The organism is Arthrobacter castelli DSM 16402 (assembly GCF_000430705.1).
Taxonomy (GTDB): domain Bacteria; phylum Actinomycetota; class Actinomycetes; order Actinomycetales; family Micrococcaceae; genus Arthrobacter_C; species Arthrobacter_C castelli.
The window spans coordinates 288,358-346,028 of the sequence record NZ_AUMN01000002.1 but is presented as its reverse complement, the minus strand read 5'-3'; the positions used below and the strand labels follow the sequence as shown (position 1 = coordinate 346,028).

Genomic DNA, 57,671 nt, shown 5'->3' with positions numbered 1-57,671 from the left:
CTGGGCGTATCCAACGCCTCCCACGTGGCTGAAATTGCCGAATATGCCGACGGCGTCATCGTCGGCACGGCTTTGGTGGCGGCACTGGCCGAAGGCGGCCCGGACGCAGTCGGAACATTGGCCGCCGAGCTCAGGACCGGACTGGACTAATCCGTCGCCGGCAGTACCGGCGACGATAAGCCACACCGCACCACAGGAAGCGAAATATGCACACTGCCGTTCATGCCCCTGCAAGCATTCCGAGTCCGGACTGGAACTCCTTCGACATCGGACCGCTGACCATACATGCCTATGCCCTGTGCATCCTCGCCGGCATCGCCGCGGCGCTGTGGCTGACATCGGTGCGCTGGAAGCGCCGCGGCGGCCCTGAAGACGCCATTTGGGATATCGCTATCTGGGCGGTGCCTTTCGGCATTATCGGCGGCCGGCTGTACCACGTCTTTTCCTCCCCGGACGCCTACTTCGGTCCCGAGGGCAATCTGTGGCTGATCCCGCAGATCTGGCTGGGCGGACTCGGCATCTGGGGCGCAGTACTGCTGGGCGCCGTCGGTGCCTGGATCGGCTGCCACCGTTCGGGCGTCAAGCTGAGCGCCTTTATCGACGCGGCAGCCCCCGGCCTGCTACTGGCCCAAGCCATCGGCCGGTGGGGCAACTGGTTCAACCAGGAGCTCTATGGCGGCCCGACGACGCTGCCCTGGGGCCTGGAAATCGACTCCGGCAATCCGGCCCTCCCGCCGGGGCTGCCGGCGGACACCTTGTTCCACCCCACCTTCCTCTATGAGTCGCTGTGGAACCTGGCCGGCGTGGCCCTGCTGCTGTTCTTGGATCGGCACTTCAAATTCCGCCACGGCCGGCTGTTCTGGCTGTATGCGGCGTATTACACGCTGGGCCGGGTCTGGATTGAAATGTTGCGCATTGATGATGCCGAAATCATCTTCGGCCTGCGGCTCAACGTGTGGACCAGCATCCTGGTGTTCCTCGTCGCTGTGGGCTTCTTCATTGGCCTCGGCCTGAAATGGCGCAACACCGGCGAACCGCGCACCGTCTACCTGCCCGGGCGGGAACCGGCCGACGAGGATCCGGGCCCCGACGACGAGAACCGCCCGGTGGCCGCCGATACGCCTGACGACAGCTCGGAGACCGCGGAGAGCCCCGCTGGGGAGGCGTCCGGCAAGTCCGGGGAGACCACTGCGGAAGAGGCGCCCGACGACGCCGGAGCTGAAAAAAACCATAACAATGCTGAAACGCCGGGTGGGGCGGAAGGCACCGGACATGCTACTGTCTCTGATACCCGAAGTGAGGACACCTCCTCCACGCTCGACCACCCTACCGAGCGCGATTCATAGATCTGCCGCAACAACAGGCAGCATCGTCAGCCACGTTGACGTGGCGCCCGGCACGGCTTGTGCTCCGACCGGCGGCGGGGCGTTGATTCCCCGTCAGCCGGGTGCATAACGGATACCGACCGGGGGCGCTCCACGCCCTGACCGTGCCGTAGAATTTATCCATTCCACGTGCCCGCCGCCGGCGGGCATGCGTGGGGCCAACGTTGTCCCCTCCACCGATCAGTTCAGGGGGAAGGACAAGCTATGACGACAGCGAGCACAACCGGCGCGACGAATCCATTCGAACGGTTTTCCACACTGCCCGCCGCCACGGGGTTGTATTCGCCCCAGCATGAAAAGGACGCGTGCGGGCTGGCGATCATCGCCACGTTACGCGGCGAACCGGGGCACGACATCGTCGAATCCGCACTGGCGGCATTGCGGAACCTGGAGCACCGCGGCGCCGTAGGCGCGGACGAAGGCACCGGCGACGGCGCAGGACTGCTGACACAGGTACCGGACGAATTCTTCCGGGCGGTCACCGGCTTCGACCTTCCGCGCGCCGGCGGCTACGTGGTGGGCACGGCCTTCCTGCCCACAGCGCGCGACGAACGGCATGCTGCGGTCGAGGGCTTCGAAGCGCTGGCCGCAGACGAAAATCTCGCCGTACTCGGCTGGCGGGACGTGCCCGTCACCGCCGACCTGGTGGGCGCCATGGCACGGGCCGGCATGCCGTTCTTCTCCCAAGTGTTCCTGGCACCGGCCGACGGGGCTATGCGAGCCGGCGACGCTGCGGGTGATGAGCTCGATGCCAAAGCCTTCCGGGTGCGCAAGCGTGCCCAGAACAAGCACGGTATCTATTTTCCGTCGCTGTCATCGAAGACCATCGTGTACAAGGGAATGCTGACCACGGCCCAGCTGGAGCCGTTCTATCCCGACCTGTCCGATCCGAGGTTCAAGACCAGGCTCGGCATAGTGCACTCGCGGTTTTCGACCAATACCTTCCCGTCGTGGCCGCTGGCGCAGCCGTTCCGCAGCATTGCCCACAACGGCGAAATCAATACGGTCAAGGGAAACCGGAATTGGATGCGGGCCCGGCAGTCCCAATTGGCCAACCCGCTGCTGGGCGACGTTCCCGAAGAGCTGTACCCGATCTGCACCCCCGGCGCCTCCGACTCGACATCGTTCGACGAAGTCGCCGAGCTGCTGATGCTCTCCGGGCGGCCGATCACCCACGCCATCATGATGATGATCCCCGAGGCGTGGGAGAACCATACGACGATGGACCCCGCCCGCCGGGCTTTCTACCAATACCATTCAATGCTGATGGAACCGTGGGACGGGCCCGCCGCCGTCTCCTTCACCGACGGGGATCTGGTGGGCGCGACGCTGGACCGCAACGGTCTGCGCCCGGGACGGTACTGGGTAACCGAAGACGGCCTGGTGGTCTTCGCCTCCGAAGTGGGGGTACTCAACATCGACCCCGCCAAGGTGGTGAAGAAGGGACGGGTCTCTCCGGGCAAGATGTTCCTGGTCGATACAGCCGCCGGCCGCATTGTCGACGACTCCGAGGTCAAGGCGGAGGTGGCTGCGGCCAACCCGTGGGCCGAATGGCTCAAGGACAACATGGTCTCGCTGCAGGACCTGCCCGACCGTGAACACGTGACCCATACTCCCGCCTCCATCAGCCGGCGCCAGCGCACCTTCGGTTACACCGAGGAGGAGCTGCGGGTCCTGCTCGGGCCGATGGCCGCCACCGGCGCTGAGCCGCTCGGCGCCATGGGATCGGACACGCCCATTGCCGTGCTGTCGGGCCGGCCCCGGCTGCTGTTCGACTACTTCGTGCAATCCTTTGCCCAGGTGACGAATCCGCCGCTGGATTCCATCCGCGAAGAGTTGGTCACCTCGATGCATACGTCCGTCGGTCCCGATGGAAACCTGCTGAACCAGGAGCAGGTCCAGGTCAAACAGGTCGAGCTGACATTTCCGGTCATCAATAATGACGAGCTGGCCAAGATTGCCAATCTGGAAACGGACGACGGCGGCCGCGCCGCCATGCGGGTGCGTGGGCTGTACCGGCCCGACGGCGGCGTGGCCTCGCTGCGCGCCCGGCTGGCCGAGATCTGCGAGAAGGTTGCGGCCGCAATGAACCGCGGCGTGCAGCACGTGGTGATCTCGGACCGGGATTCCAATGCGCAGTGGGCGCCGATCCCGTCGCTGCTGCTGCTCTCGGCGGTGCACCATCACCTGTTGCGCAGCGCCAACCGGACGAAGACCTCGCTGGTGGTGGAGGCAGGCGATGTGCGCGAGGTCCATCACGTCGCCGCGCTGATCGGCTATGGCGCTTCGGCGGTCAATCCGTACCTGGCGATGGAAAGCTGCGAAGAACTGGTTCGCAACGGTGACGTCGAAGGCGTCACCGAGGCCGAGGCGGTCAACAACCTGATCAAGGGCCTGGGCAAGGGCGTGCAGAAGATCATGTCCAAGATGGGGATCTCCACTGTCGCTTCCTACTGCGGCGCCCAGACCTTTGAAGCACTCGGCTTGTCCCAGGACCTGGTCGACGAGTTCTTCTCCGGCACCGTTTCCCAGCTCGGCGGGGTGGGGCTCGACGTCATCGCCGCGGAAGCCGCGGCCCGGCACGGCGCCGCCTACCCTGACGACGAGGTGGAACAGGCCCACCGGCCACTGGAGAACGGCGGCGAATACCAGTGGCGCCGCGAGGGACCGCCCCACCTGTTCAACCCCGAGACGGTGTTCCGGCTGCAGCACGCCACCCGCGAGCGCCGGTACGACATCTTCAAGGCCTACACGCGAGGTGTCGACGACCAGTCAAGGGAGCTGATGACCCTGCGCGGGCTGCTGCAGTTCGACGCGGGGGACCGTGAGCCGGTGCCGTTGCAGGAGGTGGAGCCGGTCTCCAGCATCGTCAAGCGGTTCTCCACCGGTGCGATGAGCTACGGCTCGATCTCCCGCGAAGCCCATGAAACACTCGCCGTCGCGATGAACCGGCTGGGCGCGAAGTCCAACACCGGTGAAGGCGGCGAGGACGTGGAGCGGCTGCTGGACCCCGAACGCCGCTCTGCCATCAAGCAGGTGGCCTCGGGCCGGTTCGGCGTGACAAGCCTCTACTTGACCAACGCCGACGACCTGCAGATCAAGATGGCCCAGGGTGCCAAACCCGGTGAGGGCGGCCAGCTCAGCGCGCAGAAGATGTACCCGTGGGTGGCCAGCACCCGGCATTCCACGCCGGGTGTCGGGCTGATTTCGCCGCCGCCGCACCACGACATTTACTCCATTGAGGACCTGGCGCAGCTGATTTACGACCTCAAGCGCTCCAACCCGTCCGCCCGGGTGCACGTCAAGCTGGTCTCGGAAGTCGGCATTGGCACCGTGGCGGCCGGCGTGACCAAGGCCAAGGCCGACGTCGTCCTCGTCTCCGGGCACGACGGCGGGACCGGGGCCAGCCCGCTGAATTCGCTCAAGCATGCGGGAGCGCCGTGGGAACTCGGCCTGGCCGAAACCCAGCAGACGCTGATGCTCAACGGCCTCCGCGACCGTGTGGTGGTCCAGGCCGACGGCCAGCTCAAGACCGGCCGCGACGTCGTCATCGCCGCCTTGCTGGGCGGTGAGGAATTCGGCTTCGCCACCGCGCCCCTGGTGGTCTCCGGCTGCGTCATGATGCGGGTCTGCCACCTGGACACCTGCCCGGTGGGGGTCGCGACCCAGAATCCGCTGCTGCGGGAGCGTTTCGGCGGCAAACCGGAGTTCGTGGTCAACTTCTTCGAGTTCCTCGCCGAGGAAGTGCGTGAGATTCTCGCCGAACTCGGGTTCCGCAGCCTCGAGGAGGCCATCGGGCACGTCGAGTGCCTTGACACGCGTGAGGCGGTGGACCATTGGAAGGCCGACGGGCTGGACCTGGATCCCATCCTGCGGCCCATGATGTTCGACGACGGCGCTCCCCGCCGCAATATGCTGCCCCAGGATCATAATCTCGACAAGCACTTCGACCAGCAGCTGATCACCCTCAGCGCCGAAGCCCTGACCGACCGGAAGCCGGTGAAGATCGCCGTCGACGTGCTCAACACGGACCGTTCCGTGGGCACCATGCTCGGCCATGAGGTGACCAAACGCTACGGCACCTCCGAGCTGGCCGCCGGCACCATTGACGTCACCCTGACGGGGCAGGCGGGCCAGTCGCTGGGCGCTTTCCTGCCGGCGGGCATCACCCTGCGGCTGTGGGGGGACTCGAACGATTACGCGGGCAAGGGACTCTCCGGCGGGCGGATCGTGGTGAGGCCGGACAAAGCCAACGCGTTCGACACCGAGCGGAACGTCATCGCCGGCAACGTGATCGGCTACGGAGCCACCAGCGGGGATATGTTCCTGGCCGGACAGGTCGGGGAGCGCTTCCTGGTCCGCAACTCCGGGGCGACGGCTGTCGCAGAGGGGATCGGCGACCACGGTTGCGAATACATGACCGGGGGCCAGGCCCTGATCCTCGGCGGCACCGGGAGGAACTTCGGGGCCGGGATGTCAGGCGGTACTGCTTTCGTGCTGGACTTTGAACCCAGCCGGTTGAACAAGCAGGCCCATGAGGCAGGCGATCTACTGCTGCTGGAACCGGACGCCGAAGACCAGGACATCATCCACCGGCTATTGAGCGAACATGTGGCCGAAACCCGGTCCCGGCTGGGACACCATTTGCTGAACGACTTTGCATCCACCATCGGCCGGATCACCAAGGTGATGCCGCGCAATTTCGCTGCCGTGCTGCAGACCCGCGCCGATGCCATCGAAGAAGGGCTGGACCCCGACGGCGATGAAGTGTGGAACCGGATCCTGGAGGTAACCAGTGGCTGATCCACGCGGCTTTATGAAAGTCACCGAGCGCGAAACACAACCCAAGCGCCCGGTGCCCGTGCGCATTATGGACTGGAAGGAAGTCCAGGAAGCCCAGGATCGCGATACCCTGAAGCGCCAGGCGGGACGCTGCATGGACTGCGGCATTCCCTTCTGCCACCAGGGCTGCCCGTTGGGGAACCTGATCCCGGAATGGAACGACCTGATGCGCCGGGGCAAGGGCGAGGAGGCGATTGAACGGCTGCACGCCACCAATAACTTCCCCGAATTCACCGGCCGGCTCTGCCCCGCGCCCTGCGAATCGTCCTGTGTGCTGGGCATCAACCAGCCTGCAGTGACGATTAAGCAGATCGAGGTGTCAATTATCGATGACGCCTTCGAAAACGGATGGGTGGACACGTACGAGCCGCCGCGGCTGACCGGCCAGACGGTCGCCGTCGTCGGTTCAGGTCCGGCCGGGCTGGCTGCCGCCCAGCAGCTGACCCGCACCGGCCACACGGTGGCCGTCTACGAACGGGACGACCGGATCGGGGGGCTGCTGCGCTATGGCATTCCCGATTTCAAGATGGAGAAAGAGCACTTGGACCGCAGGCTGCGGCAAATGCGCGCCGAAGGCACGCGGTTCCGCGCCGGCGTCACTATCGGCACCGACATCACCTGGGACCAGCTGCGGCGCCGCTATGACGCCGTCGTGATAGCCACCGGGGCCACTGTCCCGCGCGACCTGCCGATTCCCGGACGGGACCTGGACGGGGTCCATTTCGCCATGGATTACCTGGTGCAATCCAACCGGGCCACGGCAGGAGACGAGGTGCCCGGGCAGATTGATGCCAGGGACAAGCACGTCGTCATCCTCGGCGGCGGCGACACCGGGGCGGATTGCATCGGCACCGCCCACCGGCAGCAGGCGGCCTCGGTGACCACGCTGGCGATCGGACAGCAGCCACCCACCGAGCGGGCGCCTCACCAGCCGTGGCCGACCGTCCCGACGCTGTTCGAAATGGCCTCTGCCCATGAAGAAGGCGGCGAACGGACGTTCCTGGCCTCCACGGTGGAGTTCCTCGGCGAAGACGGAGTGCTCACAGGCATTAGGGTGGCAGAGACAGACTTCGTCGATGGCAAGCGCGTGCCCCAACCCGGCACCGAACGGGATATCCCGGCGGACTTGGTATTGCTGTCCCTCGGTTTCACCGGCCCCGAGCATGACGGCCTTCACACGGTGTCGGCCCGATTCGATGACAAGGGGAACGTGGAACGCGACGGCTATTACATGACGGCCACTGACGGGGTCTTCGCCGCCGGAGATGCGGGCAGGGGGCAATCGCTGATTGTCTGGGCCATCGCCGAGGGCCGGGCGTGTGCCGCCGCCGTCGACAAGTACCTGACAGGCGCCACGCGCCTGCCTGCGCCGGTCGCGCCCACCGACCGATCCATCACGGCGCTGTAATGTAGACGACAGTAGACACACAGCAGACAAACAGCGAAAAAGACGACTAATAGGCTAGGTGCATGAGACGAGCGAAGATTGTTGCAACTTTCGGCCCGGCGATTTCCAGCTACGAGAACACCCTCGCGGTGCTCGAAGCCGGCGTCGACGTGGCACGGATGAATATGAGCCATGGTGACCACACCGTCCATGACGGCACATATTCGAACGTGCGCAAGGCCTCCGAACACCTGGGCAAGGCCGTGGGAATCATGGCGGACCTGCAGGGCCCGAAGATCCGGCTGGGGCGTTTCGCCGATGGTCCGCATGCGCTCGAAACAGGCGACCGCTTCACCATCACCACCGAAGACGTCGAAGGCACCGCCGACATCTGCTCGACGACGCATGAGGGCCTGCCCGGCGATGTCAGCCCGGGGGATCCGGTGCTGATCGACGACGGCAAGGTTGCCCTGAGGGTGGTCTCCGTCGACGGCCCGAGGGTATTGACCGAGGTGGAGGTGGCAGGAACGGTCTCCAACAACAAGGGGATCAACCTTCCCGGTGTCGCCGTCAACGTGCCTGCGCTGAGCGACAAGGACGAGGACGACCTGCGGTGGGCCGTCCGTCGCGGCGTGGACCTGGTGGCACTCTCCTTCGTGCGGAACGCGGAGGATATCGACCGGGTGCACGAAATCATGGACGAGGAAGGCCGCCGGACACCGGTGATTGCCAAAATCGAGAAGCCGCAGGCGGTGGATCATCTCGAAGACATCATCGACGCCTTCGACGCCATCATGGTGGCCCGTGGAGACCTCGGCGTCGAACTGCCGCTCGAGGAAGTTCCGCTGGTGCAGAAGCGCGCGATTGAAATGGCGCGCCGCTGGGCCAAACCGGTGATCGTCGCCACCCAGGTGCTGGAGTCAATGGTCGACAGCCCGCGGCCCACCCGGGCCGAGGCCTCCGACTGCGCCAACGCCGTGCTGGACGGCGCCGACGCGGTGATGCTGTCCGGCGAAACCAGCGTAGGTGAATACCCCATTGAAACGGTCGAAACGATGGCGCGGATCATCGGGGCCACCGAGGTGGAGGGGCTGGAACGGATTCCTCCGCTGGGCAGCGAGCCCCGAACGCGCGGCGGCGCCATCACCCGCGCTTCGGTGGAAATCGCCAATCAGCTGGACGCAAAGTACATCTGCACTTTCACCCAGTCCGGCGATTCCGCCCGCCGGCTGTCGCGGCTGCGTCCCTTGAAACCGGTGTTCGCCTTCACGCCGGTGGACCAGGTCCGGTCCCAGCTGTCGTTGACGTGGGGCATCCAGCCGCTGCTGGTCGACTTTGTCAGCCACACCGATGCCATGACCGCACAGGTGGACCAGATCCTGTTCACCAAGGGGCTGGTCGACCGGGACGACCTGGTGGTGATTGCCGCCGGTTCACCTCCGGGACAGGCCGGATCCACGAACTCCCTGAAGGTCCACAAGGTGGGGGACGTGGCCGACGCCGGCATGCTGCCCGAGGGGGCAGAGCGGCAAAGCGTCAAGGAAAAGGTCGGTCCCTGGCCCGAGGCGCAGAAGCAGCGCTAGGGGCAGGGGACAGGCAGTCCTCACAGGTCGACGCGGGCCGGTCCCGGCGACGGTATGCCGCCGCCGGGACCGGCCTCGTCCGGCCGGGGAGTAAGTTGCGCCGAAATCCGGTCCTTTGTACCTGGAGGCGGGGCTTTTACTCCCGGCACGCACCAATGGCGGGACTACGTCACCTGGTTGATGATCGTCTCGGCGACTTCGCGCATGCTCAGGCGGCGGTCCATCGACGTCTTCTGGATCCAGCGGAAGGCCTCCGGCTCGGTGAGTCCCATATTGTTGATCAGCAGGCTCTTGGCACGCTCCACGAGCTTCCGGGTCTCGAACTGCTCCTTGAGGTCCGTCACCTCGGACTCCAGCGCCTTGATCTCGTCGTGACGCGAGAGCGCCACTTCCATGGCGGGCATCAGATCCGAGGGAGTGAAGGGCTTGACGACGTACGCCATGGCGCCGGCGTCCCGGGCGCGTTCCACCAGTTCCTTCTGGCTGAACGCGGTCAACAGCACCACCGGGGCGATCCTGGCCATGACAATCTTCTCGGCGGCGGTAATTCCGTCCATCACCGGCATCTTCACGTCCATCAGGACCAAGTCGGGCTGAAGCTCGGTGGCCAGTTCGACAGCCCGCTCGCCGTTGTCCGCTTCGGCGATGACGTCGTAGCCCTCGCCGCGGAGAATTTCGACGATGTCCAGGCGGATTAAGGTCTCATCTTCGGCAACGATGATGCGGCGCGATGGGGCGGACTCGGTTGGCTCAGGCACTACAGGCTCCCTTGACTACAGTCATTACACAAGAATCGGGCCGTCGGCGGCCGTCGGTTCACACAAACAGCCTATCGGGATGTAGAGTAGTTTGGCGTACTCGGAGACAGTGAAGATTACCTCAATTGAGTGATGATCCACTGTTCCGGCCCGAATGGCGGAATAGGCAGACGCGCTGCACTCAAAATGCAGTATCGAGAGATGTGTGGGTTCAAGTCCCACTTCGGGCACCGTGTTTCCCTCTGGTCAGCGACGTATACTGCCCTGATGAATCGCCACATTCGCTACACCACGCCGTCGGAAATGGCCCTCGCCATCGTCAGCGCCTTCGCTGGCACTGGTCGGGTGAAGATGTTCCTGTCGCGTCAGGTGCCGAAGGGGCTGGTGACTGTGTTCGATTCCTCCATTGTGGTGAACATGCGCTGCATCGTCTCGGTGTCGTTGAGGTGGGGGAACGGCTCGTCGACCGGGGCCTCGACGCCGAGGAAATCGCACAGAGGACCCCAGCCGTCTCTGGCTGAGAACATCAGGAGGCGGTCGCTCGGCGCGGTCGCGCGGACCCGGTCGGTGTGAGCATTGAATGCCTGTACGGCCTCTTCGTCGGTCATCGAGTTGCCATGCGGTAGGGCAAGGCCCAGCCGTTCCTGCGCAGCTCTCGACATCAGCGGCATGAGGTCGGAGAAGCCCTGCAGCGGTTCGGGTATGCGGTCTAAGTCCATCTCGGATGGATCGGGGAATGCGTTGCGCACGCTGGCATGCCAACGTTTGGGGTCGCGGACGGTGAGGATGATCTTTGCGTCCGGGTAGGCCCGGGAGAGTTCCTGCCAGTAGATTGAGGCCGGGAAGTCCACGGCCGCCCGGTAGCCGGCGAAGACACGATCCCAATCGGGGGAGTCACCTGTCATCACGGACTTCCACCGTTCGATGTGCTGCGGGTTCTGCATCAGTTCGAACATGTGGTAGCAGGGGTCGAACCCGAGGCGCTCCAACGCGGCCTTGAGTGAACTGGTTCCCGTGCGCGGCAGCCCGGCTCCGATGACTTTTAGCAATGAATTTCCTTTCTCTGTCCTTGCGGCGCACTCGTGGCATACCCGTCCACGAGCAGCGGCTGATGCGTCTATTGACTGCAGAAACTGGCTACGAATGTTGTGGTCAGATTAGTCTACGGGTTCAGTGCCCTCTGCCCCGTCCAAGGAGAGTCCGACGCCTTTGGTCAACGTGACCGCATGGGGACTGACCACTTTCGGTCCCGATCAGCCGTGCGAAACCAGTGCGCCGCTGCTGGAGTGGCTGGGCACGACCGGCGCCGGCAAGGTGGCCATCCACCTCTTCTGTTGTCGCTATGGCAGGAGGTTCCCTGAACGGACTCGTCCTTGTCAGAGGTACACGCTATCCTCAGCAATATGGATGCTGCGCAGATGCAGAAAAAGCTCGAGCTGTCAGCAGATGAGGATTTCATCCTCACCGCATGGCAGTACCGGATGATGCAGCGCGACATTGCCGCCTCGAAGGGCAAGCACCTCCCGTCGAAGCGAAACGCTCGCGGGCCCTCCTCCTCATCATCGACCTGTACGGCTTTGAGCCGTGGGTCGAGGGTAAGTGGGACAAGGGCGTCCGCGCCGATTGCCTCTCCGAGGCTCATCACGCGATGGATCAACTGCATCCCGAAGACCTCGACGCGGTAGAAACTGCATACAAGGACGCGATCAAGACCCTATCGAAGTCGGGTTCGTGGAAGAAGATCGCGCTCTTGGCAGGCGCCGGACTTGGCCTCGGGGCACTGACTGGTGGCCTTGCGGCACCGGCAATTGCGGGAGCATACGGAACGCTTGTGCTTGGTTACACGGGTGCGGTCGCCACCTCGGCCGGCATGGCCGCGATTGGTGGCGGATCCCTTGCAGCAGGTGGTTTCGGGATGGCTGGTGGCGCTGCTCTCATCACCAGTTTCGGCGGCGCAGTCGGCGCCGGCGCGGCGACGCTGGGCGGTAAGACGACCGGCTTCACTGCCGTCCGTGTCGCGGCTGACGCGATTCGACTTCACGTGGTCACCCAGCTCGTCCTTCGAGACGTCGATGGCAACGAGGAAGCAGCTAAAGCGGTCATCGTCAGCCTTCGGGAACGAGTCGCGAACCTCGGCGGCACAGTTGCAGCTCTTGCCGAACGTATTGAGGACCTTCGTGTGCAGCTTGAAGCTAAGAAGGAAGAGGTGGACGCGGAGCAGACACGTCGCCTGGAAGCTGAAGACCGCGCCGGCCGCTTTCGAGCGGTCGCGAGTCGCCTGCGGGAACGTGTTGCCGGTTCCGACGATGGGGAGCTCCAGGCGCTGCTTGCCGAACTCGACGACGTCGAAGGAAAGAAGAAGACCGTTTCGAGACTCGCTGAGGGAGTTACTGCTCTGGCCACTGACCTTGAGGAGGCGGCATGAGCACTGACAATGGTGATCGCGCGGACTGGCGTTCGCCGATCGATGCTGACCTTGTCGGGAATCTCGACGCCCTGATGCGCGACCTCGACGACATTGAAGCGACCGCTACGGCGGCCCTATCGGATCAGCCGATGGACCGGTCGACGGCACAGCGCATGGCCTCCGCCCCGAAGCGCCTCACGTACGGCGAGCTCACGACATACAACCAGGAGCGTCGCAGGGTCCAGGCGTGGGGCGAGGCCGAGATAGCCGATATTCTCGACCCGGTTGCGTTGAAGCACCTTGATGAGTGGCGGAACGCCCAGAGGATTGCTTGGGAACGCAGCGACCTCATAGTCGTCGGCGTTGCCGGCCTTCTCGGAGCTCTCGCGACCCTGTACGACACGCAGATCGACACCGCAGTCCTCGAAGGCCTGTCTTGGTTGAAGAAAAGCAACCTGCTGAGCCAGTGGGAAAGGGACGCTGCCCGGCTTTCCATCGATTACACGGGCCCGAAATTCGGCGGACCCGCTCACAGAGCTCGTTCCGCAGGCCACGACATCGGCCGGTTCTTCAACGCCCTCAATCAAGTGCGTACTGGAACCTTCGAAGGGACCAGGTGGGAGGATGGGCAACGGGTCGTCGAACAAGTGGCAACGACTCGTTCCGGGATGCCGTTCGCGAACGCACCCGAGGCACACCTGGCGCTGGCGTTGTTGCTGAAGCACTGGGCCGCAGACTTCGTCACTCCGATGAGTCTGCCGTTGCCTGGCTGGACTCTTCTCTACGAAATGCCGGACCGCGAGCTGCGGAAATTCGCACACGATGCTTATGCTGGCACAAATGCGGGAGACGGCCTGAACCTTCGCTCGGGGCTCCTCTCGCCTGGCCTCGGAATGGTCACCACCGAGGTGATCATTCGGACTCATACGCATTTGTCCGCGTATTGCAAGACGGGTACTCCACGTCTTGCGACGGCTGCCGCTGCTAAGCGCACTGAGATGCTGCTGGCATCTCATGCCGTTGCCGGGGCAGTCAGCTTGTCGAAGACCGCAGCCGCAGCCGCGGCTGGCGAATCGCTTGTGGCGGCACGGCACCTCAATATCCCGGCGTTGTTGCGGATCGGGATTCTGTCGTTGACAGTGCGCTCCGACGCCGTAGCTCGAGCGGCTGCCGGGGCCCCGCCCTGGAAGCAACTCCTTGAGGATGAAGCCGCCACATGGACCCTGCCCGAGGCAGCCGCCATCATAGACCTGCTTGTTGCTCAAGACCCTGCGCATACCGTCGGCGGGGATATGTAAGAACGTGGCCACCCTTACGGAAGGTCCACGGGATCCTGGCTGTAATTGCCGGTCCAGACGGCCCGCGAACCGGCCTCACCGATGAGCACCACCTGGGTGACCGTCCCGGCTGCTACTGCCACGGTCACCAGCACCGTCACCAGCATGAGCGCCCTGCCGGTGGACCCTCCGACGGCGCCGCGGCGCTTCGTGGCGAGCCGAGTCCCACCGGACCCGGTTCCCGTCGACCGGGTCACGCGGCTGTCCGGGCGGTACATGTCGGTTGCTTCCCGAGGTTGCGGCCGATACCGGAACCAGAGCCACTGACCGACGGCCAACAGGGCCACCGCAGCGACCCACCATTCCAGGTTCCGTCCGCGGGCGATATGCTCCTCGAGCACCGGGGTGTGCACCACCCGCAGTGCCAGCCATTCGCCTGCCAGCTGGGTGGCCGGCACCACTGCGGCGGCCAGCACCGCCAGCAACGGCGTCACCACCCCGAGCCGGCGGCGCGCCGTCGGCCACACCAGGCTCAACACCGTGCACAGTGCCGCCACGGGAACCAGGATCACGGTCACATGCAGCAGCAGGATATGGGCCGGCAGCCCGTTGATCTCGTACAGCATGGGTGTGCTCCTTCGCGTGTTGGGCGACTGGTCCTCTGGCCGTTGATACGCAATGGGCGTCTAATAGGTTCACCGGCGAAGGGTGTTCGACACCGGTCGACCGGGACGCCGGTGAACCGAGGGGATCTGCGCGCCGTAGTAGGGGAGGAGGACGAGGATGCCCGATCAGGCCGAGGCGTTGCGCATGCTCTACGATCAGCATGCCCCGGAACTGCTGCGCTTTGTCACCCGCCTGACCCAGGACAGGGCGTTGGCCGACGACGTCGTCCAGGAGACCCTGCTGCGGGCGTGGCAGCGGCCTGCCGTGCTGGAGCGTCCGGAACCGGCGCTGCGCGCATGGTTGTTCACGGTGGCCCGCCATTTGGTCGTCGATGACCGGCGCAGCGCCCGTCATCGGCACGAGATCGGCACGGACCGGCCGCCGGACCAGTCGACGCGGGACCGCAGCGACGAAGTCCTCGACACGTGGCTGGTTGCCGAAGCCTTGTCGACCCTCAGCCGGGAACATCGGGAGGTGATCGTGGCCGCCTACTACCGCGGTGAATCAACCGTCGTGATCTCCGAGCGACTGGATATTCCCGAAGGGACCGTCAAGTCGCGAATGCACTATGGATTGCGGGCACTGCGGCTGTCCCTGCAGGAGAAAGGAGTGACACGGTGACCGATCGTGATCCGGACCATGTCCAGTCCCAGTCCGACCCGTTCCGGGAATGGGATGCCGCCTATGTGCTCGGCTCCTTGACGCCTGCCGATCGGGCGGCGTACGAGGCGCATCTGGCCGAGTGCCCACGCTGCAGCGCCGCCGTCGCTGACCTGGCAGGACTGCCCGGCATTCTGGCCGCCGTCCCGCACGACGAAGTGCTCGCACTCGCAAGCAACGAAGCGGACGGACTCGACGAGGCCGGAGGCACCGCGGATGGAGTCACAGCCAGACTCGACGCGGAAGGAACCGCCGCGGGTGCCGAACGCTCTGCGAACATTAGGTCCCTGGGCGCGCGGGTACGACGTCGGCAGAACCGGTGGCTACTGGCCGCGGCCTCCGCCGTCGTGGTCGCAGGCGCGGCCTCCGCGGCAATCACCGTGGCGGTCACCGGCGGAAACCAGACGGGCCCGCAGGCCGGACCTTCGCCGGGCACCACCGCGTCGTCGACGGCAAGCCCGACGGCGGGGCCGACCGGGAGCGAGGGCAGCACCTTGGCCTTCCACTCTGTCGCACCGAGCCCGCTGAGTGCCGAGGCCAAGCTGATCTCGAAACCATGGGGCTCCCGCATCGAGGGAACCTGCCGATACCCGGCCACCGGCCGCTATAACGGGCCCGGAGGGCCGGCATCGCCCGGGCCGGGACCATCGGGCTCCGGGACGGATAACCGTTACATCATGGTGATCGTCGACGACGACGGCGCCGCGGTGAAGGCGGCCAGCTGGCGGGCCGCGCCGGGCAGCGTGGTGCGCCCGACCGCGACCACGGCCGTGCCGGCAACGGATATCCGCAGTGTGGAGATCCGAGCCGCCGGCAGCGGCGAGGTCCTGCTCCGTGCCACTGCCGGTCAGTGACGTCGGTCCCGGAAGACGTGCCCGGACGGGGAGAGGGATCGCCCCGGCATCGCTGTCCGCGCCGCCGGCAGCCAGCCCGGCAACGCGTGGTCAGTACCCGCCGCCGGAGTCCATGGGCATCTCGGTGATCTTGTCCCCATTGGGAGCCAGCACCCACCAAATGTCATTGACACCCTGGCCCGTGACGTCCCCGGCGGCGGTATCCTGGGCGAACGTGTACACCGGCAACCCGTCCACGGTGACCTGCAGAGTCCCGTCCTTGCGGGTAATGGTGTCCACCTCGGCCGTGACCCCCTCCACCTGCGGCGTCTGCGATTCGGCGACCACCGGCGGCCATGCGCTGGCACAACTCTCATAGCAGGTGCTCTTACCGGAGTCGGGCTTGTCCTTGTCGAAGTAATAGACACTCATGCCGGTCCCGTCGACCACAATCGTGCCCAATGACGTGTCAGCGGTCCCGAGCGCCACGTCGTTCGAGGCAGGTGCGGTTTCCTGGCTGGTGGTTTGCTGGTCGGCCCCTGATCCGGTATTCGGACCAGTACCTCCTCCGCAGCCCGTCAGGCCCAGCAGTGTGATGCTCCCCGTGGCCAATATCAGTGCAGCTTTCCTGTTCATGATTGCGCCTCATTCCAGATCCCGCGGCTTCATCGGCGCGGTCGCGCCGTCCACACCCCCACCACGACGCCGGACGCCGGCCGGTTCACCGGGCAGGTCAAGGTCCCGTCGCCCCGCATCGAGTTTCCGAACACGTCGGGCAGGCTCGGTGCGGCTGTAGGTTGTAGGTGTGGATAGTCATACGGAACAGAGCCCGCCCTCGGTGCGGTCCGTGGACCGTGCGGTGTCGTTGTTGCAGCTGTTGGGGCAGCGGGGCCAGGGCCGGGTCGGTGAACTCGCCCGGGACCTCGACATCCATAAGTCGACGGTGTCGCGGCTGCTGGCCACGTTGGAACGCCGCGGCCTGGTCGAGCAGAATCCGGACGGGACGCATTACCGGCTCGGTCCCGGCGCCGCGCAGCTGGCCGATGGTGCAAACCGGGCCTTCGACTTGCGGCTGCTGGCGCGCCCGGTGTGCGAACGGTTGGCCGACGACGTTGGTGAAACTGTCAATCTCGCGGTCCATGACGCGCCGGACGTGATCAGCATTGACCAGGTCATGGCCTCCTCGGCGGTGGTGATCACCAACTGGGTCGGGCAGCGCACGCCGTTGCACGCGACCGCAGCCGGGAAGCTGTTCCTGGCCTACTTCCCCGTTGAGGTCCGCGACAGCGTACTGGCCGGCTCGCTGGCGCGGTTTACCGAACGTACGATCGTGGACCGCCGGGACCTGCTCGCGGAACTCGACGAGGTCCGGGACCGGGGCTACGCCGTGGCAATCGAAGAACACGAGGTGGGGCTCAACGTCGTCGGCGCCCCGATCTTCCGTCATGACGGTACGGTCGTCGCGGCGCTGACCGTCTCGGGACCCAGCTTCCGCGTGGACCGGAGCGCTATGCCCGCCCTGGCCGAGGCCACCGCGCGTGCCGCCGGTACGATCAGCCGCAAAAACGGGTACCACGCACTGGACTGACCCCATTGTCTCGAAGCGTCAGCGGGGCTAAACTGCCGTCATATCGTTGCGCAGAACGTGATTGTCCCACTCTACGCAACGATCTCCCGGAGAATATGGGTCGGTCATAGGAGATGGCAATGAACCCGCAACCAGAAATTCTGCTCTATACCCGTCTACGGAAGTCCCCCTACTTCTACGCATCCGGCCGGCACGGGGTTGTCGCCTACAGCGTCTGCAATCATCAGTACCATCCTCGTCGTTACGGGGACCCCTTCGAGGAATACTGGGCCCTGGTCAACGACGTCACCCTGTGGGATGTGGGCGCGGAACGGCAGGTCGAGATCACCGGACCCGACGCTTTCACCTTCACCAACATGCTGACGCTGCGCGACCTCAACCAGTGCGCGGTTGGCCAGTGCATGTACGCCTTGATTACTACCGCCGACGGCGGCATCCTGTCCGACCCGATCCTGCTGAGGCTGGAGGAAAACCGGTTCTGGCTTTCCACGGCCGAACGGACCCTGCTGGCCTGGTGCCTGGCCTCCGCCCACTGGTCAGGTCTCGATGTGCAGGTCAGCGAGGCCGACGTCGGACCCGTCCAGATCCAGGGACGCTACGCGCTGGAAGTGATGATCGACCTGTTCGGCGAATCAATCCGGGACCTGCGTCGCTACCGGCTCACCCGGCACGACTTGGATTCAATGAGCGTGGTCGTCTCCCGCACCGGTTTCACCAACGAGCCCGGCTACGAAATCTACCTCGAGAATGCACGGCGCGATGCCGACCGCCTCTGGGAGACCGTGCTGGAGGCCGGAAAACCACACGGCATGCGGGTGACCGGTCCCGTGCATATCAGCCGGATCGAGACCGGGATCCTCTCCTATGACGCCGACATGTCGCTCGACACCAATCCGTACGAGGTGGCCGGCGACTACCCCTGGCTCGCCGAGGTGGACCAGCCGGCGTCGTTCATTGGACAACCGGCCCTGCAGAAAATCAGGGCCAGAGGCGTGGACCGCAAGGTTGTCGGCGTCGAAATCAGCGGAGAACCGCTGGGCGCGTATATCGACGGTTCGATGCCTGACGTGTTCCCGGTCGTGGGCAACGGGGCATGGGCCGGTCAGGTGAGCTCGGCGTGCTATTCACCGCGGCTGGAAAAGAACATCGGATACGCGATGGTGCCGATCGAATCCGCCGATATCGGAACCGGGTTCGGGATCGAGACTCCCCACGGGACGGAAACGGCCACCGTCGCCAAGAGACCGTTTTTGCCCTTCCACGGCTAGTTCTCATCGGACCAGGAGGTTCGCATGGCACTCGACCCTCTCCTTGAGCCATTTGAGCTGGGCAACGTCACGCTGCGCAACCGGGTGGTGAGCACATCCCATGAACCGGCCTTCACCGAGGATGGCATGCCGAAGGACCGCTACCGCCGCTATCAGGTGGAGAAGGCGCGCGGCGGCGTCGGGCTGACGATGATCGGCGGCTCGGCCATCGTGGGCCGTGACTCGCCGCCCGCGTTCGGCAACCTCGAGATGTACCGCGACGAGATCGTCCCGTGGCTTCGGACGCTCTCCGACGACGTCCACGAGAACGGTGCCGCGCTGACCATCCAGCTGACCCACCTGGGACGCCGGACGAGCAACTACCTGGGCGACTGGCTGCCGGTGCTGTCCGCCTCACGCGTGCGCGAACCGCAGCATCGGGCGTTTCCGAAGGAAGCCGAGAGCTGGGATGTGGACCGGGTGGTCAGCCAGTACGCCGAAGCCGCCGAGCGCGCCATGGCCGGAGGAATGGACGGAATCGAGCTCGAACACTACGGCCACTTCATCGACAGTTTCGTCTCGCCCTGGCTGAACCAGCGCGGCGATGACTATAACGGCACGCTGCTTGACCGGCTCGACGTCGGACTGCGGGTGGTGAAGGCGGTGCGGGCCGCCGTCGGAGACGACGCGCCCATCGGGGTCCGCATGAGCCTCGACGAGGACCTGCCCCACGGTCTCCACCCCGGCGAGGCGATTGACGCGCTCAAGCATTATGCCGACGCCGGCATCAGCTTTGTCAGCGTCATCCACGGAACCATCGGATCCGACAAGACCCTCTCCGAGGCTATTCCCGGGATGGGCACCCCGTCGGCGCCGTACCTGGACCTGTGCGCCGCCGTGAAACGCGAGGTCGCGATGCCGGTGATGCATGCCGCCCGCATCGCCGACGTGCCCACCGCGCGGTACGCGGTGCGCGAGCAGTTGGTCGACCTGGTCGGCATGACCCGGGCCCAGATCGCCGACCCGTACCTGGTGAACAAGATTGCCGCCGGCGACGAAGACCGCATCCGCCCGTGCGTCGGCGCCAGCTACTGCCTCGACGCCATCTACGATTCGGGAAGCACCAAGTGTATCCACAACCCGGCAGTCGGACGTGAGGCGAGCCTGCCCCACGAAATCGAAGACACGGCTGAACACCCGTTGTCAGTTCTTATTGTGGGAGCCGGCCCGGCGGGTCTCGAGGCCGCCCGCGTGTGTGCGGCGCGGGGACATACCGTGACCGTGCACGAGGCGAACGAGAGCTACGGCGGCCAGGTCGCCATCGCGGCACGGTCGGAGCGCCGGCGGGAGCTGCGCGGGATTATCGACTGGCGCTATGACGAAGCCATCCGGCTCGGAGCGGACTTTGTCTTCAACCAGCTGACCGAGAGCGGCGACGTCGAAGACATCAGCCCCGAGGTCGTCGTCGTGGCCACCGGGGGCGTGCCCGACACGGACATTGTCGAGCCCGGCGGTGAGCTCGTCAACGACACCTGGGATGTGATGACCGGCTCGCTGACGACGGGGGAGGCGCTGGTCTACGACGACGCCGGCGGCTACCCCGCCCTGGACGCCGTGGAGTATCTGGCCAGCCACGACGCCAAGGTGCACTACGTGACACCGGAGAGAACCATCGGAACCGAAGTGGGGTCGATGAATTCGCCGGCCTACCTGGAAGTGATCGACCGGTACGGGGTGGCAGTGACGCTGGCGAAACAGTTGCGCAGCGTTCGCCGCGCTTCGGCGACGTCGCTGACGGCGGAACTGTTCAGCGAATACGGCGGGACGACCACGACCGTGGAAACCGGAACCGTCGTCATCGACCATGGAACCGTCCCCAATGACGACCTGTACCACGACCTGAAAGATAAGTCGTCGAACGGCGGGGAAGTCGATTACGATGCGTTGCTGTCGGGAGGCCCGCAGGCCCTGACCCGGAATCCCGACGGGAGGTTCCAGCTGTTCCGTATCGGTGATGCCGTGGCCAGCCGCAATATCCACGCCGCCATCCTCGATGCACTGCGATTGGCGATCACGATTTAAGCGGGTCGAAGCGCTCCGACGAACACACCGGTCGGATCCCGGCCCGATAGCGGTGGCGCGTTCTCGTCATTTGCCTGTCCAAGCCGGTAAATCGGTCGCCCACTGGACGAAAAGTGCCGGAATGGAGACTACCCTTCCACCGGTCAGACACTAAGTGCCGGATCAGCGCTCGCAAAGGGGTAGTTACTGTCCTTCCGACTTCGCAAGGGAGGTAACGGGGGAAGCGGATGAGCTTCAGTCGGTGATTCCGGCCAGCCACCTGTTGGTCTGCCGAGGAGAACGAAACGTCAGTACCTGGAACAGGGAATTGCCTGCGCTTCGCTCTTCTGGCGGCGGGTCCGATGGCGGAAGGCTGCCCGACGGCGGCACGTTACTTGTCGTCCCGCAGCAGGTTGGTGATGCGGGCGGTCGACAGCCGCCGGCCGTCGTCGTCCGTCACCACCACTTCGTGGACCGCCAGGGTGCGGCCCAAGTGGATTGCCGAAGCCGTTCCGGTCACCGTGCCCGATCTCACGCCCCGGTGGTGGGTGGCTCCAATCTCAATGCCCAGCGCGTGCCGGCCTTCTCCGGCATGGGCGACGGCGGCGAAGGATCCCAGGGTCTCGGCCAGCACCATGTGCGCACCGCCGTGCAGCAGCCCGGTGACCTGGGTGTTCCCGTCCACCGGCATGGTGCCGACGGTGCGTTCGGCCGAAATTTCCGAAAAGATAATCCCCGTCTTCACCACCAGGGCGCCGACGCCATGACTTTTGAGCAAGCCGTGCATGCTGTCCGGCACGCCGGCGTCGAACAGTTCCCGGGTGTAATCGCCGTCGGCCGCCGTTTCCGGCCGGTGCCGGGTGAAATTGTCTGTCATGAGAACTAGGCTGGCACCTGTGACTGAAACTACCAAAACCGGCCACCAGGCCGTCGATACAGCCGTGCCCAGTGCCGGAACCTCCGACTCCAAGCGGCTGCTCGTGGTGGATGGCCATTCCATGGCATTCCGGGCCTTCTTCGCCCTGCCCGCGGAAAACTTCTCCACCTCCACCGGCCAGCACACCAACGCCGTCTTCGGATTCACCTCGATGTTGATCAACCTGATCCGCGACGAGCAGCCCAGTCACCTGGTGGTGGCCTTCGACCTGGACACTCCCACCTTCCGCTCGCAGGAGTACACCGAGTACAAGGCTGGCCGGAACAAGACGCCCGAGGAATTCTTCGGACAGATCGACCTGATCGTCCGGGTGCTCGAAGCCATGCGGATCCCCACGATTTCGCTGGACGGCTTTGAAGCCGACGACATTATCGCCACCCTGGCCGAACAAGGCGTCGCGGACGGTTACGACGTCATGGCGGTCACCGGGGACCGGGACGCCTTCCAGCTGGTTAACGACCAGGTCACCGTGTTGTACCCGCGCAAGGGCGTCACCGACCTGCCGCGGATGGACGCCGTGGCGATCGAAGAAAAGTACCTGGTGCCGCCGTCGTTGTATTCCGATCTGGCAGCCCTGGTGGGGGAGACGGCTGACAACCTGTCCGGCGTTCCCGGAGTAGGCCCGAAGACAGCCGCCAAGTGGATCAAGCAGTACGGCGGCTTGGAGGGGATCCTGAACAACGTGGACTCCATCAAGGGCAAGGTGGGGGATGCGTTGCGTGCCCATGTCGACGACGTCAGGCGCAACCGCAGACTGAACCGGCTGCGGCACGACCTTGAACTGCCCATCGGACTGGATCACCTGACCGCCACGCACCCCGACCGGGAGGCGGTGGAAGAACTCTTCGACGCCTTGCAGTTCAATGTGCTGCGCAAGCGCTTGTTCGACCTGTACGGCGAAGAGGAAGCTGCCGCCAACGTCGAAGAGCCGCTGGTGCCTCAGTATTCGGTGTTGTCCACGGCCGATGAACTGGCCGCATGGATCGACGAGACCAAGCTGCTCAACACCGCGGTGGCAGGCGTACTGCAGCCTGTGGCAGACAGCGGGGACGACGTCGTCGGCCTCGCCCTGCTGTCGGCTGAGACCGCGGCGTTTCTGGACCTGGAGCAATTGGATCCCGACGCCGAGCGGGTGCTCGGGCAGTGGCTGGCGGATATGGACGCGCCCAAGATCGTCCACGACTTCAAGGTCATCTACAAGGCCCTGGCCCAGCGCGGCCTCGAGCTGGCGGGAATCGTCGATGACACCGTGTTGTCCGGTTACCTGGTGCAGCCGGACCGTCGCAGTTACGACCTGGCGGACCTGTGCCAGTACCACCTGCGGATCTCGCTGGAGGGCCAATCGGCCGACGACGGCGCGCAACAGCAACTCGATTTCGACGAAGGCGCCACTGCCGGCCGCGATGCGATCGTCCGGGCCGCCGCGATCCACCGGCTGAGTGAATACCTCAGCGCCCAGCTGGTTGCCCGGGGCGGGGCGGACCTGCTCTCCGGGCTGGAACTACCCCTGGCCCGGGTGCTGGCCGACATGGAACGCACGGGCATCTCCGTGTCGGTGGACCAGCTGGACACGCTGCTGGACGACTTTTCGGTGACGATCGCCAACGCCCAGTCGGACGCGTTTTCAATTATCGGCAAGGAAATCAACCTCGGGTCGCCGAAGCAGCTGCAGACGGTGTTGTTCGACGAGCTTGAGCTGCCCAAGACGAAGAAGATCAAGACCGGCTATTCCACCGACGCGGATGCCCTGAACGACCTGATTGTCAAGAGCGGCCACCCGTTCCTGCACCATTTGCTGGCCTACCGCGATGCCAGCAAGCTGCGGCAAACGGTGGAGGGGCTGAAGAAATCGGTTGGCACGGACCGCCGGATCCACACCACCTACTTGCAGACGGTGGCGGCCACCGGGCGGCTGTCGTCGATGAACCCGAACCTGCAGAACATCCCCATCCGCAGCGAGGCGGGACGCCAGATCCGCGAGGTCTTCATGGTCGGTGAGGGATTCGAAACCTTGTTGACCGCAGACTATTCCCAGATCGAGATGCGCATCATGGCCCACCTGTCGGGTGATGAAGGGTTGATCCAGGCCTTCAAGGAAGGCGAAGACCTGCACCGCTTCGTCGGTGCCCGGATCTTCAATGTGGAACCCGCGGATGTCACCCCTGCCATGCGCTCCAAGGTCAAGGCGATGTCGTACGGGCTGGTGTACGGCCTCAGCTCCTTCGGATTGTCCAAGCAGCTCGGCGTGCCGGTCGATGAGGCGCGGACCCTGATGAGCGATTACTTTGAACGCTTCGGCGCCGTTCGCGACTACTTGAGGGGAGTGGTGGACCAGGCCCGGGTCGACGGCTACACCTCCACCATCGATGGCCGTCGCCGCTACCTGCCCGACCTGTCCAGCGACAACCGGCAGCTGCGCGAAATGGCCGAGCGGGCCGCCCTCAACGCCCCCATCCAGGGATCCGCGGCTGACATCATCAAGAAGGCGATGCTGGGCGTGGATCGCGCACTGGCCGCGGAGGGCCTGGAATCGAGGATGCTGTTGCAGGTCCACGATGAATTGCTGCTCGAGGTTGCGCCCGGCGAGCAGGACGCCGTGGAACGGCTCGTCACCGAACAGATGGGGTCGGCCGCGTCATTGTCCGTGCCGCTGGATGTGCAGGTCGGCGCGGGTTCCAGCTGGCATGAAGCGGGCCACTGATGGCCGGCGCAGCGATGGCCGGCGATGCCGGCGGGCAGCAATACCAGATCGATTCCTTCCCGCCGGGGATGGAGTCGGGGGAGGCGGATCGGCGGACAGCCGCTTGGTTCGGCGCCGTCCGGTTCGGCTTCCACGACGGGCAGGCCGTTCCGGAGAACTTGCCGAAAGTCATCGAGTCCTATCACCGCGATCAGCGCGTGCTGACCGCCGCCTACCCCTTCCACACCCCGGAGGCGGCATGGGACGAGGCAGTGCCAGTGGCCACCTACGCCACCATGGTCAATACGTTGAACGTAGGCGGCGGCCGGATGCTGCCTGCTCATCTGGTCACCGCCGTGACCGTGCGACCCACCCACCGGCGTCGCGGGCTGCTGCGCCGGATGATCACCGGGGACCTGGCGGCGGCCAGGCAGCAGGGGCTGGCGATGGCCGCCCTCACGGCGTCCGAAGCCACCATCTATGGCCGGTTCGGGTTTGGTGTTGCCACGTTCACCAATGAAGTTGAAGTAGACGCCCGTGAACGATTCAGCGTGCCGAGTGCCACCGCCGGCACCGTGGAGGTGGCTGATCCGGCGGTGCTGCTGGATATCGCTCCGCAGGTTTTCGCCCGGTTCCATGAAAAGACCACCGGCTCGATTGGCCGCCAGGACGCCTACCGGCAGCGGGTCTCGGGGCAATGGAGCGACGACAAGCAAGAACCAGACCGCTTTGTGCGTGCGGCTCTGCATTACGACGACGGCGGCGTCATCGATGGCTACGTGTCCTACAAATTTGCCGGATGGGACCAGGAACCGCCCACGATCAAAGTGCTGGATCTGGTGGCCACCAATGACGAGGCCTACCTGGCGCTGTGGAACTACCTCGGTTCCATCGACCTGGTGGAGCGGATCAAATACCCGTCCGCCGCCGTCGACGACGTGCTTCCCTGGGCCATGTCCGACCGGCGCGGATATTCGGTCAGCGGGCAGGAAGACGTCTTGTGGCTGCGCATCCTCGACCCGGTGACGGCGTTGCAGGCTCGCAGCTACGGCGCAGACGGTGAGCTGGTCATCAGGCTGCACGATCCATTGGAATGGACCTCGGGCACCTACCGGATGCGGGTGGTCGGCTCCGAGGCCTCGATCAGCCGCTGCGACGACACACAACACACCGAGCACACCGGGCACACCGAGCACACCGGGCACACCGAGCACACCGGGCACACCGGGTACACCGCCGCGCCGGAGATCAGCATCAGCGTGAACGGGCTCAGTTCACTGTATCTGGGCGGCGTTCGCGCCGGCGCGCTGGCGGCGGCAGGCCAATTGCAGTGCGCCGGCCCGGATGTACTGTCCCTGGTGGACCGGATGTTCGTGGCCCCGGCGGCACCATGGTGCATCACGCACTTTTGATTTGCTTTGACCGCCCTTGTCAAATGGCATTAGACTTGTAAAGTGCGTCTCACGCGCGCCCTCCAGCCGTATACGGATGGCCGATCTGCAACGTCTTATGGCAACGCCATAGTCCGATGTTGGCCGGTGCTCCCGCCGCGGCTGGGTGAACACAATTATAAGCATTCAGCAGTACCGGCAATGGCCCTTCATCGCCGGTCTTCCTGATCCGATCAACAATCCACGACGGAGCCCCTACTACATGACCATCACCACCACCGAGAAGCCAGGTACCCCGCAGGTCGCTGTGAACGACATCGGTACCTCCGAGGACTTTCTCGCCGCTATCGACGAGACGATTAAATACTTCAACGACGGAGACCTGGTTGAAGGTACTGTCGTCAAGGTCGACCGCGACGAAGTCCTGCTCGACATCGGTTACAAAACCGAGGGTGTCATCCCTTCCCGTGAGCTTTCCATCAAGCACGATGTCGATCCCGGAGAAGTTGTCTCCGTCGGTGACGAGGTCGAGGCGCTGGTCCTGACGAAGGAAGACAAAGAAGGCCGCCTCATCCTGTCCAAGAAGCGGGCGCAGTACGAGCGTGCCTGGGGCGACATTGAAAAGATCAAGGAAGAAGACGGTGTCGTTACCGGAACCGTCATCGAGGTTGTCAAGGGCGGCCTCATCCTGGACATCGGGCTGCGCGGCTTCCTCCCCGCCTCGCTGGTGGAGATGCGCCGCGTCCGCGACCTTGCTCCGTACATCGGCCAGCAGATCGAAGCGAAGATCATCGAGCTGGACAAGAACCGCAACAACGTGGTGCTGTCCCGCCGCGCCTGGCTGGAGCAGACCCAGTCCGAGGTGCGTTCGACCTTCCTCAACAAGCTGGACAAGGGCCAGGTCCGCCCCGGCGTCGTTTCCTCGATCGTCAACTTCGGTGCGTTCGTGGACCTGGGCGGCGTCGACGGTCTGGTCCACGTCTCGGAGCTGTCCTGGAAGCACATCGACCACCCGTCCGAGGTCGTCGAAGTCGGCCAGGAAGTCACCGTCGAGGTGCTCGAGGTCGACCTGGACCGCGAGCGGGTCTCGTTGTCGCTGAAGGCCACCCAGGAAGATCCGTGGCAGACCTTCGCCCGCACCCACGCGCTGGGCCAGATCGTTCCCGGCAAGGTCACCAAGCTGGTTCCGTTCGGCGCATTCGTCCGCGTGGAGGACGGCATCGAGGGCCTGGTCCACATCTCGGAGCTGGCCGTGCGCCACGTGGAGCTGGCCGAGCAGGTTGTCTCGGTGGGCGACGAGGTGTTCGTCAAGGTCATCGACATCGACCTGGAACGCCGCCGGATTTCGCTGTCCTTGAAGCAGGCTAACGAAGGCGTTGATCCTGAGTCGACCGAATTCGATCCCGCGCTCTACGGCATGGCCGCTGAGTACGACGAAGCCGGCAACTACAAGTACCCCGAGGGCTTCGACCCCGAGACCAATGAATGGCTCGAGGGTTACGAAGCACAGCGCGCCGCTTGGGAGCAGCAGTACGCCGATGCCCAGGCCCGTTGGGAAGCCCACAAGGCGCAGGTCGCCGAGCAGGGACCAGTCGAGGCCGAGCAGGAAAGTGAACCAGCCGAGAGCAACGCTTCGAGCTACTCCTCTGATGTTCCGGTGGACGACTCCGGCACCCTGGCTTCCGACGAAGCGCTGGCTGCCTTGCGTGAGAAGCTCACCGGCAACTAGATCCCAGGAGTTGGGTGTGGGGGAGTAGACCCAGCAGCTGACTGTACAGAGGACCTCCACCTGCTTTGGTGGGGGTCCTCTATTATTTTCCGGAAGGATCCATGATGGAACAGTTCATCGATACAGGTCAGGGGACCGGTGTCAGTACCTCGACGCTGCTGCCCATGATCCATGACCGGGATGAATTCGAAGCGACCGTAGGTAAGTCGTCCGACCCCGTGGACGCGGTCCTCTACCACCTCTTCCTCGGCTCCCTGGACAAGGCGGAGAAAGCGCTGGACAAGGCCATCAAGAAGGGCCCGGGTCCCGGGGACTTCAGGGTGAAGGCGTTGGCAGCGGACATTCAACGCGGGCGCGGCGACTACCGGCAGGCAAAGGCCATGTACCGGCACCTGTTGGATGAGGAGGCAGGCTCCGCCCGTGAAGCGGTGCTGCACCAGGACCTGGGAAGAGTGTTCTTCGCCGAGGCTGATTATACGACGGCGGCTGAATGCTTCAAGGCAGCGCTGCGGCTGCGGCGTCGGGACGGCGCCCCGGAAGCTGAGCTCCGCGCCTCTGAAACGGCCCTGCGTCGCTCCGAAGAGCGCTATCGTCAGACAGTCACGGGTGCCGCGGGCTGACCCTCAGGCGGCATCCACCCATTTCGTGCCCAACTGCTCCGGGACGGCCCCGCCTGCGGTCAGCGAGGCCAGTTGGTCAAGGAAGCCCGTAACGGCCCCGGGCGCATCGTCGACTGCTGCCCGGATCTGCACAGCAGGTCCGCTGTAGTCGCTGCCCAGTACCACCGTTCCGGCGCTGCGCAGCTCATTCTCCAGCCTGCCGGCGTCGGCGTGCGGGGCCGGCACCGCGTAGAGCCGCATTCGCCGGCGCCGCACCGCCGGGGCGGAATCCACTGCTTGCGAGACAGAGTCCGAATAGGCGCGGACCAGGCCTCCGGCGCCGAGCAGCACCCCGCCGAAATACCGCACCACGACGGCCGTGATATCACTCAGGTCCGTCACCCCCGGTGCCGTTTCCCGCCGCAGCAGCGCTTCCAGCATGGGAGCCCCGGCGGTCCCGGAAGGTTCCCCGTCGTCATTGGAACGCTGCATCGAACGCTCCGGACCAAGGACGAAGGCGCTGCAATGGTGCCGCGCGTCATGGAATTCCCGCCGCAGACCGGCCACCAGGTCGCGCGCCTGCTCCTCGGTTTCCGACCTGCTCAGCACCGTGATGAACCGGGAGCGCTTGATTTCGATTTCGTGCCGGTACTCGCCGGAAATAGTGGTGTAGCACGGAATCGAAGCGGTTGGTTCTGACACGTTCCCCAGCCTACCGGGGAGGGGCCCCGGCTGAGCGGAGCGAAGTCGGGGAGCAGGCCCAGGGCCCGCGCTGGTTCCAAGACCTCCCGTGCGCCCGAGCCACCTCGACATTTTCGCGTAGGCGTGCCTCGTCTGTGCGCACAGTTTCGGAGGCGGCTGCAATTTGGCGCAGGTCATCAACATGATCGATCTGAGCTGTTGCTGGGTCGAGCTTGTCAGCCAATTCTTCAAAGCGGTCGGCCGCCCTATTGATCTCATCGTTGGTATGTCGCATCGTTGTCACCTCCCTTAAAGGAACTCGTGGAACTTGCGCCGGAGCCCCTGGCGTGGATAACTACTGGATCGTCGCCGGCAAGATCGAGAACTCCAATTTCCAATAGGGCTCCTTCCTCAGTTGGTCCTATGAGCATCGTCAGATCCTCATCAATGGCGATTCGGCGTCAATGGCTGGATAGACTGGCGATGTGCTCAGAATCGGTCTCACTGGCGGCATCGCCGCAGGAAAATCGTTGGCCGCGCGGCGGCTGGTCCAACTCGGTGCCACACTCATCGACGCCGACGCCATCTCCCGGGACGTGGTGGAGCCCGACACCCCCGGCCTGCGGGCCGTCGTCGACGCCTTTGGCAGGGGCGTCCTAAACGACGACGGCGGTCTTGATCGCGCGGCCCTGGGCGCCAGGGTGTTTGACGACGCCGCGCAGCGCGAGCGGCTGAACGCCATCATCCACCCGCTGGTCCGCGCCCGGGCCGCTGAGCTCATGGATTCCGCGGGCCAGGACGCCATAGTCGTACAGGACATTCCGCTGCTGGTGGAAACCGGGCAGGGGCCCGACTTTCATCTGGTGGTCGTGGTTGATGCCCCTGAAGCTGTCAGGATTCGACGGATGATCGACGAACGTGGCATGTCCGCCGCTGACGCCGAGTCCCGCATCCGTGCCCAGGCCAGCGACATGCAGCGCCGCGAGGCGGCTGATGTGCTGCTCGACAACACGGGCACAGAAGCGGACCTTGAGGGTGCCATCGACGAACTGTGGCATGAAAGGTTGCTGCCGTTCCGCGATAACCTGCTGCGGTCCCGGCCGGCGCCACGCCCCGGACCGGCGGAACTGATTCTGGATGACGGGTGGGCTCCGGCGGCACGCCGGCTCGCGGCACGGCTGGAACGTAGCGACCGGCGCATCCTCGCCGTCGACCACATTGGCTCGACCGCTGTGCACGGGCTGCCGGCAAAAGATGTGATCGATCTGCAGGTGACAGTACGGTCGCTGGCCGATGCGGATGCGGCCGCCGACCAGTTGACGGGCGCCGGGTTCCCGCCAGTGCCGGGCGCGCTGCGGGACACCCCCAAACCATCACAACCGGACACCGGCCAATGGGGAAAGCGGCTGCATTCGAACGCGGATCCGGGGCGCCCGGCCAATGTGCACGTCCGCACGGCTGGCTCCCCGGGCTGGCGCTACGCATTGGCTTTCCGGGACTGGATGCGCGCCGACGCCGCTGCCAGGGCAGACTACCTGCGCGAGAAACAGCGCGTGGCGGCCGCCCATGCGGCGGACCGTGGAGCGGGCGGCTACGCCGCGGAGAAGGATCAGTGGTTTACCACCCAGGCCGACGAGCGGTTGAACCAGTGGATTAACGAATCGGGCTGGACAGCACCGCGCTACTGATACTGCCACGGTGAACGAGGGAACCTCCAGGCGGAGGCGAGCCTATCCGCAGGTGTAGGTGACCCCATCCTGTTGATGCACACCCGGACCCAGCTCGGCACAAACTTCCATGATGTTGCCGATGGCGATGCTGAACGCGATGATGCCGATGATGAGGCCGATAGTGCCGATGATGCCGATGATGATACCGGCGAGCGCGAAGCCGTTCTTGGTGTGTGCACGCTTGGACTTCACCATGGCCACGATGCTTACGATCAGGCCCACCACGGTCAGCGGACCGAGCAGGGAGAGCACGAAGCCAACTATTCCCATGGTCTTTCCGGGCACCGGGCCGGCCGGGCCTCCCTGGGCATACGGACCGGCAGCGTAGCCGCTCTGGGGATAGGGCTGTCCTGCGTTTCCGTAATTGGCGGGCTGGTCCTGAGGCTGTTGACCGTACGGGTCGTTCGTCGACATGGTGTCCTCTCACATAGAAGTGCCGCCACTCATGCTGTCGGATATAACCGGGAATGCAAGCAGAAGGACCGGCGCGTCGGTTTATTTCCGTCCGTCCTTACCCATACTGCGCGGCGGCGATGATGAAGAGATGATGAAGAACCACCCCCGGAAAGCGTAGCGTGGGAGCATGAGCCTTGCACAGGACATTCAACGGGTGGTTGCGCCCTTTGAAGTGATCAGCGATTTCGAACCCGCCGGTGATCAGCCGACTGCCATTGCCGAGCTGACCGAACGGATCGCCGGCGGCGAGAAGGACATGGTGCTGCTGGGGGCCACCGGCACCGGTAAGTCGGCGACCACCGCCTGGCTGGTGGAACAGGTGCAGCGGCCCACCCTGGTGCTGGTGCAGAACAAGACGCTGGCCGCGCAGTTGGCCAACGAGTTCCGGGAACTGCTGCCGAACAACGCGGTCGAATACTTTGTCTCCTACTACGACTACTACCAGCCCGAAGCGTATGTGGCGCAGACCGATACCTTCATCGAGAAGGACTCGTCCGTCAATGAGGAAGTCGAGCGTTTGCGGCACTCGGCCACCAACTCGCTGTTAACCCGGCGGGACGTCATCGTCGTCTCCACCGTCTCCTGTATCTACGGCCTGGGCACGCCCGAAGAATATGTCAACGGAATGGTCACCCTGCGCCGGGGAGATGAAATGAACCGCGATGACCTGCTGCGGCAGTTCGTCAGCATGCAGTACAGCCGCAATGACATGGATTTCCACCGCGGAACCTTCAGGGTCCGCGGCGACACCGTCGAAATCATCCCCATGTACGAGGAACTGGCCCTGCGGATCGAGTTCTTCGGCGACGAGATCGAGAACATCTACACACTGCATCCTCTCACCGGCGAAGTCGTCCGCGAGGAAACGGAAATGTATGTATTCCCTGCCTCGCACTATGTCGCGGGCCCGGAACGGATGAACCGGGCGATCGCCACGATCGAGGACGAACTGCGGGACCGGCTCGAGGAGCTGGAAGGGCAGAACAAGCTGGTCGAAGCCCAGCGGCTGCGGATGCGGACCACTTACGATCTCGAAATGATGCAGCAGATGGGATTCTGCAACGGCATTGAGAACTATTCGCGCCACATCGACGGCAGATCTTCCGGCTCCGCCCCGCATTGCCTGCTGGACTATTTCCCAGACGATTTCCTGCTGGTGATCGACGAATCCCATGTGACCGTGCCCCAGATCGGCGCGATGTACGAGGGGGACATGTCCCGGAAGCGGAATCTGGTGGACTTCGGGTTCCGGCTGCCGTCGGCCATGGACAACCGCCCGCTGAAGTGGGACGAATTCCTGGAGCGGATCGGCCAGACCGTGTACCTGTCCGCGACCCCGGGCAACTATGAACTGGGCAAGGCCGACGGGTACGTGGAGCAGATCATCCGTCCTACCGGGCTTGTCGACCCCGAAGTGATTGTGAAGCCCACCAAGGGGCAGATCGACGACCTGCTCGGTGAAATCCGCACCCGCAGTGAACAGAACGAGAGAGTGCTTGTCACAACGCTGACCAAGCGGATGGCCGAAGACCTGACGGGCTACCTGCTGGAAAACGGCGTGAAGGTGGAGTATCTGCACTCGGACGTCGATACCCTGCGGCGTGTGGAACTGCTCCGCGAATTGCGTACGGGCAGCTTCGACGTGCTGGTCGGGATTAACCTGCTCCGCGAAGGGTTGGACCTGCCGGAAGTGTCGCTGGTGAGCATTCTCGATGCCGACAAGGAAGGTTTCCTCAGGTCCTCGAGATCGCTGATCCAGACCATCGGCCGTGCCGCGCGTAACGTCTCGGGCCAGGTGCATATGTACGCGGACAGGGTCACGGATTCAATGGCCAACGCCATCGAGGAAACCAACCGCCGGCGGGCCATCCAAATCGCCTATAACCAGGAGCACGGCATCGACCCGCAGCCGCTGCGCAAGCGGATCGCCGACATCACCGATTCACTGGCTCGCGAGGATGCCGATACCCAGGCCCTGCTGGACGCCTCGGCGTCGTCGAAAACTTCCGGCAAGAGCAAGCCGGCGGCACGTCCGGAGCCCGGCAAGCTGGCCTCCGCACCGGCTGAGGACCTGACTGACCTGATTGCCCAGCTGACCGAACAAATGCATTCCGCCGCGGGAGAGTTGCAGTTCGAACTCGCCGCCCGGTTGCGGGATGAAATCGGGGACCTGAAAAAGGAACTGCGCCAGATGCAGGAGGCAGGGCACGCCTGATCCGCCGCAGTGGAGAGTTGCGGTGCAGCGGAATCGTGCGGAGTTTCCTCCGGGCCACCGGTTCGGTAGACTCATAATCCACGTAGGGGAGTATCCTTCAGCGCTATGGACGTCAACACGCGGGGCACAGCAGCCCGGCCGGCATAGCGGCTGACGCCGGCAGGCGGCCAGCGGAGAGACTTACGGTGCCGCAAACTCCCCGAAAGGTTGTTGATGCCTGAATTACCCGTCGTCTTTGAAGTCGGCACATTTGTCGTGCTGATTGCGATCCTGATCTTCGATCTGGTGTTGGTCGCCCGCCGTCCCCATGAGCCCTCCATGAAGGAAGCCGGCCTCTGGGTCGGGTTCTACGTCACGCTGGCGCTGGTCTTCGCCGCCCTGATGTTTGTCTTCACCGGTCCGGAATACGGCGGCCAATTCGTAGCCGGATGGATCACCGAATACAGCCTCAGTATCGACAACCTGTTCGTCTTCATCATCATCATGGCCCGGTTCTCGGTGCCGCGGAAGTACCAGCAGGAAGTGCTGATGGTGGGCATCATCATCGCGCTGATCCTGCGTGGCATCTTCATTCTGGTCGGTGCCGCCGTCATCGCCAACTTCAGCTGGGTGTTCTACATCTTCGGCGCGTTCCTGCTCTACACCGCCTACAAGCAGGCCACCGATACCGGCGAGGATGTCGAGGAGACCAGCGACAACGCTTTGGTGCGGAAATTGCGCAAGGTGCTGCCGCTCTCGGAGGATTACGACGGCGCAAAGATCCGCACGGTGGTGAACGGCAAGAAGGTCTTCACCCCGATGATCATCGTTTTCGTCACCATCGGTATGACGGACCTGCTGTTCGCCGTGGATTCCATCCCCGCGATCTTCGGACTCACGCAGAGTGCATTTATCGTTTTCACGGCCAACATTTTCGCGCTGATGGGCCTGCGGCAGCTGTACTTCCTGCTGGGCGGTCTGATGACCCGGTTGATCTATCTCAAGCACGCGCTGTCGGTGATACTCGCGTTCATCGGCGTGAAGCTGATCTTCCACGCCATGCATGTGAACGAATTGCCTTTCATCAACGGCGGCCACCACATCACGTGGGTTCCGGAAATCGGCACCTTCCTGTCGCTGGGCATCATCCTGGCGACGATCGCCATTGCCACCGTCGCCAGCCTGCTCAGCCCAAAGGCACGGGCGATTAAGGCCGCCGAAGAACTGGAACAGGACGCCCAGTGGGAGCGCGGCGAGGATACTGGTTCCCGGGGGGCAGCCGGCGACGGAGATGACAACACTGACAATGCTGACAACGCTTCGCGCGAGGTGGGGGAGCACCACACCAGGGAGTAGGTTGCCGATGGCAGCGGTTCGCGGGGCGGCGCCTCGGCTGCGCCGCTGCCGTCTGCGTCAGCCGAGGTATGCGGGGCTCCCCGAATGACCGGCTGGGTGCTGCACGTCGACCTGGACCAGTTCCTGGCCGCTGTCGAGATTCTGCGCCGTCCGGAGCTGGCGGGGCGGCCCCTGGTTGTCGGCGGTCGGGGCGACCCGGCCGAACGTGCCGTGGTCTCCACGGCATCCTACGAAGCGCGCCGGTTCGGGATCCGGTCCGGAATGCCGCTGAAGATCGCCGTACGCAAGTGCCCGGATGCCGTGTTCCTGCCGGTGGACTTCCCAGTCTATGAAAAGGCGTCTGTCCAGGTGCTGCAGACCTTGCGGGAGTTTCCCGGCGCCGTGGTGGAGCCGCTCGGTTGGGACGAGGCCTTCGTCGGCTTCACGGTCGACGACCCGGTGGCCACGGCACGATCGCTGCAGGCAGCCGTACTGGCTGCCACTGGGCTGCACTGCTCGGTGGGGATCGGGGACACCAAAGTGCGTGCCAAGACCGCGACCGGTTTCGGCAAGCCGGCCGGCGTCTATATGCTGACCTCCGGCAACTGGATGGACGTGATGGGGGATCGGCCGACGACGGCGCTCTGGGGAGTGGGCAATCGCATCGCAGAGCGGCTGGCGGACCTGGGCGTCATGACCGTTCGTGAGCTCGCCGAACTGTCCCGGACGGATATGTCGGAGGGTGCTTTGGTGCGTGAGTTCGGCCCGGCCACGGGCCCGCATATTGGCCGGCTCGGACGCGGGGATGGCAGCGCCGTCGTTGATGCTGCACCGCGGATTCCTCAAGCCCACGGGCGGGAAACCACCTATCAGCAGGACCTGACCACGGCCGGGGAAGTCGCCCATGCTTTACGCGTGCTGGCCGACCAGGTGGTGGATGACATCCAGCGGGAGGGCCGTCCCTGCGCGAGGGTTCATCTGAAGGTGCGGTTTGCGCCGTTCTTCACCGTCACGAGGGTGCGCAAGCTGCCCGGGCCGACGTATGACGCCGCCGTGATTGCCCGGACGGCCCTGGCCCTGCTGCACGGGCTCGACGACGACCGGCCGATACGGTTGCTCGGCATTCGCGCGGAGATGACACCGCCGGTGGAGCCATCGGCATAGTGCCCCGCCATGCCGGCGGGAACCGCAGGTCACCGGTGCCGCGACGCCCGGCACCGCTCGAGGAGCTGCCTGAATACCCGTTCCCCGTCCTGCCGCAGGCCGTCGTGATGATACTCGGACGTTTCCCAGACCCGCAGGCCCTGCACGGCGGCGGCCGTCTGCATTGACGTGCTGTGCGGGACAAAGATGTCGTCCGCATACACGGCAGCTGCGGCGGGAACTTCATTACGCCCCAGCTGGTCCAGGTCGTACAGCGCAGGCCAGTCGTCGATGTCCGCCAGCGCCCTGGCGGTGCCGGCCAGCGGCACCAGCGCGGGGTCTTCGGTAAACAGCCAGGGATGGATCATCTCACCGGTGAACAACAGTGGATCGGCATCGGGTCCGAACTGTGGCCAATGGTGGCTTTCGTGCCATGCCGCCCATCCGGAGGAGGCCCCCTGGGCATAGATGGATTCGTGCATCAGCGCGTACAGCGGATTCGCGGCGAAGCTGAGGATCGATCCGGCCTGGTGCAGGAATCCATCCGATAACCGTGGCCCGGCCGCGGTGTCTACGAAAGGATCCTCCAACAGGAAGTGGAGCTCGTGGACGCGGGCATTGCCGCCCAGCAGCATGCCCAGCATCTGGAAGCGACGGACCGACAATCGCTCACCGGTGGGGAGGTATTCGGGAACGCGTTCCACGTGGGCGGCGATCCGCAGGGCAGCAGCCACATCCTGCGGGTACCAGCCGTAGAATTCCTCGTTCCGCGCCTGGACTGCGGCATAGGTTTCCCGGTAGACGTCGGCCGCCGTTCCGGCGACCGGTCCGAGCCCGCCGGTGATCATCGTTTCACGGAGCCCGTGCGGCGCAGCCGAAAGGTAGGTCAGGGCGCAGAAGCCGCCGAAGCTTTGGCCCAGAATGCTCCACGGCCCGGATCCCAGCGCCGTGCGGATCAGTTCCGCGTCAGCCACGATAGAGTCGGCGCGGAAATGCCGCAGGAACTGCACCTGCTCCTCGACGCCGCCCCGCGTTGGCAGCGTCTGCCGGTTCACCGGGCTGGACCGACCGGTTCCCCGCTGGTCCAGCAGCAGCACCCGGAAATGCTTCAAGGCTTCTTTCAACCAGCCGCTCAGCTCCAGCGGCCGGTTCGCGGCCATCCCGGGTCCGCCCTGCAGATAGAGCAGCCAGGGCGCGTCCTCCAGCGCCGTGTCAGGGAAGCGTCCCGGGTCCACTGCTTCGCGGGCGAAGATCCGCAGTGATTCGCCCTGCGGGGTCCCATGGTTGAGCGGGACATCGAACTGATGATCCGTCAGCCGCATCCCGGCGCGGTCAACGGTGCTTATCATCCGGTGTGCTGCGGTTGCTGAACCCATGGTCCGAGCCTACCGGTGTGGTCGCGCCGGGCCAGTGTGGCCGCCCATTACACCGTCTGCAAGGGTCCGACGTCGGTGACCCGGACGACGGCGGCACCTGCCTCGTTGGATGCGGCAAGATCCACCTCGGCGCTGATACCCCAGTCGTGGTCACCGGCCGGATCATCGAATATCTGGCGGACCAACCACTTATCGCTGCCCTCGGTGATGCTCAGCAACGCCGGACCGCGGGCCTCGGCGCCGGTTCCGATATCCTCATACTCATCCCAATAGTCGTCCAAGGCATCCGCCCACCGGTCTGTGGCCCACCCGGAGTCCTGGTCCATGGCTCCCAGCGCATCCACGTCATCGAGAGCGGCCAGCTCCACCCGGCGGAACAATTCATTGCGGACCATCACCCTGAAGGCCCTGACATTCGACGTCAACGCCGGCGGTCCGGCCGGAAGGCTGTCCGGGCGGGGCACGTCTTCGGCGGTCGTGGCGGCGCCAGAGGTTAGTTGCTCCCATTCGTCCAGCAGGCTGGAGTCCACCTGCCGCACCAGCTCACCCAACCAGGCAATGAGATCCTGAAGGTCCTCCCGCAGTGCCTCGACGGGCACGGTCTGGCGCAGCGCCTTGTACCCGTCAGCGAGGTAGCGCAGCACAATGCCCTCGGACCGGGCCAGCTGGTGGAAGGCCACGAACTCGCCGAAGTTCATCGCCCGCTCGTACATGTCACGGATGATTGATTTGGGCGACAGTTCGAAGTCCGCGACCCAGGGCGCCCCCTGGCGATAGACGTCGAAGGCCTGGAACAGCAGTTCGGCCAGCGGCTGCGGATACGTCACCTCCTCCAGCGCATTCATCCGTTCCTCGTACTCCATGCCTTCGGCCTTCATCGACGCGACGGCGTCGCCACGGGCTTTGAACTCCTGGGCGCGCAGGATTTGGCGCGGCTGGTCCAGCGTCGCCTCAATAACGGACAAGACGTCGAGGGCATAGGAAGCGGACTGCGGATCAAGCAGCTCCAGGCTGGCCAGCGCAAAGGGGGAGAGAGGCTGGTTCAGCGCGAAGTTCTCCTGCAGATGCGTGGTCAGCCGGACCGTGCGCCCGGACGGTTCAGGCTCGGACATCCGTTCCACCACACCGGCGTTGAGCAACTCCCGGAAGATGGCGAGTGCCTTGAGCATCAGCCGCCGCTGGGCGGGGCGGTTTTCATGGTTGGCGGTCAGCAGCCGGCGGGCCGCCGTGAACGGGTTGCCCGGGCGCTCCAGCAGGTTCAGCAGCATCGAATGTGTGACCGTGAAGCTGGAGGTCAGCGGCTCCGGCGGCGATTCGACCAGCCGCTCAAAGGTCGGCTTGCCCCAGGAGACAAAGCCCGACGACGGCTTCTTCTTCACCACCTGCCGCAGCTTCTTTGAATCATCCCCGAACTTCGCCTTGGCTTTCGCCATCGCCTTGGCATTTTCCACCACATGCTCGGGAGCCTGTACGACGACAGTGCCGGCCGCGTCGTACCCGGCCCTGCCGGCCCGGCCGGCGACCTGGTGGAATTCCCGCGCGGACAGCAACCGGGTCCTCACGCCGTCGTACTTGCTCAGCGCTGTCAACAGCACGGTGCGGATCGGCACATTAATGCCGACGCCGAGGGTATCGGTGCCGCAGATGACCTTCAGCAGCCCCGCCTGCGCCAGCTGTTCCACCAGCCTGCGGTACTTGGGCAGCATCCCGGCATGGTGTACCCCGATGCCGTGACGCACCAGCCGGCTCAGGGCCTTGCCGAAACCGGCCGCGAACCGGAAGTCGCCGATGAGCTCGGCAATCTGGTCCTTCTCGTCGCGGGTGCACATGTTGATACTCATCAAATGCTGCGCGCGCTCGATCGCCTCGAGCTGGCTGAAGTGGACCACATACACCGGTGCCTGCCGGGTGGCCAGCAACTCCTCCAGCGATTCGTGCACCGTGGTCTCGACGTAGTAAAAATGCAGCGGGACCGGCCGTTCGGCGGAACTGACGGTGGCGGTGGATTTGCCGGTCAGCTCCGTCAGCGTGTCCTCGAACCGGCTGACATCGCCGAGGGTGGCCGACATCAGCAGGAACTGGGCCTGCGGAAGCTCCAGCAGCGGCACCTGCCAGGCCCACCCGCGCTGCGGGTCCGAATAGAAGTGGAACTCGTCCATGATCACCGTGCCCAGCGTGGCTTCGGCACCCTCGCGCAGCGCAATATTGGCGAGGATCTCGGCCGTGCAGCAGATGATGGGCGCATCCCGGTTGACCGCGGTGTCGCCGGTCACCATGCCGACGTTGTCCGCGCCGAACACGGAACACAGCGCGAAGAACTTCTCCGAGACCAGCGCCTTGATCGGAGCCGTGTAATAGCTCCGCTGCCCGGTGGCCAGGGCGTGGAAGTGCGCTGCCACGGCCACCAGCGACTTGCCGGAACCGGTGGGCGTGGCCAGGATGACGTTCGCGCCGGTGACCAGCTCCATCACCGCCTCGTCCTGGGCTGCGTACAATTCGAGGCCTTGAGCCTCGTTCCATTCCAGGAAGGAGGTATAGACGTCATCGGGCATCGGTGCGGTGCCCGTGCCCGGGGCGGGGAGGCGGTCAGCTAAGTTCATCCATTCCAGCGTATCGGGCCGCCAGTAAGGTGGAGCCATGAAATGGGATCCAGAGCAGTACGCAATGTTCGGCGACTATCGCGACCGCCCCTTTTTCGACCTCACCGACCGCATTTCAGCCACTGCCCCTCAGACGGTGGTGGATCTCGGCTGTGGTCCGGGCAACCTGACCGTGGCGCTGGCCAACCGCTGGCCGCGTGCCAACGTGCTCGGTGTCGACGCATCGCAGCGGATGATCGCTCGCGCCCAGGCGGCGCACGATACGCCCAATGTCCGGTTCGAGCAGGCCGATGTGCGCGATTGGCGGGCGATCGGGGCCGACGTCGTCGTCTCCAATGCGTTGCTGCAATGGGTTCCCGGGCATGACCGGCTGCTCACTCGCTGGCTGGGGGAGCTGGGACGCGGAGCGTGGTTCGCGTTGCAGGTGCCCGGCAACTTCGATGCGCCGTCCCATGCGCTGATGCGGGAACTGGCGGCTTCTGTGCGGTGGTCGGGGCAATTGGGGGCAGTGCTGCGCGGCAGTGACGCCGTCGCCGGCCCGGAAGAGTACCTGCAGCTGATGCTCGACGCCGGTTTCAGCACCGATGCCTGGGAGACCACCTACCTGCAGCTGCTGCAGGGGGAGGACCCGGTGCTGGACTGGGTCCGGGGCACGGGCCTGCGACCGGTACTGGAAGTCCTCAATAATGACGACGCCGGGCAGTTCGAATCCGAATATGCGGCCGCATTGCGGCAGGCCTATCCCCGCGGGGAACACGGGACCGTCTTCCCCTTCCGCCGGATCTTTTGCGTCGGGAGGAAGCGCTGACGGCTTGGTCCGTCGCGGGTACGGTGGGACTGGAAGGAACGGCGCGCGCCGCGGCGACCACGGGCGAGAGGGCGGATCATGGAAGATCTCGAAAACATGCCGGACGACTGGACCAGGGCGCTGCTCATCATGGCCCACCCGGATGATGCCGAGTACGGGGCCGGGGCGGCAGTGGCCGAATGGACCGCTGCCGGCAAAGAAGTCGCTTACGTGCTCGCTTCGAAGGGGGAAGCCGGCATTGCGCCGCTGCCGCCGGCGGAGTCGGCACGTGTGCGGGAAGCGGAACAGCGGCGCGCCTGCGAAGCGGTTGGCGTCGACGACCTGACGTTCCTGGGCTACCCGGACGGGCGGATCGAGCAGTCGCTGGCGTTGCGCAGGGATTTTGCCCGGGAGATCCGGCGGTTCAAACCGCATCTGGTGATCACCCTGAACCACCATGACACCTGGGCCCCTGGAGCGTGGAACAGCGCCGACCACCGGGCGGTCGGGCGGTCCGTCCTGGATGCCGCGGCCGATGCCTCAAACGCCTGGATATTCGAAGAGCTCAAAGTTGACGGGTTTGCGCCCTGGGACGGCGTGCGCTGGGTGGCCGTGATGTCCATGCAGCCGACCCACGTCACACCGGTATCCGCGGACAGCGTCGCCCGTGCAGTTGATTCGCTGGCTGAACATGAACAGTATCTGCAGGCCTTGAGCAGTGATCCCGTCCGGGAGCAGGCGCAACGCCAGGTGGACATGGTCACCGGCGGTGATCCTGACCAGGCCCGGGTGGCGTTCGAGCTCTACAACCTCTAGCTCCGGCGGCCGCACCGCTTTTAGCGGCCCCGCAGTGTCTTAGGGGTGACTTGGCGGTGTCTGAGTGGTGTCTCAGCCGCCCGTGGTTACCAGCCGCGTTCTTTCCACTCGCCCAGATGGGGCCTTTCGGCGCCCACAGTGGTCGAGGTGCCGTGGCCGGGGTGGACCACCGTATCGTCGTCGAGAACATCGAAGACCCGGCTGACGGCGTCGTTGTACAGCGACTCGAAACGGTCCGGGTCCTGCTGCGTGTTGCCCAGGCCTCCCGGAAAGAGGGAGTCACCGCTGAAGAGGTGGTCGGGGCCGTGCGGATCCCGGTACAGGAACGCGACCGAGCCGGGGGTATGGCCACGCAACTTGATGGCCTCCAGCGAAAAGCCATCGAACTGGCCCACGTCACCATGCTCCAACAGCACGTCGGTCGGAATGGGGAGGTCAGGAGCATCCTCACTGCCGGCGGCCGTGCGGGCCTGGGTCACCTGATGGACCTTGCCCAAAGCCTGCACATGGTCATGGTGGGAATGCGTCGTGGCGATCAACACCAAGTGAGCCGCCGGGCTGTCGTTTTTTCCGGTGTCAATCAGGTCGAGTACGGCGTCAGCCTCGTTGGCGGCGTCGATGAGGACCTGATCACCTGAGGACTTGGAGGTCAACAGGTAGACGTTGTTATCCATAGGTCCGACGGAGATGCTTCGGATGGTGATTTCAGCCAAGTCGTACATGCCCCCAGCATAGCGGCCTTGTCAGCAACAGTTGCGTGAGGCAACAATTGCCATTGGCGGGACGTGCCGCCCACTGACGCTGCATGCCAGAATGTCATTGTGCCGGCACGGTATGGATCCGCCGGTGCCGGGGAGAGGAAGGTGCGTATGGCAGCAGAGGCGAAAAGCCGGGATAAGGTACTGCAATGGCTCGTTGTCGACGCATCGGCCGCGACGCCGCCCTATGAGCAAATTCGCGGCGGGATCGCTGAGGCCATCCATACCGGCCGGCTGCCCGCAGGCACAAAGTTGCCGGCAGTTCGCGCGCTCGCGGGACGGCTGTCGCTGGCCGTCAATACCGTCGCCCGCGCTTACCGTGAACTCGAACACGCAGAGCTCGTCCACACGCGCTCGCGGGCCGGGACCGTGGTGTCACCGGGAACAGATGAGGGTCGCAAACGGTTGACGCGGGCAGCGGCGGCCTACGCCGATGTCGTCCGCAGCCAAGGTGCCACCGGCGCCGAAGCAGTGGCGTTGCTGAAGGCAGCGTTGCAGCGGGAGGGGTACGACGCGTGAGCGGCCGGCGATAAACTGGGACCACCAAGGTGCGGATCGAGCGCGGAAGCGGCATGGTCCGCCCGCATTGGTGTGTCGTATGATGTATTCGAACTGATTTTCGATTAGAGTGAGTGCGTGCCAAAAGCAATGACAGCGCCGGCGCCTGCCGGTTCCACATATTCAGCTGCTGATCTATCCCGCCTCGTGGTTAAGGGTGCGCGGGAGCACAACCTGCAGAACGTTCATCTTGACCTGCCGCGGGACGCCATCATCGTGTTCACCGGACTCTCCGGCTCCGGCAAGTCATCGCTGGCCTTCGACACCATCTTCGCCGAAGGGCAGCGTCGCTACGTCGAGTCGTTGTCAGCCTACGCCCGGCAATTCCTCGGCCAGGTCGACAAGCCGGACGTGGATTTTATCGAGGGGCTGTCCCCCGCGGTGTCGATCGACCAGAAATCCACCAGCAGGAATCCTCGCTCGACCGTCGGCACCATCACCGAAATCTACGATTACATGCGCCTGCTGTGGGCACGGGTCGGCCGGCCGCACTGTCCGGTGTGCGGCGAGCCAGTGACAAAGCAGACGCCGCAGCAGATCGTGGACCAGCTGCTGGAGTTGCCCGAGCGCACCCGCTTCCAGGTGCTGGCCCCCGTGGTGCGCGGCCGCAAAGGCGAATTCGTCGACTTGTTCGCCGAGCTCTCCTCCAAGGGCTACTCCCGTGCGCGGGTGGACGGGGAACTGGTCCAGCTCTCCGAACCACCGAAACTGGGGAAGCAGTACAAGCATTCCATCGAAGTGGTCGTCGACCGGTTGGTCAGCAAGGAAGGAATCCGGCAGCGGCTGACCGACTCCGTCGAAACCGCCCTCGGTCTGGCCGAGGGGCGGGTGCTGGTGGACTTCGTCGATCTCGACGCCGATGCGCCGGGGCGGACCCGCCCGTTTTCCGAGAATCTGGCGTGCCCCAATGAGCATCCGCTGGCCATCGACGAGATCGAACCCCGGTCCTTTTCCTTCAACAATCCCTTTGGCGCCTGTCCGGCCTGCACGGGTATTGGTTCCAAGCTCGAAGTTGACGAGGACCTGGTGGTGCCCAATCCGGAGATGTCGCTGGCCGAAGGAGCCATCGCCCCCTGGGCGCTGGGGACGGCGACGCTGCAGTACTGGACACGGCTGCTGAGCGGCCTGTCGAACGAACTGGGTTTCTCCATGGACGACCCGTGGCGCAAGTTGCCGGACCGGGCCCGCGAAGCGGCGCTGTACGGCAAAGACCATAAGGTCGTCGTCCAATACCGGAACCGGTTCGGGCGCGAACGGAAGTACAGCACCGGGTTCGAGGGCGCGGTTCAATACATCCAGCGGAAGCACCTGGAGACAGAGTCGGACCACGCCAGGGACCGGTACGAGCAGTACATGCGCGAGACTCCCTGCCCGGAATGTGGCGGTGCGCGGCTGAATCCGGCATCGCTGTCGGTGCTGATTAATGGCAAGTCCATCGCTGAAGTGTCGGCCATGCCGATGCGCGAATGTGCAGCGTTCCTGAACTCCCTGTCGTTGACCGACCGTGAAACACAGATCGCCCACCAGGTGCTGATCGAAATTCAGGCACGGCTGAACTTCCTGCTCGATGTCGGCCTCGACTACCTGAATCTGGAACGGGCCGCCGGTACGCTTTCCGGCGGCGAGGCACAGCGCATCCGGCTGGCCACCCAGATCGGCTCCGGGCTGGTCGGCGTGCTGTACGTGCTGGACGAGCCGTCCATCGGCCTGCACCAGCGTGACAACCGGCGGCTGATCGATACGCTGACCCGGCTGCGCGACCTGGGCAACACGCTCATCGTCGTCGAGCATGACGAAGACACCATCCAGCATGCTGACTGGATCGTGGACATCGGCCCCGGCGCCGGCGAACACGGCGGCCAAGTCGTCCACTCCGGAACGTACACCGACCTGCTGGAGAACAAACAGTCGCTCACCGGCGACTATCTGGCCGGACGTAAAGAGATCGGGGTTCCGGAACGCCGGCGCAAAGCCGACAAGAGCCGCCGGCTCAAGGTCGTCGGTGCGTATGAGCACAACCTGCGCAATGTCGAGGCGACGTTCCCGCTGGGACTGTTCACCGCCGTGACCGGCGTCAGCGGGTCGGGGAAGTCCACGCTGGTCAATGACATCCTGTACAAGTCGCTGGCCAATAAGCTCAACGGCGCCAAGCAGGTCGCCGGGCGCCACCGGAAGATCGAGGGCCTGGAACACCTGGACAAGATCATCCACGTGGACCAGAGCCCCATCGGCCGCACTCCCCGTTCCAATCCCGCCACCTACACCGGCGTGTTCGATCACATCCGCAAGCTCTTCGCGGAAACCACCGAGGCGAAGGTCCGCGGGTATTTGCCGGGCCGCTTCTCCTTCAACGTCAAGGGCGGCCGGTGCGAAGCTTGTTCGGGCGATGGCACCTTGAAGATCGAAATGAACTTCCTGCCCGATGTGTACGTGCCGTGCGAGGTGTGCCACGGCGCCCGGTACAACCGGGAGACGCTTGAGGTCCATTACAAGGGCAAGACGATTGCCGACGTGCTGGAGATGTCGATCGAGGACGGGGCGGAATTCTTCGCGGCCTTTGCGCCAATTGCCCGGCACCTCAGGACACTTGTCGACGTCGGCCTGGGCTACGTCCGCCTGGGGCAACCGGCCACGACGCTGTCCGGCGGCGAGGCGCAGCGGGTCAAGCTGGCCAGTGAGCTGCAGAAACGGTCGAATGGCCGCAGCATCTACGTGCTGGATGAACCGACGACGGGGCTGCATTTCGAGGACATCCGGAAGCTGCTCAATGTGCTGCAGAGCCTGGTGGACAAGGGCAACACCGTCATCATCATTGAACATAACCTGGACGTGATCAAGAGCGCGGACTGGGTGGTGGACCTGGGCCCGGGAGGCGGTTCCGGCGGCGGACAAATCGTCGCATCGGGCACGCCCGAACAGGTGGCGACCATAGATGCCAGCCATACCGGCACCTTCCTGGCCGGAGTTCTCGACTGATATATGCTGTCGCCGGAATGCGAGTGGACGGTGATTCTTGCTGATTTTTAGTGATTTTTGCGGGTCTGCCGGCTCGTGAGAAACTAAGCCGTCAGTCAGACGAGGCCAAGGAGGAGACGGCGTGGCGGTATACGATCTGTCGCGCTCCACCACTCGGGCAATGATCCGGAGTATGTGCCGGCCGACCATCTCCGGAATGGAGAATTTTCCGTCCTCTGGTCCCGTCATCGTCGCCCCCAACCACCTGTCCTTTTTCGACAGCGTCATTGTGCAGGCCCTGATGCCCCGCAAGGTGGCTTTCTTCGCCAAGGCGGAATACTTTACGTCCAAGGGCCCCAAGGGTGTGCTGTGGCGGTGGTTCTTTAATGGGGTTGGATCGGTTCCGGTGGAGCGCGGAGAGCAAGCGGCAAGCGTCGCTGCGCTGAAGACGGCACTGGAAATCCTCGACAATGGTGATTCATTCGGCATTTATCCGGAAGGAACCAGGTCGCGTGACGGCATGCTCTACCGTGGACGCACCGGCGTCGGCTGGCTGGCGCTGACCACCGGGGCGCCTGTGGTTCCCGTCGGGCTGATCGGCACAGAGAAGCTGCAACCTGCCGGCCGGATGATGGCCAGGCCCCGACACTTCACCATGAAGATCGGTGCCCCTCTGTACTTCGACAAGGTCGGTCCCGACCACTCGCTGCCGGCCCGACGGTCCACCACCGACGAGATCATGGATGCCATCGCGGCATTGACCGGCCAGCAACGGGCGGCAACCTACAACAAAAGCTGACCTGACATCGCGAGCGGCCTGACGCCTCCGCCGATGCGGTGTTGGCCGTGCAGCATCACTAGGATGGAATTGTGGCAGACCCAGCAAGTTACCGCCCCTCCACAGGCGAAATTCCGACGAATCCGGGTGTTTACCGTTTCAGGGACGAACACCGGCGGGTGATCTATGTCGGAAAGGCGAAGAACCTCCGGTCGAGGTTGAATTCGTACTTCGCCAGTCCGCGGGGGCTGATGCCCAAGACCCGCGCCATGGTGTTCACGGCGGCAAGCGTCGAGTGGACGGTGGTCCGCAGCGAATACGAAGCGCTGCAGCTCGAGTTCACCTGGATCAAGGAGTTCAATCCACGCTTCAACATTGCCTTCCGGGACGACAAGTCGTATCCGTACCTGGCAGTGACGATGGGGGAGAAGTATCCCCGCGTGCAGGTGATGCGCGGAGACCGGAACAAGGGGACCCGCTACTTCGGCCCCTACAGCCAGGTGTGGGCCATCAGGGAAACGGTCGATACGCTGCTGCGCGTCTTTCCGGTCCGCACCTGCAGCAATGGAGTGTTCAACCGGGCCCAGCGCAGCGGGCGGCCGTGCCTGCTGGGATACATCGACAAGTGCTCCGCCCCCTGCGTTGGCCGGATTTCGCCGGAGGACCACCAGGCGCTTGCCGCGGAATTCTGCTCGTTCATGAATGGACAGGCAAAGCAGTTCATCAGCGGCCTGGAAGAGCAGATGGCGGAGGCCGTCGCCGAGCTCGACTACGAACGGGCGGCCAAACTGCGCGACGACGTGGCAGCACTGCGGAAGGTATTCGAACGGCAGGCCGTCGTGCTGGGCGAAGATACTGATGCCGACATTTTCGCGCTCAGCGGGGATGAGCTGGAAGCCGCCGTCCAGGTGTTCCACGTGCGGGGCGGCAGGATTCGCGGACAGCGCGGCTGGGTCGTGGAAAAGGTCGAGGACGCCTCCGAGGCCGATCTCATCGAGCACCTGATCCAGCAGGTGTATGGTGAGGCCACCCGGGCCAGCGAGAAGATCCCACGCCAGATTCTGGTCCCCGAACTGCCGGCGAATGCTCCCGAACTGAGTCAGTGGCTGCGCGACCTGCGAGGTTCAAAGGTTGACGTGAAGGTTCCGCAGCGCGGTGACAAAGCGGCACTGCAGCGGACGGTCCATGAAAATGCGGAGCATGCCTTGAAGCTGCACAAGTCCCGCCGTGCCGGAGACCTGACCACCAGGTCCGCGGCCCTGCAGGAACTGCAGGAGGCGCTGGAAGTACCCGTCCCGTTGATGCGGATTGAGTGCTTCGATATTTCCCATGTGTCCGGAACCAACGTGGTGGGGTCCATGGTGGTGGTCGAGGACGGGCTGCCGAGGAAAACCGAATACCGGAAGTTCTCCGTCACCGGCGACGCGGCACGGGACGACACGGCTTCCATGTACGACGTGGTCACCAGACGGTTCCGGAACTACCTGTCGGAGAAGGAAGCCTCTTCTGAAAGCGTCGGCACCGCTGACACTGCGGATAATGCTGGCACGGCCGGCACTGCGGAAATCGCCGCCGGCCAGCACCCGGCGGCGGGAACGAGGCAGCAGGCCGGGCATCCATCCGGAGCAGGCGATGAGGCACGGATGGACACGACGACGTCCACCCCCACGGGCAAGTTCGCCTACCCGCCCAACCTCGTCGTCGTCGACGGCGGTCCGCCACAAGTTGCCGCGGCCAGCCAGGCACTCGACGACCTGGGCATTGAGGACGTGTACGTCATCGGCCTCGCGAAGCGGCTGGAAGAAGTATGGGTTCCGCACAGCGACTTCCCCGTGATCCTGCCGCGTGCTTCCCAGGCCTTGTTCCTGTTGCAGCGCGTTCGTGATGAGGCGCACCGGTTTGCTATCACGTTCCACCGGCAGAAGCGTGGCAAGGCGATGACGACGTCGGCCCTGGACTCCATCGCCGGCCTTGGCCCGGCCAAGCGGAAGGCGCTGCTGAAGCACTTCGGATCGGTCAAGAAGATCAAACAGGCGGATCCGGAGCAGCTGCAGGAAGCCCAGGGGATCGGGCCGGCCCTGGCGGAGACCATCTACGGGCAGCTGTCCGGCGGCTCATCCGGGCCGAATGAAGGCGCCCGGGACGAGGCCGCCCGGGATGAGGGGGCGGGCCCGGAGGAGACGGCGGCAGCGCAGGGCGATCCGGCCCCGCACGGTGTGAACATGACCACCGGGGAGATCCTCGATCCCTGACCGAGTCAAGGTCAGGGAGCCGGATAAAAGGCCCGGGAGTGCCGGATCCTAGGGCCAACGAGTGCCGGATCGGGGCCGGTCGCGGCAGGGAGCGTGATCGAGGCCCGGGAGAGGAGATTTGCTCCGCTTTGGGACATTTGACCGGCGGCGCCGCCGGTCAAATGTCCCAAAGCGGAGCATTCCGGCGATGGGTGGGCGTGACGGCCCCTCGCGCTAGCGCCGTCGCGCTACCCCAACCACGAAAAGCGTGTGCTTGGGGCCCCTCGCGCTAGGCTTGGGGGAGAGAAGGCAATGAAGACTGTGCCGGAGGCACTAACAGGACGGGGAGCATGACCCAGACGGAAGACCTGACGCCGGTAAAACCCACCGAGTCGGAACTGCTGGTGGTCACCGGAATGTCCGGTGCAGGACGAAGCACCGCGGCCAACGCGCTGGAGGACCACGGCTGGTACGTAGTAGAGAACCTTCCACCCCAAATGCTGGTGACGCTGACGGACCTCGTCTCCCGCATGCCGCAGTCCATTCCCAAGCTTGCGGTCGTGGTGGACGTGCGCAGCAAGGCACTGTTCAGCGATATCCGCGACGCCCTGACTCATCTGAGCGCCAGCGGGGTGAGCTTCCGCGTGCTGTTCCTGGATGCCAGCGACGATGTGCTCGTCCGGCGGTTCGAACAGGGTCGCCGCCCCCACCCGCTGCAGGGCGACGGCAGGATCCTGGACGGTATCGCCACGGAGCGGGAGGTGCTCCACGAGCTCAAGGAGATGTCGACCATGGTGGTCGAGACCACCGACCTCAACGTCCATGAACTGGCCACCGATATCACCGAATACTTCTCAGCCAGCGGCCCCATTGTGCTGCGGCTGAACGTGATGAGCTTCGGATTCAAGTATGGACTGCCTGTCGACGCCAATTTCGTGGCCGACGTCCGGTTCATCCCCAACCCGCACTGGGTGCCGCAGTTGCGGCCGCTCACCGGGATGGACCAGGAAGTCAGCGACTTCGTGCTGGTGGATTCGGGGGCCGAAGAATTCGTCGAGCGCTATGTCCATGCCCTCGAACCGGTGCTGGCCGGATACCGGCGGGAAAACAAGCACTATGCGACTATTGCCGTCGGCTGCACCGGTGGCAAACACCGTTCGGTCGCCGTCAGCGCTGAGCTGGCCAAGAGATTGGCGCAACTGCCGATGGTCACAGTGACCACCAGTCACCGCGATCTGGGACGCGAATAATGGCCATCCGCACCGGACCGTTGCCCATGGTGCCGGTGCCGTCGTCGGCGCCTGTCCCGCAGCATCAAGAGACGGACCCGGCCGTCGTCGCCCTCGGAGGCGGGCACGGACTGTCGGCGTCGTTGTCTGCACTGCGGCTGCTTACCTCGGACTTGACGGCCATTGTCACCGTGGCCGACGACGGCGGTTCATCCGGACGGCTGCGGCAGGAGATGGGAGTACTGCCCCCGGGGGACCTGCGCATGGCACTGTCCGCGTTGTGCGACGATACAGACTGGGGCAGGACCTGGCGCGATGTGATGCAGCACCGCTTCCTGTCGGAGCGGGCACCGGCCGGGTCGCTGCAGGGCCACGCCATGGGCAATCTGCTGATTGTCACGCTGTGGGAACTGCTGGGCGACCCGGTGGCGGGCCTGCAATGGGCCGGAGCCCTGTTGGGGGCGCGGGGGCAGGTGCTGCCGATGGCGAGCGTGCCGCTGACGATCGAAGGTGATGTGCCCTCGACGGGGCCGGGAGACGAGTCCATCGTTGAGACGATTACCGGGCAGGCGTCCCTGGCAGTGGCGGGGAACGTGCAGAACGTGAGATTGATCCCGCCCGATGCGCCTGCCTGCGTCGATGCCCTCAACGCGATCGAACTTGCCGACTGGGTGGTGCTGGGGCCCGGGTCGTGGTACACGTCTGTGCTGCCGCACCTGTTGCTGCCCGAACTGCGCGACGCCCTCTGCCAGACTCCGGCAAAGCGGTGCCTGACGATGAACCTGCTGTTCGACACCAAGGAAACCACCGGGATGAGCGCCGCGGACCATTTGCGGGCGCTGGCGCGCTATGCACCCGACTTCGGAGTGGATGTGGTGCTGGCCGACCCGGAGGTGACGGGCGACCGGGCGGAGTTTGAACGTGCGGCCGCGATGCTCGGTGCCGAGGTCGTGTTCGGTAAAGTGGGGGCACCGGGGGGCCGGCCGGTGCATGACCCGCTCCGGCTGGCGACGGCCTATCACGATGTTTTCACAGGAACGTTAGGATAATTCGATGGCGCTGACTGCGGCAGTCAAAGAAGAACTTTCCCACCTGGATGTGAAGAAATCGTCGGTCCGCAAGGCTGAAGTCTCGGCTATGCTGCGGTTCTCCGGCGGGTTGCACATCATCTCGGGCAGGATTGTGATCGAGGCGGAGGTGGATCTTGCCTCCACCGCCCGCCGGTTGCGCACCGCAATCGGCGAAGTGTACGGACACAACAGCGAGATTATCGTCGTGTCCGGCGGTGGACTGAGGCGGGGCAACCGCTATGTAGTGCGCGTGGTCAAGGACGGTGAAACCCTGGCCCGGCAGACGGGATTGCTCGATGCGCGCGGCCGGCCGGTGCGCGGACTTCCATCGGTGGTGGTTAACGGTTCCACGGCCGACGCGGAGGCCGTGTGGCGTGGTGCCTTCCTGGCCCACGGATCACTGACCGAACCGGGACGTTCCTCGGCTTTGGAAGTGACCTGCCCGGGTCCGGAATCCGCGCTGGCGTTGGTGGGCTCGGCCCGGAGGCTGGAGATCGTCGCCAAGGCGCGCGAAGTTCGCAGCGTGGACCGTGTGGTGATCCGCGACGGCGATACCATCGCCGCCCTGCTGACCCGCATGGGCGCCCACGAAACCCTGTTAACCTGGGAAGATCGCCGGATGCGCAAGGAAGTTCGGGCCACCGCCAACCGACTGGCGAATTTCGACGACGCGAACCTGCGGCGTTCAGCGCAGGCTGCAGTTGCCGCGGGAGCCAGGGTCGAACGGGCCCTGGAGTTGCTGGCCGATGATGTGCCCGAGCACCTGAAGTATGCCGGGGAGCTGCGGGTGGCGAATAAGCAGGCCAGCCTCGACGAGTTGGGGCGCATGGCCGAGCCGGTGATGACCAAGGACGCCATCGCCGGGCGGATCCGCAGGCTGCTTGCCATGGCAGACAAGCGGGCCTCCGAGCTTGGAGTGCCCGGAACCGACGCCAATGTGACAGCAGAGATGCTGGAAGAGTAGATGCGTGCATAGGATGGGACTAGTGCATCAGTCGCCTTAGCATCGCCGGACCGGACACCGTCCGTCCCGACGGGCGCAGACACAGGTTTCTGGATGGAGAGGCCATTCAGATCGAAAAAGTGAAAAGGTGGAGGAATTCGTGAGCGAGTACACACTTCCCGATTTGCCCTACGACTACGCAGCACTGGAGCCGCATATTTCGGCCCGCATTATGGAGCTGCATCACGATAAACACCACGCAACGTACGTCAAGGGCGCCAATACCGCCATTGAACAGTTGGCTGAAGCCCGGGAGAAAGGCGATTTCGCCAATGTCCCCAAGCTTTCCAAGGACCTGGCCTTCCACACCGGGGGCCACATCAACCACTCAGTGTTCTGGAACAACATGTCGCCGGACGGCGGCGACAAGCCCGAGGGCGAGCTGGCCGCTGCCATCGACGACACCTTCGGATCCTTCGACAAGTTCCGGGACCACTTCACTGCCGCGGCCACAAGCCTGCAGGGTTCCGGCTGGGCCATCCTGGCTTGGGAACCGCTGGGCAAGCGCCTCGTGATCGAGCAGCTCTACGATCAGCAGGGCAACGTTCCGGTGGGAACCACTCCATTGCTGATGCTGGACATGTGGGAGCACGCCTTCTACCTTGATTACCTCAACGTTAAGCCCGATTACGTCAAGGCGTTCTGGAACATCGTGAACTGGGCGGATGTCGCCCGCCGCTTCGAAGGCGCACGCAATAACGCCTCCGGATTGATCACCCTGCAGTAGTAAGAGCAGTAGTAATAGCTGGCCCAATGCCGGCCAGTGCGTAATATGTATGAATCATGGAAAGCCGCCGCTGGCGGGCCCATTGCCAACGGCGGCTTTCAATGGTCCCTGCTGACCTGCGGACCTGCTCAGGCAGTGCGAGCGGCATTTCCGGAATTTGAACCATCTGTATGACAAACAAGGAGTAAAAGAAGTGACTACTCGTGTTGGAATCAACGGATTCGGCCGGATCGGCCGCAATTTCTTCCGTGCCGCTCTGGAGCAGGGCGCAGACCTTGAGATCGTCGCGGTGAATGACCTGACCAGTCCCGAAACCCTCGCCCATCTGCTGAAATATGACAGCGTGACCGGCCGGTTGAAGGCCAGTGTCGAGGTCAAGGACGGCAACCTCGTGGTCGGGGGCAAGATCATCAAGGTGCTGGCGGAGAAGGATCCCGCCAACCTGCCCTGGGATGACCTCGGGGCGGATATCGTCGTCGAATCCACCGGCTTCTTCACCAAGGCCGGCGACGCCCGCAAGCACCTCGACGCCGGAGCGCGCAAGGTACTGATCTCCGCGCCGGCCACCGACGAAGACCTGACCGTGGTGCTGGGCGTGAACGACGATCAGTATGATCCCGACAACCACCACATCATCTCCAACGCGTCCTGCACGACGAACTGCCTCGGCCCGATGGCGAAGGTCCTCAACGACAGCTTCGGTATCCAGCGCGGGCTGATGACCACAGTGCACGCCTACACGGCCGACCAGAATCTGCAGGACGGCCCGCACAAGGACCTGCGCCGCGCCCGCGCCGCAGGCGTCAACCTGGTTCCCACCTCGACCGGTGCCGCCAAGGCCATCGGCCTGGTGCTTCCGGAACTGAAGGGGAAGCTGGACGGCTACGCCATCCGGGTGCCGATCCCCACCGGATCCGCCACGGACCTGACAGTGACGGTGGACCGCGAAGTGACTGAGGAAGACGTGAACGCCGCATTCAAGGCTGCCGCGGACGATGGGCAGCTGGCCGGTTACCTCACCTACACCGAAGACCCGCTGGTCTCCGCCGACATCACCACCGATCCTGCATCGTGCATCCTGGATTCGGGACTGACCAAGGTGATCGGCGACCAGGTCAAGGTGGTCGGCTGGTACGACAACGAGTGGGGCTACTCCAACCGTCTCGTCGACCTCACCGAACTCGTCGCATCCAAGCTCTCCTAAACGGTACGAGATGGCTGCACAAACCCTTGAACAACTGATTTCAGCGGGCGTGAAAGGCCGGCCGGTACTGGTCCGGTCGGACCTCAACGTTCCGTTGGACGATTCAGGCTCATCACCCACAGTGACCGACGACGGGCGGATCCGCGCTTCAATGCCGGTGCTGCAGAAACTGTCCGACGCCGGCGCCCGGGTGATCGTGATGGCGCACCTCGGCAGGCCAAAAGGCGAACCGGATCCCCAGTATTCGCTGCGGCCGGCCGCCGCGCGGCTCGCCGAGCTCGCGCCATTCGGCGTGGAACTGGCCGCCGACGTCACCGGCGCCGATGCCCGCTCCAAGGCCGGGAGCCTGGACGACGGCGGCGTCCTGGTGTTGGAGAATCTCCGGTTCGATCCGCGGGAAACCAGCAAGGATGACGGCGAACGAGGCGCTTTCGCCGACGAACTGGCGGGGTTGGCTGCAACCCCGGACGGGCAGCAAGGCGCCTACGTCGACGATGCGTTCGGTGCGGTGCACCGCAAGCACGCCAGTGTCTACGACATCGCCTCGAGGCTGCCCGCCTACCAGGGGGATCTGGTGCGTACCGAGCTGGACGTGCTCGATACGTTAACCCGGTCACCTGACCGTCCGTATGTCGTGGTGCTTGGCGGGTCGAAGGTATCCGACAAGCTGGCGGTCATCGACAACTTAATGGGCCAGGCGGACTACCTGCTGATTGGCGGGGGAATGGTCTTCACCTTCCTCGCCGCCCTGGGCCACGACGTCGGCTCCAGCCTGCTGGAGGAGGACCAGATCGATACGGTCAAGCGGTACTTGGATGCGGTCTCCGGATCGGATTGCGAATTCGTGCTGCCCACCGACATTGCGGTCGCCTCCGCATTCGCCGCTGATGCCGAGCACGAAATCGCTGCCGCTGACTCCCTGGGCCAGAGCGCGTTCGGCGCCTCGGCCATCGGGCTGGATATCGGACCTGCCTCTGCGGAAAACTTCGCCGAACACATCCGCTCCGCCCGGACCGTTTTCTGGAACGGTCCGATGGGAGTGTTCGAGTTCGAAGCCTTCGCTGCCGGAACGCGTACCGTGGCTTCAGCCCTGACAGAAACCAAGGGCTTCACCGTCGTCGGCGGCGGCGACTCGGCGGCCGCAGTGCGGACGCTGGGCTTCGACGACAACCAATTCGGGCATATTTCCACCGGTGGCGGGGCCAGCCTGGAATTCCTCGAAGGCAAGGAACTGCCGGGGCTGACAGCGCTCGGCGAATAAGCCTGCGGCCGAAGTCCGGAACGGTCCGGACTTCGGCCGGCACATACGACACGACATATCGGAGAGCCATGACAACGTCGACCAACGGCACCTACGACCGCACGCCGCTGATAGCGGGGAACTGGAAGATGAACCTGGACCATGTCCAGTCCATCACCATGTTGCAAAAGCTGGCCTGGACCCTCAGCGACGCCAAGCATGACTTCAACCGGGTCGAGGTCGCAGTGTTCCCGCCTTTCACGGACATTCGCTCAGTGCAGACGCTGATCCACGGCGACGACCTGAACATCGGGTACGGCGGCCAGGACCTGTCGGACCAGGATTCCGGGGCGTACACCGGCGACATCTCGGGGCAGTTCCTGAACAAGTTGGGCTGCGGTTACGTGCTGGTGGGACACAGCGAGAGGCGTGCCGTCCATGCCGAGTCCGATGAGTTGCTGCGGGCCAAGGTACAGGCGGCGTTCCGCCATGGACTGGTTCCCATCTTGTGCGTGGGTGAAGGCCTGGAGGTACGGCAGGCCGGCAACCATGTGGAACACACGGTGAACCAGCTGCGGGCGGCACTGCAGGATCTGCCGGCCGAACACGCAGCCAGTGTCGTGGTGGCATACGAACCTGTCTGGGCCATTGGCACCGGCGAGGTGGCAGGCCCGGACGACGCACAGCAGATGTGTGCTGCCCTCCGCGCCGAAGTGGAAAGCCTGTATGACGGGCCGACGGCGGCAAAGGTCCGGCTGCTCTACGGCGGCTCCGTCAAGGGCAACAATGCCGCATCCATCCTGCAGCAGCGGGACGTTGACGGGGTGCTCGTCGGCGGCGCCAGCCTGGACCCGGCTGAATTTGCTAGTATTGTCAGGTTCGAGCAACATCTCGTCACCGGTTGAGGTTCGGCGAAGATGGGATGCTCTTTACGATTTATACCGCTGAAAGGCAGTTGTGGACGCTCTTAACATTATCCTGCAGATCCTGCTCGGGCTGACCAGCCTGCTGCTGACTCTGTTGATCCTGCTCCACAAGGGCCGCGGCGGCGGTATGTCCGATATGTTCGGCGGCGGCATGACATCCAGCCTCGGTTCCTCCGGCGTAGCCGAACGGAACCTGAACCGCTTCACGGTGGCGCTGGGGATTATCTGGGGGCTGGTCATCATCGCCCTTGGACTGCTGATGCGCTTTTCCGGGGACGCCTGACAGAGCCTCCTGACCGAGCTGCCCGGCCCGTCCTGACGCAGCCGGTTCCCACAGCGAGCTACTGCTGCTACTGCTCCGCTGTTTCGTCCACCAGCAAGGACTCCGGCACCTGCTCCGCGGCCTCGCGATCGATCAGCCACAATGTCTTGTCACGGCCGGTGGCACCCGCGGCCGGCACCTGTACCGGTGCCGCCCCCGCCAGAGCTAAGCCAACTGCACCAGCCTTGTCCTTGCCAGCGACCACCATCCACACCTCATCGGCGGACTGGATCGCCTCCAGGGTAAGAGACATCCGCTGCGGCGGAGGTTTGGGGGCATTCTCCACACCAACCGTGGAGCGGCCACGGGCCAGCACACCGTCCATATCCGGGAAGAGCGAGGCGATATGGGCATCGGGCCCCACGCCCAGCAGCAGCACGTCGAACGGTGCGGAGTCCTGCGCGAGCTCGGCGGCGTAAGCAGCCGCGGCGGCGTGCACGTCGTCGAATTCGTCCGCGGACCCAAAGGGGTGCACACGCCCACGATTGATGTCGACGTGCCGCAGCAGCGCTTCCTCAGCCTGCACCGCATTCCTGTCCGGGCTGGAGGCGGGAAGGAAACGCTCGTCGCCCCACCAGACGTTCACCCGGGACCAATCCACCGTATCCCGGTTCTCGGCTTCGGCGACGGCCGCCAGAATCGATATCCCGATGTTTCCGCCGGTCAACACGGCTGTCGCTTCGCCCCGTTGCTGCTGGGCCGCGGCCAGTCGCTCGATCAACCGGTCCGCGCCGGCTGCGGCCAGCGCATCGTAATTGGAATGGATCCTGACCCTGGGCGATGCGTTCACAGCTGTCTCCTTGACGTTTGCTTTTGCGCCGTCACTGGGCTGCCGCTTCGGCTGTGCGCTGCAGGCCCGTGGTAATGACTTCTCCGAAGACCTCATCCGGGTCCAACCGCCGCAGCTCCTCGGCCAGGCAGGCCTGCAGGGTGCGCCGGGGCAGAGCAATACGTTGATTGGGCTGGCCGGGCTGGCTGAGCGTGGCGACTGTCAGATTGGGGCGGACCAGCTCCACATCCCCGCCTTCGCGTTCCAGCAGCACTCTGCGGATGCCGGTGCCGGCCGGATCGTCGATGATTTCAACGGCAGCGTCAATGCCCAGGGACAGCCAGGCCGCGAGCAGCAGCGTGCTGGGGGAGTCGGTCGCCCCCTCCACGGTGATCTGCCGGACCGGTGCCGCCTGTACCTGATCCATGACGGCGGCCAGCTGGATGCGCCAGTTGGTTAATCTGGTCCACGCCAGGTCGGTATCGCCGGCTACGTAGGTGCGGCTGATGTGTTCGAGGGCAGCCCGCGGGTCGGGCTCATTGGCCGAGTCGGTGATGCGCCGGTGCGCGATGCGGCCGATGGAACTGTTGGCCGCCGATTCCGGGACGCCGTGGGGCCACCAGGCCACAATCGGGGCGTCGGGCAGCAGCAGGGCGGAGACCAGCGACTCGCTTTCGGCGGCCAGCGAACCGCAGCCGCGCAGCACCACGACCTCGGATGCTCCGGCGTCCCCACCGACCCTGATCTGGGCGT

The 57,671-nt window shown here is 64.7% G+C and carries 46 protein-coding genes and 1 tRNA gene (2 of these 47 only partly in view); 35 read left to right on the top strand and 12 right to left on the bottom strand.

Going from position 1 to position 57,671, the window contains the following annotated elements:
* From trpA to pyk, 5 genes are all read left to right on the top strand, one after another.
* Window positions 1-150 carry the final stretch of a tryptophan synthase subunit alpha gene (trpA, locus tag H535_RS0104145; RefSeq protein ID WP_026818551.1) on the top strand. Its footprint begins 651 nt before the window's first position, so only the last 150 of its 801 coding nucleotides appear in the window; its start codon lies beyond the left edge, outside the window; the stop codon is at window positions 148-150.
* Window positions 151-206: 56 nt separating this feature from the next.
* Window positions 207-1,346, top strand: a complete 1,140-nt coding sequence (gene lgt, locus H535_RS23375; RefSeq protein WP_081416428.1) for a prolipoprotein diacylglyceryl transferase — start codon at window positions 207-209, stop codon at window positions 1,344-1,346.
* 243 nt (window positions 1,347-1,589) lie between these two features.
* Window positions 1,590-6,188, top strand: a complete 4,599-nt coding sequence (gltB, locus tag H535_RS0104135; protein ID WP_026818550.1) for a glutamate synthase large subunit — start codon at window positions 1,590-1,592, stop codon at window positions 6,186-6,188.
* On the top strand, window positions 6,181-7,635 hold the full coding sequence (locus H535_RS0104130; RefSeq protein WP_026818549.1) for a glutamate synthase subunit beta: 1,455 nt from the start codon (window positions 6,181-6,183) through the stop codon (window positions 7,633-7,635). Before gltB ends, H535_RS0104130 begins: the two co-directional genes overlap by 8 nt.
* 62 nt (window positions 7,636-7,697) lie before the next feature.
* Window positions 7,698-9,197 carry a pyruvate kinase gene (gene pyk, locus H535_RS0104125; RefSeq protein WP_026818548.1) on the top strand — a complete coding sequence of 500 codons (1,500 nt, stop codon included), beginning with the start codon at window positions 7,698-7,700 and terminating at the stop codon, window positions 9,195-9,197.
* A 164-nt stretch (window positions 9,198-9,361) separates the two neighbouring features.
* Here the strand turns inward: pyk and H535_RS0104120 are convergent, their stop codons facing one another.
* On the bottom strand, window positions 9,362-9,955 hold the full coding sequence (locus H535_RS0104120) for an ANTAR domain-containing response regulator (RefSeq protein WP_026818547.1): 594 nt from the start codon (window positions 9,953-9,955) through the stop codon (window positions 9,362-9,364).
* Window positions 9,956-10,103: 148 nt separating this feature from the next.
* On the opposite strand from H535_RS0104120, the gene H535_RS0104115 reads away from it, so the two are divergent.
* Window positions 10,104-10,185 (top strand) — tRNA-Leu (locus H535_RS0104115).
* Window positions 10,186-10,320: 135 nt separating this feature from the next.
* On the opposite strand, the gene H535_RS23370 is transcribed toward H535_RS0104115, so the two are convergent.
* Entirely contained in the window at window positions 10,321-11,004 is a 684-nt protein-coding gene (locus H535_RS23370; protein WP_051298478.1) for a sulfotransferase family protein, read from the bottom strand.
* 419 nt (window positions 11,005-11,423) lie between these two features.
* Between H535_RS23370 and H535_RS0104105 the strand changes: the two genes are divergently transcribed.
* Window positions 11,424-12,380 carry a hypothetical protein gene (locus H535_RS0104105; protein WP_026818546.1) on the top strand — a complete coding sequence of 319 codons (957 nt, stop codon included), beginning with the start codon at window positions 11,424-11,426 and terminating at the stop codon, window positions 12,378-12,380.
* Window positions 12,377-13,660: a hypothetical protein gene (locus tag H535_RS23365; protein WP_051298476.1), complete on the top strand. Its 1,284-nt coding sequence runs from the start codon at window positions 12,377-12,379 to the stop codon at window positions 13,658-13,660. The genes H535_RS0104105 and H535_RS23365 overlap by 4 nt, the downstream gene beginning before the upstream one ends.
* 14 nt (window positions 13,661-13,674) lie before the next feature.
* Here H535_RS23365 and H535_RS0104095 read toward each other — a convergent pair whose 3' ends face one another.
* Window positions 13,675-14,265, bottom strand: coding sequence for a hypothetical protein (locus tag H535_RS0104095; protein WP_026818545.1), 591 nt, complete (start codon window positions 14,263-14,265; stop codon window positions 13,675-13,677).
* Window positions 14,266-14,422: 157 nt separating this feature from the next.
* Between H535_RS0104095 and H535_RS0104090 the strand changes: the two genes are divergently transcribed.
* Both H535_RS0104090 and H535_RS0104085 read left to right on the top strand, forming a co-directional pair.
* Window positions 14,423-14,926, top strand: coding sequence for a sigma-70 family RNA polymerase sigma factor (locus H535_RS0104090; protein ID WP_026818544.1), 504 nt, complete (start codon window positions 14,423-14,425; stop codon window positions 14,924-14,926).
* Window positions 14,923-15,819 (top strand): anti-sigma factor family protein, encoded by an 897-nt coding sequence (locus tag H535_RS0104085; protein ID WP_026818543.1) that lies wholly within the window; start codon window positions 14,923-14,925, stop codon window positions 15,817-15,819. Before H535_RS0104090 ends, H535_RS0104085 begins: the two co-directional genes overlap by 4 nt.
* Window positions 15,820-15,909: 90 nt before the next feature.
* On the opposite strand, the gene H535_RS0104080 is transcribed toward H535_RS0104085, so the two are convergent.
* Entirely contained in the window at window positions 15,910-16,434 is a 525-nt protein-coding gene (locus H535_RS0104080) for a COG4315 family predicted lipoprotein (protein ID WP_026818542.1), read from the bottom strand.
* A 169-nt stretch (window positions 16,435-16,603) separates the two neighbouring features.
* Between H535_RS0104080 and H535_RS0104075 the strand changes: the two genes are divergently transcribed.
* The 3 genes from H535_RS0104075 to H535_RS0104065 all read left to right on the top strand — a co-directional run bounded on the left by H535_RS0104075 (window position 16,604) and on the right by H535_RS0104065 (window position 20,715).
* On the top strand, window positions 16,604-17,386 hold the full coding sequence (locus H535_RS0104075; RefSeq protein WP_211236518.1) for an IclR family transcriptional regulator: 783 nt from the start codon (window positions 16,604-16,606) through the stop codon (window positions 17,384-17,386).
* A gap of 119 nt (window positions 17,387-17,505) precedes the next feature.
* Window positions 17,506-18,654, top strand: a complete 1,149-nt coding sequence (locus H535_RS23360; protein WP_211236517.1) for a glycine cleavage T C-terminal barrel domain-containing protein — start codon at window positions 17,506-17,508, stop codon at window positions 18,652-18,654.
* A gap of 24 nt (window positions 18,655-18,678) precedes the next feature.
* Window positions 18,679-20,715, top strand: coding sequence for an oxidoreductase (locus tag H535_RS0104065; RefSeq protein ID WP_026818540.1), 2,037 nt, complete (start codon window positions 18,679-18,681; stop codon window positions 20,713-20,715).
* Between the two features lie 370 nt (window positions 20,716-21,085).
* Here the strand turns inward: H535_RS0104065 and H535_RS23355 are convergent, their stop codons facing one another.
* Window positions 21,086-21,571: a hotdog fold thioesterase gene (locus H535_RS23355; RefSeq protein ID WP_026818539.1), complete on the bottom strand. Its 486-nt coding sequence runs from the start codon at window positions 21,569-21,571 to the stop codon at window positions 21,086-21,088.
* Here H535_RS23355 and polA point away from each other — a divergent pair.
* The 4 genes from polA to H535_RS0104040 all read left to right on the top strand — a co-directional run bounded on the left by polA (window position 21,570) and on the right by H535_RS0104040 (window position 28,051).
* On the top strand, window positions 21,570-24,332 hold the full coding sequence (gene polA / locus H535_RS0104055) for a DNA polymerase I (RefSeq protein ID WP_081416426.1): 2,763 nt from the start codon (window positions 21,570-21,572) through the stop codon (window positions 24,330-24,332). The two genes, H535_RS23355 and polA, sit on opposite strands and share 2 nt — an antisense overlap.
* Window positions 24,332-25,723 (top strand): GNAT family N-acetyltransferase, encoded by a 1,392-nt coding sequence (locus tag H535_RS0104050; protein WP_245580145.1) that lies wholly within the window; start codon window positions 24,332-24,334, stop codon window positions 25,721-25,723. Before polA ends, H535_RS0104050 begins: the two co-directional genes overlap by 1 nt.
* A gap of 241 nt (window positions 25,724-25,964) precedes the next feature.
* Window positions 25,965-27,431 carry a 30S ribosomal protein S1 gene (rpsA, locus tag H535_RS0104045; protein WP_026818536.1) on the top strand — a complete coding sequence of 489 codons (1,467 nt, stop codon included), beginning with the start codon at window positions 25,965-25,967 and terminating at the stop codon, window positions 27,429-27,431.
* A gap of 101 nt (window positions 27,432-27,532) precedes the next feature.
* Window positions 27,533-28,051, top strand: coding sequence for a tetratricopeptide repeat protein (locus tag H535_RS0104040; RefSeq protein ID WP_155838524.1), 519 nt, complete (start codon window positions 27,533-27,535; stop codon window positions 28,049-28,051).
* A gap of 3 nt (window positions 28,052-28,054) precedes the next feature.
* Here the strand turns inward: H535_RS0104040 and H535_RS0104035 are convergent, their stop codons facing one another.
* The gene (locus H535_RS0104035; RefSeq protein WP_051298474.1) at window positions 28,055-28,732 is read right to left on the bottom strand and encodes an IMPACT family protein; all 678 of its coding nucleotides are present in this window, start codon (window positions 28,730-28,732) and stop codon (window positions 28,055-28,057) included.
* 464 nt (window positions 28,733-29,196) lie between these two features.
* Between H535_RS0104035 and coaE the strand changes: the two genes are divergently transcribed.
* Complete coding sequence (gene coaE, locus H535_RS0104030) at window positions 29,197-30,399, top strand: dephospho-CoA kinase (RefSeq protein ID WP_026818533.1); 1,203 nt, start codon at window positions 29,197-29,199, stop codon at window positions 30,397-30,399.
* Window positions 30,400-30,441: 42 nt separating this feature from the next.
* Here the strand turns inward: coaE and H535_RS23350 are convergent, their stop codons facing one another.
* A complete protein-coding gene (locus tag H535_RS23350) occupies window positions 30,442-30,855 on the bottom strand; it encodes a hypothetical protein (RefSeq protein ID WP_051298472.1) in 414 nt (137 codons plus the stop codon).
* A gap of 169 nt (window positions 30,856-31,024) precedes the next feature.
* Here H535_RS23350 and uvrB point away from each other — a divergent pair, with 169 nt between their 5' ends.
* The 3 genes from uvrB (at window position 31,025) to H535_RS0104010 (ending at window position 35,590) form a co-directional block, all read left to right on the top strand.
* Complete coding sequence (gene uvrB / locus H535_RS0104020; protein WP_026818532.1) at window positions 31,025-33,112, top strand: excinuclease ABC subunit UvrB; 2,088 nt, start codon at window positions 31,025-31,027, stop codon at window positions 33,110-33,112.
* Between the two features lie 213 nt (window positions 33,113-33,325).
* Complete coding sequence (locus H535_RS23345) at window positions 33,326-34,447, top strand: TerC family protein (RefSeq protein WP_081416424.1); 1,122 nt, start codon at window positions 33,326-33,328, stop codon at window positions 34,445-34,447.
* 84 nt (window positions 34,448-34,531) lie between these two features.
* Window positions 34,532-35,590 carry a DNA polymerase IV gene (locus H535_RS0104010; protein WP_026818531.1) on the top strand — a complete coding sequence of 353 codons (1,059 nt, stop codon included), beginning with the start codon at window positions 34,532-34,534 and terminating at the stop codon, window positions 35,588-35,590.
* 29 nt (window positions 35,591-35,619) lie between these two features.
* Here H535_RS0104010 and H535_RS0104005 read toward each other — a convergent pair whose 3' ends face one another.
* Together H535_RS0104005 and H535_RS0104000 are read right to left on the bottom strand one after the other, a co-directional pair.
* Window positions 35,620-36,945: an alpha/beta fold hydrolase gene (locus H535_RS0104005; RefSeq protein ID WP_026818530.1), complete on the bottom strand. Its 1,326-nt coding sequence runs from the start codon at window positions 36,943-36,945 to the stop codon at window positions 35,620-35,622.
* 47 nt (window positions 36,946-36,992) lie between these two features.
* Window positions 36,993-39,545 (bottom strand): DEAD/DEAH box helicase, encoded by a 2,553-nt coding sequence (locus H535_RS0104000; protein WP_026818529.1) that lies wholly within the window; start codon window positions 39,543-39,545, stop codon window positions 36,993-36,995.
* Window positions 39,546-39,582: 37 nt separating this feature from the next.
* Between H535_RS0104000 and H535_RS0103995 the strand changes: the two genes are divergently transcribed.
* Both H535_RS0103995 and H535_RS0103990 read left to right on the top strand, forming a co-directional pair.
* Window positions 39,583-40,353, top strand: coding sequence for a trans-aconitate 2-methyltransferase (locus tag H535_RS0103995; RefSeq protein ID WP_026818528.1), 771 nt, complete (start codon window positions 39,583-39,585; stop codon window positions 40,351-40,353).
* Window positions 40,354-40,431: 78 nt separating this feature from the next.
* On the top strand, window positions 40,432-41,148 hold the full coding sequence (locus tag H535_RS0103990; protein WP_035768227.1) for a PIG-L deacetylase family protein: 717 nt from the start codon (window positions 40,432-40,434) through the stop codon (window positions 41,146-41,148).
* An 86-nt stretch (window positions 41,149-41,234) separates the two neighbouring features.
* On the opposite strand, the gene H535_RS0103985 is transcribed toward H535_RS0103990, so the two are convergent.
* Complete coding sequence (locus H535_RS0103985; RefSeq protein ID WP_026818526.1) at window positions 41,235-41,870, bottom strand: MBL fold metallo-hydrolase; 636 nt, start codon at window positions 41,868-41,870, stop codon at window positions 41,235-41,237.
* Window positions 41,871-42,017: 147 nt separating this feature from the next.
* Here H535_RS0103985 and H535_RS0103980 point away from each other — a divergent pair, with 147 nt between their 5' ends.
* The 12 genes from H535_RS0103980 (at window position 42,018) to secG (ending at window position 56,110) form a co-directional block, all read left to right on the top strand.
* Window positions 42,018-42,425 (top strand): GntR family transcriptional regulator, encoded by a 408-nt coding sequence (locus H535_RS0103980; RefSeq protein WP_051298470.1) that lies wholly within the window; start codon window positions 42,018-42,020, stop codon window positions 42,423-42,425.
* A 129-nt stretch (window positions 42,426-42,554) separates the two neighbouring features.
* Window positions 42,555-45,440 carry an excinuclease ABC subunit UvrA gene (uvrA, locus tag H535_RS0103975; protein WP_035768225.1) on the top strand — a complete coding sequence of 962 codons (2,886 nt, stop codon included), beginning with the start codon at window positions 42,555-42,557 and terminating at the stop codon, window positions 45,438-45,440.
* Between the two features lie 121 nt (window positions 45,441-45,561).
* Complete coding sequence (locus tag H535_RS0103970; protein ID WP_026818523.1) at window positions 45,562-46,218, top strand: lysophospholipid acyltransferase family protein; 657 nt, start codon at window positions 45,562-45,564, stop codon at window positions 46,216-46,218.
* A 71-nt stretch (window positions 46,219-46,289) separates the two neighbouring features.
* Complete coding sequence (gene uvrC, locus H535_RS0103965; RefSeq protein WP_026818522.1) at window positions 46,290-48,449, top strand: excinuclease ABC subunit UvrC; 2,160 nt, start codon at window positions 46,290-46,292, stop codon at window positions 48,447-48,449.
* Window positions 48,450-48,778: 329 nt separating this feature from the next.
* Entirely contained in the window at window positions 48,779-49,678 is a 900-nt protein-coding gene (rapZ, locus tag H535_RS0103960; RefSeq protein ID WP_026818521.1) for an RNase adapter RapZ, read from the top strand.
* On the top strand, window positions 49,678-50,706 hold the full coding sequence (locus tag H535_RS0103955; protein WP_026818520.1) for a gluconeogenesis factor YvcK family protein: 1,029 nt from the start codon (window positions 49,678-49,680) through the stop codon (window positions 50,704-50,706). The genes rapZ and H535_RS0103955 overlap by 1 nt, the downstream gene beginning before the upstream one ends.
* A 4-nt stretch (window positions 50,707-50,710) precedes the next feature.
* Window positions 50,711-51,691, top strand: coding sequence for a DNA-binding protein WhiA (gene whiA / locus H535_RS0103950; RefSeq protein ID WP_026818519.1), 981 nt, complete (start codon window positions 50,711-50,713; stop codon window positions 51,689-51,691).
* Window positions 51,692-51,830: 139 nt separating this feature from the next.
* The gene (locus tag H535_RS0103945; RefSeq protein WP_026818518.1) at window positions 51,831-52,457 is read left to right on the top strand and encodes a superoxide dismutase; all 627 of its coding nucleotides are present in this window, start codon (window positions 51,831-51,833) and stop codon (window positions 52,455-52,457) included.
* Between the two features lie 193 nt (window positions 52,458-52,650).
* Entirely contained in the window at window positions 52,651-53,661 is a 1,011-nt protein-coding gene (gene gap / locus H535_RS0103940; protein WP_026818517.1) for a type I glyceraldehyde-3-phosphate dehydrogenase, read from the top strand.
* Window positions 53,662-53,671: 10 nt separating this feature from the next.
* Window positions 53,672-54,922, top strand: a complete 1,251-nt coding sequence (locus H535_RS0103935; RefSeq protein ID WP_026818516.1) for a phosphoglycerate kinase — start codon at window positions 53,672-53,674, stop codon at window positions 54,920-54,922.
* Window positions 54,923-54,990: 68 nt separating this feature from the next.
* Window positions 54,991-55,806: a triose-phosphate isomerase gene (gene tpiA, locus H535_RS0103930; RefSeq protein WP_026818515.1), complete on the top strand. Its 816-nt coding sequence runs from the start codon at window positions 54,991-54,993 to the stop codon at window positions 55,804-55,806.
* 52 nt (window positions 55,807-55,858) lie between these two features.
* A complete protein-coding gene (secG, locus tag H535_RS0103925; RefSeq protein ID WP_026818514.1) occupies window positions 55,859-56,110 on the top strand; it encodes a preprotein translocase subunit SecG in 252 nt (83 codons plus the stop codon).
* 67 nt (window positions 56,111-56,177) lie between these two features.
* Here secG and pgl read toward each other — a convergent pair whose 3' ends face one another.
* Window positions 56,178-56,939 carry a 6-phosphogluconolactonase gene (pgl, locus tag H535_RS0103920; RefSeq protein ID WP_026818513.1) on the bottom strand — a complete coding sequence of 254 codons (762 nt, stop codon included), beginning with the start codon at window positions 56,937-56,939 and terminating at the stop codon, window positions 56,178-56,180.
* A gap of 31 nt (window positions 56,940-56,970) precedes the next feature.
* Window positions 56,971-57,671, bottom strand: the 3' portion of a protein-coding gene (locus H535_RS0103915) for a glucose-6-phosphate dehydrogenase assembly protein OpcA (RefSeq protein WP_026818512.1). It continues 229 nt past the right edge of the window; the window shows 701 of its 930 coding nt (coding positions 230-930); its start codon lies off the right edge, out of view; it ends in the stop codon at window positions 56,971-56,973.

Excerpts from the sequence above, each read along its gene's own strand:
- lgt (WP_081416428.1), top strand. The coding sequence starts at position 207 with ATGCACACTGCCGTTCATGCCCCTGCAAGCATTCCGAGTCCGGACTGG.
- gltB (WP_026818550.1), top strand. The coding sequence starts at position 1,590 with ATGACGACAGCGAGCACAACCGGCGCGACGAATCCATTCGAACGGTTT.
- pyk (WP_026818548.1), top strand. The coding sequence starts at position 7,698 with ATGAGACGAGCGAAGATTGTTGCAACTTTCGGCCCGGCGATTTCCAGC.
- H535_RS0104105 (WP_026818546.1), top strand. The coding sequence starts at position 11,424 with ATGGCAGTACCGGATGATGCAGCGCGACATTGCCGCCTCGAAGGGCAA.
- H535_RS23365 (WP_051298476.1), top strand. The coding sequence starts at position 12,377 with ATGAGCACTGACAATGGTGATCGCGCGGACTGGCGTTCGCCGATCGAT.
- H535_RS0104095 (WP_026818545.1), bottom strand. The coding sequence starts at position 14,265 with ATGCTGTACGAGATCAACGGGCTGCCGGCCCATATCCTGCTGCTGCAT.
- H535_RS0104090 (WP_026818544.1), top strand. The coding sequence starts at position 14,423 with ATGCCCGATCAGGCCGAGGCGTTGCGCATGCTCTACGATCAGCATGCC.
- H535_RS0104080 (WP_026818542.1), bottom strand. The coding sequence starts at position 16,434 with ATGAACAGGAAAGCTGCACTGATATTGGCCACGGGGAGCATCACACTG.
- H535_RS23360 (WP_211236517.1), top strand. The coding sequence starts at position 17,506 with ATGAACCCGCAACCAGAAATTCTGCTCTATACCCGTCTACGGAAGTCC.
- H535_RS0104065 (WP_026818540.1), top strand. The coding sequence starts at position 18,679 with ATGGCACTCGACCCTCTCCTTGAGCCATTTGAGCTGGGCAACGTCACG.
- polA (WP_081416426.1), top strand. The coding sequence starts at position 21,570 with ATGAGAACTAGGCTGGCACCTGTGACTGAAACTACCAAAACCGGCCAC.
- H535_RS23355 (WP_026818539.1), bottom strand. The coding sequence starts at position 21,571 with ATGACAGACAATTTCACCCGGCACCGGCCGGAAACGGCGGCCGACGGC.
- H535_RS0104050 (WP_245580145.1), top strand. The coding sequence starts at position 24,332 with ATGGCCGGCGCAGCGATGGCCGGCGATGCCGGCGGGCAGCAATACCAG.
- rpsA (WP_026818536.1), top strand. The coding sequence starts at position 25,965 with ATGACCATCACCACCACCGAGAAGCCAGGTACCCCGCAGGTCGCTGTG.
- H535_RS0104040 (WP_155838524.1), top strand. The coding sequence starts at position 27,533 with ATGATGGAACAGTTCATCGATACAGGTCAGGGGACCGGTGTCAGTACC.
- H535_RS23350 (WP_051298472.1), bottom strand. The coding sequence starts at position 30,855 with ATGTCGACGAACGACCCGTACGGTCAACAGCCTCAGGACCAGCCCGCC.
- uvrB (WP_026818532.1), top strand. The coding sequence starts at position 31,025 with ATGAGCCTTGCACAGGACATTCAACGGGTGGTTGCGCCCTTTGAAGTG.
- H535_RS23345 (WP_081416424.1), top strand. The coding sequence starts at position 33,326 with ATGCCTGAATTACCCGTCGTCTTTGAAGTCGGCACATTTGTCGTGCTG.
- H535_RS0104010 (WP_026818531.1), top strand. The coding sequence starts at position 34,532 with ATGACCGGCTGGGTGCTGCACGTCGACCTGGACCAGTTCCTGGCCGCT.
- H535_RS0104005 (WP_026818530.1), bottom strand. The coding sequence starts at position 36,945 with ATGGGTTCAGCAACCGCAGCACACCGGATGATAAGCACCGTTGACCGC.
- H535_RS0104000 (WP_026818529.1), bottom strand. The coding sequence starts at position 39,545 with ATGAACTTAGCTGACCGCCTCCCCGCCCCGGGCACGGGCACCGCACCG.
- H535_RS0103995 (WP_026818528.1), top strand. The coding sequence starts at position 39,583 with ATGAAATGGGATCCAGAGCAGTACGCAATGTTCGGCGACTATCGCGAC.
- H535_RS0103990 (WP_035768227.1), top strand. The coding sequence starts at position 40,432 with ATGGAAGATCTCGAAAACATGCCGGACGACTGGACCAGGGCGCTGCTC.
- H535_RS0103985 (WP_026818526.1), bottom strand. The coding sequence starts at position 41,870 with ATGTACGACTTGGCTGAAATCACCATCCGAAGCATCTCCGTCGGACCT.
- H535_RS0103980 (WP_051298470.1), top strand. The coding sequence starts at position 42,018 with ATGGCAGCAGAGGCGAAAAGCCGGGATAAGGTACTGCAATGGCTCGTT.
- uvrA (WP_035768225.1), top strand. The coding sequence starts at position 42,555 with ATGACAGCGCCGGCGCCTGCCGGTTCCACATATTCAGCTGCTGATCTA.
- rapZ (WP_026818521.1), top strand. The coding sequence starts at position 48,779 with ATGACCCAGACGGAAGACCTGACGCCGGTAAAACCCACCGAGTCGGAA.
- H535_RS0103955 (WP_026818520.1), top strand. The coding sequence starts at position 49,678 with ATGGCCATCCGCACCGGACCGTTGCCCATGGTGCCGGTGCCGTCGTCG.
- whiA (WP_026818519.1), top strand. The coding sequence starts at position 50,711 with ATGGCGCTGACTGCGGCAGTCAAAGAAGAACTTTCCCACCTGGATGTG.
- H535_RS0103935 (WP_026818516.1), top strand. The coding sequence starts at position 53,672 with ATGGCTGCACAAACCCTTGAACAACTGATTTCAGCGGGCGTGAAAGGC.
- tpiA (WP_026818515.1), top strand. The coding sequence starts at position 54,991 with ATGACAACGTCGACCAACGGCACCTACGACCGCACGCCGCTGATAGCG.